The following is a 57,671-nucleotide window of genomic DNA, read 5'->3' as shown; positions in this document are numbered from 1 at the left end:
TCCACAGCGGCCAGCGAGTCAAGACCGACCTCGAAGAAGCGGGCGTCCGGTGGCACGTCGTCGGCTCCGTCGAAGTGCAGCAGGTCGGCGATGACGCCTCGGACCACGAGGGACACGCCCTGCCGCCGTTCCGACTTGGGCAGCTGGAGCAGCGCTTCGAGGTCCACGCTGACGGCCGTACGCTGCGAGGACCGGCCTACCTGCTGGTAGAGCGCGTTGGGCAGCGGCCGGGTCGCCACACACTGGTCCCAGTCGACCTCGGCGATGGTGACCTGGGCCGGTGGCCGCTCCAGCAGCCTGATCAGTGCGCGCATGCCCGAGGTGGGCTTGAAGAAGCCGAACCCCTGGTGTTCGACGTTGGCGATGTTCTGCTCGCTCATGCCGGCCGCGAGGCCGATCTCGCCCCACGCGCCCCAGTTGACGCTCATGCCGGGCAGCCCCGCTGCGCGGCGCCGCCACATCAGCGTGTCCAGGAACGCGTTGCCCGCCGCGTAGTTGGCCTGCCCGCGCGACCCGAGGACCGAGGTCAGGGACGAGTAGCCGATGAAGAACCGCAGCTCCGGGTGGTCCTGGGCGGCCTGGTGCAGCAGGTGGCTGCCGTAGACCTTGGCGCCGAAGACGGTGTCCAGGCTCTCCCAGGTCTGCGCCGCCACCGGGGCGTCGGCCAGCACACCCGCCGCGTGGACGATGCCGCCGAGCGGCTGGCTCCGCGCCAGCAGGGCCTCGCTGACACCCCGGACGTCATCGGCGTCGCCGACGTCAGCGGCGTAAGTGATCACTTCGGTGTCCTGGCCGAGCCGGGCCTGGAGCGCTTCGAGCTCTTCGGCCGCGGGCACGCGCCTGCCCATCAGGGCGATGTGGCGGGCCCCCAGGCCGACGAGCCGCTCGGCGGCGAGTCGGCCGAGGGAGCCGAGCCCGCCGGTGATGAGGTAGGTCCGGTCGGGGCTGACCTCGGCCGGTGGCGGCTCGGGCAGATGCTCGTCGTGGAAGGCGATCACGACCTTGCCCGTGTTGGCGCCCCGGCTGAGCGCCCCGAACGCCTCCTCGACCTCGTCAAGGCTGTACGTCGTGGTCGGCAGGGGGGTGAGCTGCCCGGAGGCCAGCTGTTCCGCCACGGTGCTCAGCGCGTCCTCGGCCAGTTCCCTGACGCGTTCCTGGGAGATGTCGCTGAAGTCGGTGTACGTGATGTCGGGCCGGGCCTTCGTCACCTCCTGCGTCGCCAGGACCCCGACCTTGCCCAGTTCGACGAAGTGACCGCCGCGCGCCACCGCGCGCAGACCAGCCGTGGCGAAGTCCTTGTCGAGGCTGCTGAGGACGATGTCCACACCCTTGCCGTCCGTGGCTTCGAGGACCTCGTCGGCGAAGTCGAGGGTGCGCGAGTTCATCAGATGGCGCACGCCCTGGTCGCGTAGCAGCGGCCACTTGTGCGCGCTGGCGGTCGCGTAGACCTCGGCCCCGGCCAGCTTCGCCAGCTGCACCGCGGCCTGCCCGACGCCACCGGCCGCGGCATGGATGAGGACCCGGTCGCCCTTCTTGACCCCGGCGAGCTGGTGGAGGGCGTGGTGGGCGACGAGGAAGGCGGCGGGCAGCGCCGCGGCCTCGGCGAAGGAGAGACCGCCCGGCTTGCGGGCGACCTGCGCCGAATCGACGGTCACCCGCTGCCGCAGACAGCCGAGGTGGGCCACGATGACCTCGTCACCCACCTGGAAGGAGGCGTCGGGGCCCGCCGCGATCACCTCGCCCGCGCACTCCTGGCCGAGCGGGAGTTCCATCGGCCCCGTCCCGGCCTCCTCGGTGAACTGCCGGTGCAGGCCGAGGACGTTGAACACGTCCTTCATGGTGAGCCCCGCCGCGCGCACGCGCACCTGGACGTGGCTTCCCTCCGGCTCCGGGTCCTCTTGGAGCGGTACCGCGGTGACGCCGCTGAACTGCCCGTATTCCTTGACGACCAGTTCGATGTCGGAGGGCGGCCCGCCCGTGCCCGCGTACACCCGTCGCACGTGCCGCAGTCCGGAGCGGTAGGCCACCTGGTATTCGGTGGAGTCCTTGGCCGCCCACTCGTCGAGGAGCGCGGGGTACGCGCCGGCGGTGCCAAGGGCGGGCAGGTCCAGCAGGGTGACCCGCTGCGCGGGGTACTCGGTCCACATCACGTGGCCGAAGCCCCAGAGGGTGGCCGCCGCCAGGGTGGCCTCGTCGTCGGCGCCCGGGGCGTCACCGGGGACCCACTGGCCGCCCTCGGTGATCAGCCACAGCCGCTGGTCGCGCCCGAAGCCGACCTCTTCCAGGCCGTCCCTGAGCGCGAGCAGACTGCGGTAGTTGCGCTCGCACTCGTCCCGTAGCGACTCCGCGGTGTCCCGCCGCGGCTGCCAGAACCAGCACACGTCCGTGGGCCGTTCCCGTAGCAGCTCAACGGCCTCGCTCGTGGTCGCGGCCGCCGAGAGGGTCACACCGCGCGCCACGGCCGGCTCGGCCAGTTCCGCGAGGCCGGCGGCGCCCGCGCCGATAAGGACCGCGTGGCGCGGCTCCGGGTCACCGGCGCGCAGCGACCGTTTGATCCAGCGCACTTCGGAGTACATCCGGTCGCGGTCGGGGGCGGCGTTCGCCACTTGGCGCAGGGTCAGCTTCTCCAGTACGCAGACGGTGCGGTCGCCGTCGAGCACGAGCAGGTCCAAGGTGGGCGCCGCTGGTTCGTCCGCACCGGTCTCCCCGGTCGCCGGGTCGGCCGCGGGTGGGACCATGCGCACCACGCTGCGCAGCTTCTGGCCGCGCGGTTTCTTCAGCAGGCGGCAGCGGCCGAGACCGACGGGCATGGCCATGACGTCGCTGTCGCCCGCGAGGGCGGTGAGCGTCTGGAAGGCGCAGTCGAGGATGGCGGGCGGCAGGTGCTCGGCGCTGACGCCCTGCTGTCCGCGCACGTCACCGATGGCGAGCCCGGCCCTGTATCCGTCGGCCTGGCTCAGCCCCTGGAACTGCGGGCCGTACTCCACGCCCAGCTCGCCGAAGTCGGCGTAGATATCGTCGGCCGAGCGCTTGACGGTGGGCTCGCCCGGCTGCTCGGCGAGGGCCCGCAGAGACCGTTCCGTCTCGTCCAGCTCGGGGGCGGGCCCTGGCGCGATGGTCGCTGTGGCGTGCTTGCGCTCGATGCTCCGGCCGCCTTCGTCCTCGCTCTCCACGAGGCTGACGATCTCCACGTGGAGGCCACCGTCGGCGAGCGCGCACACCCGGGTGCGCAGTTCGGTGGTGCTCTCCTCGGTGAGGAACAGCGCCTCGTGGATCTGGACCCCGGTGACGGGCAGGCCGGTCTCGCCGTGTACCGCGTCCTGGACGGCGAAGAACATCTCCACGTATCCGGCGCCGGGGAAGACGACCTTCCCCGCCACCTTGTGGTCGGCGAGGTAGCCGGGCCGGTCGGCGCTGACGCGGGAGGAGAACTCGCGTGCGCCGGTGGCGCGCTGTTCGTCAGTGGAGATCTCCTTGCCGAGCAGCGGGTGCGCGTCGAGCGGGCCTCGGGCGGCGGGCAGCGCCGCGGGCGCGGGGAGCCAGTGCCGCCGCCGGTCGAAGGCGTACGTGGGCAGGGTGATCCTGCGGCGTTCGCGCCCCCGGTGGTGGTCGGCCCAGGAGACGGGCGCGCCCGCGACGTAGAGCTGGGCGAGTGCCTGCCGGGCGATGGTGGCGTCGGTGTCCTCGGGGTGGAGGCTGTTCAGCCACAGATGGTCGGTCGCGGCGTCGAGGCACTGCTTGCCCATGCCGATGAGTTCGGTGGCGGGTCCGCATTCGAGGAACGCGTGGCGGCCGCGTTCGGCGATGGCCCGCATGCCGTCCGCGAACTTCACGCCTTCCCGCAGGTGACGCGCCCAGTAGTCGGGGGTGGACAGCTCCGCGGGGTCGGCCACCGTGCCACTGAGGTTGGAGATGAGGGTGTACTCGGGCTCGTGGAAGGTGAGCCCGGCGACGACCTCGCGCAGTTCGTCGGCCGCCTCGGCCATCAGCGGGGAGTGCGAGGCGCAGGACACGGCGAGCCGCCGGTTCTTGATCTCCCGCTCGGTGAGGGCTTGTTCCACGCTGGTGAGGGAGTCCTTGCCACCGGACAGGACCAGCTGCCTCGTGCCGTTCACCGCGGCCACCGACAGGTCGTCGTGGTCGGCGAGCAGCGGGGCGACCTCGGCGACCGACGCCTCCACGGCGGCCATCGCGCCGGGTGGTGAGGCGTCCATCAGCCGGGCGCGCGCGGCCATCAGGGTGACCGCGTCGTCGAGGGAGAACAGACCGGCGACGGTGGCGGCGACGATCTCGCCGATGCTGTGCCCGGCGAGCACGGAGGGCTCGACGCCCCACGACAGCCACAGCTTCGCCACCGCGTACTCCAGGGCGAACAGCGCGGGTTGCATGTAGCTGATCTGGTGGATCAGCTCGGCGTCGTCGGTGTCACCGAGCAGCATGTCCCGGATGGACCGGCCCAGGTGCGGGGTGAACAGCCGGTCGCAGGCGTCGAGGTGTTCCCGGAACACCTCGAACCGCTCGTACAGCGGTTTGCCCATGCCGACGTACTGGGTGCCGCCTCCGGAGAAGAGGAACGCCACCTGGGCCGTGGTGCCGCCGGTGCCTGACTGCGCGGTCTTGGTCAGGCCGCGTTCGAGGAGCCTGGCGACATCGTCGTGGTCGCGGACGACTCCGGCCAGGCGCAGCCCGAAGTGCGCGCGACCGGCATTGGAGGTGTAGCAGAGGTCGCCGATGTCGGTGTCGGGCGCGTCCCGCAGCATCCGCTGGTAGCGCTGGATCTGCCCGTGCAGCGCGGGGGCGCTCCTGGCCGACAGCGTGAGGAGGTGGCCGTCGCCGTCGGCCGGGGCGGGGGTGTCCTCCGCGCGTTCGGGTGCCTCTTCGAGGACGACGGAGGCGATGGTGCCGGTCAGGCCGAAGGAGTTGACCAGGGCCCGCCGGGTCGTGGCCGACCAGGGGCGGGCGTCGGTGGCGACGGTGACCGGGGCGGTATCCCAGGGGATGCGGCGGGAGGGCGTGTGGAAGTTCAGGTGCGGGAAGATGGTCTTCTCGCGCAGTTGCAGCGCGGTCTTGATGACGCCGCCGATGCCCGCGGCGGACTCCATGTGCCCGACGTTGGTCTTCAGCGAACCGATGGTGACCGGGTTCTGCGGGGTGTGCGACTCGCTGAAGACGGAGGTGATCGCACTGATCTCGATCGGGTCGCCGAGCGGGGTGCCGGTGCCGTGCGCCTCGATGTACGAGATGTCGTGCGGCCGCAGGTCGGCGGCGGCCAGCGCGGCGCGCATCAGCCCCTCCTGCGCGGTCCCGTTCGGCACCATCAGGGAACTGCTCTCCCCGTCCGAGCCGACGGCTGAGCCGCGTACGACGGCGTAGATCTGGTCGCCGTCGCGCTGGGCGTCGGCCAGCCGCTTGAGGAGCAGCGCCCCGCCGCCCTCGCTGCGGCAGTATCCGTTGGCGTCGTCGTCGAAGGTCTTGCAGCGGCCGTCGGGGGCGAGCATGTTCGACTGGCTAGCGAGGATGTACGGGCGTGGGCTGACGATGGCGTTGACGCCGCAGCACAGCGCGACGTCGGTTTCGCGCTCGCGCAGCGCCTGGGCGGCGAGGTGCACGGCGACCAGGGACGCGGAGCAGGCGGTGTCCACGGTCATGCACGGCCCGCGCCAGCCGAGGAAGTACGAGAGCCTGCCGGACACCGCGCTGAGCGCCGCTCCGGTGGGCATGTAGCTGTTGAGTTCCTCGTTGGAGTACGCGCCCATCTCGCCCGCGTAGTCCGTGTTGCTCACGGCCACGTAGACGCCGCCCCTGCCGTGCCGCAGGGTGCCGGGGTCGATTCCGGCGTCCTCCAGCGCTTCCCAGGAGACTTCGAGGGCCAGCCGCTGCTGGGGGTCGACGTAGTCGGCTTCCTTCGGTGAGATGTTGTAGAACTTGGCGTCGAACTGGTCGATGCGGTCCAGGAAGCCTCCGCGTTCGCAGCGGATGACGCCCTTGGCTTCGGGGTCCTCCGAGGTGAGTCCCTCGGGGTCCCAGCGGTCCGTGGGGAGCTCCCGTACACCGGACTGCCCGGTGCGCAGGAATTCGGCGAATCCGTCCGGCGCGTTGTTGCCGCCGGGGACCCGCAGGCCGATCCCGACGATGGCGATGAGTTCGCCGGTGGTGTCCCGCTCCGGTCGGCCGGCGCGGTCCTGCTCCTGCGAAGAAGCGGCGATTCCTGACATGGCTCCTGCTCTTGTTCGCACAGTGCGTGCTCCAAAACTCACGAGGCGACAGCTCGGGTCGTTCGTACGGCGAGCCGCACACCGCCGAGGCAGGCGGGCACGTCTTCCTCGCCGAAGCGGCAGAGAGTGCTGACGAGCACCAGTGCCCCGCTGTCGCCGTCGCGTTCTTCGACGCCGACCACGTCAAGCTCTCCCCAGAAGTGGCGCCCGCGCATGGGGCGCCGGAAGGTGCTGCGGAAGTCCACGATGAGAATGTCGGGGAGCTGCCGCGCCCAGAATTCGTCAATCGTCCAGGTGTCGAACGGCCACATCGCCTGTTCTTGTACGGACTTCGCCAGAATGTAATAGACCAGTTGGTTATAGCAGAGGTTGAATTCGACGGCGTTGAAGTGACCGGTGTTGTCGATGTAGCACGACTCGGGAATGGTGAATTCGCCGCGCGCGCTGACCCGACCACCGTCCCGGGGTTCTCCCTGACGCGTCACGGTGGCTGTTTTGAGATACCGGCAGTGAGGTTTGTACGGCGTGAGGACCCGTGTCAGCAGATCCTCGTCACACGCGTACGCGACCGGCTTGGCCGCAGGAGTGGCCAGTTCCACGGTGGCCCCTCAGCGGTCGGACGCCGGGCGTCGGCCGATGCCGGGGTAGAAGTCGTACTCGTCGTGCACGGTGACGCGGTGCGAGACGGTCGGCTCGGGCTTGGCCGTATGCCGGGCGCAGTGCACAAGGCTGCGGTTGTCCCACAGCAGCAGGTCGCCCTTGTCGAAGGTCTGGAGGTGGATATTCTCGTGCTGGAAGGTCGTATCTGACTGGCCGGTGGCCGCGAGCAGCTCCCTGAGCAGGCTGTCCGGCAGCGGCTTGCCCTCGGCGTCCTGCAACTCGTAGGTGAACGCCTCGCTGATGTACAGCAGGGGCTCACCGGTGACGGGGTGCGGGAAGACGGTGGGGTGGGTGACGGCGGGGGTGGACTCCTCGATCTCGGCGAGGACGTCGACGACCGGCCGGTAGACGTCGGTGGGCCGGATCTTGAAGTAGCGCCGCACGCTGTTCAGGCTGCGGGTGCCCGCGATGGCGGCCTTCAGGTCGGCGGACAGCTTGCTGTACGCCTTGCCCATGTCGATGAAGTACGTGCCGCGGTTCTGCCGGGGAACGACCTGCGGGTAAATGAGAGTCAGGCCGAAGGGACGCGGCATGAACGAGTAGTCGTGGTGCCAGAACTTCCCGGTCTGGGGCACACCGACCTGCTGGCCCTCCTCCTTCACGTTGGAGGAGACGAAGATCTCCTTGTGCTCCGGGTGGTGGTACATGGGCTGGTAGTACGTCTCCACCTCGCCGAGCCGCCGCCCGAAGGCGACGAACGCGCCGGGTGTGAGGTGCTGGTCCTTAAGAACAACGATCTTGTGCGTGTAGATCTTGTCTTTGAGGGCGGCGAGTTCTTCGGCGGTAGCGCCGAGGACGTCCAGTCCCTCCACCGAGATTCCCATTGCTGCTGTTGCCGGAATGGTGCTCATGATCTCTCCCATGGGTGATGAAGCGGATGACGAATGCGCGGGAACGAACAAGGGGGCGCTCTTCACAACGCCATGTCGCAGCGCTCGATGAGGCGAGCGCGACGGCTTCACGGGACTATCCGCGAACCGTCCTGAGCCTGGTCCAGTCGTCTCGCCTCCGGCGAGCACTGGTCTTTTTGGCTGCCCTTGTGGAGCTCGCTGCTCCCGTGGACACGCAGGGCCTGGCTGACGTGAGCGATCGACGCGGTCCGGTGCAAACCACGGACCCACGGTGAGCCGTCAGCGCATGCGGCCATGTCGCTCCTGTCGTCGTACTCAAGCCGCATCACCATGCCCGACCCGGCTTAGGCGGATCTTCGCTCGTTCTGAAATGGAAGAGTGACGCCTGCGACAGGTGTTCTAGGAGCTGTTGTCCGGGCGCCGCGTGACACGGCGGACACTGCGCGGACGGAGCGGAGATCCACAACAGGGCCGACCGGTCGCGATTAGCCCGATGGGGTGACGCGGGCACTCCCGATGAAGCAAGGGGGTGAACGCAGTGTGCACGCACCATTCGCCCGGCGTCCCGTCACCTCCACAGACCATCGCGCGCGGTTGACGCACGGGAGAGCGAACGCCAAGGACGGGCCCGTGAGCAGCGGTAAGGGCGCGAGGGGGCAGGGTGCGCGCGACACGGCGCGGGCGGCCGGGGATCAGTGGCGGACCGGGCGCGCGAGTCCGGCTGCCGTGTCCCACTGGCGGGATTCCGGCCCGTTTCCGGCCGCGCCCGGCGGGCGGGTGGGCTCGGCAGGGCGACGGCTCACCTGATAGAAGGAGGCGCCTGGCGAGCGTAGACCGAACAAACGCGGAGCTGCGGATGGCAGTCAGCCGACGTCGGTCACGCGAATCTCGCACCGGCGCGGCGGCGTACCGGCCGTCCGCGGCTGTCCCCCGAACGTGTCACGGCCTGACAGGCGACAGGCCGTCCGGCCGACGCCCCCTCGGGCGCACCACATCGCACGAGCCTTGCTCACAACCACCCCACGTGAGGAAACTTCCTTTGAAGATCAGGACTGTCATCAAGCTGGTGAGGAACCGTCAACTTCCGCTGACCCTGCGCCTGTCGAAGAACTGCCTGACACCGGTCTACCGCACCTCGTTCCTGGCCTCGGCGGCGAGCAACGGTGTGCTCAAGCAGCTCGCGGCGAGCCCCTGCGACGTCGCCACGCTCGCCGACGAACTCGACGTCCGCAAGGACAAGGAGCTGCTGCGGGTCTGGCTCGACATCGGCGTCCACCTCGGCGAGCTGGGCTACCGGCAGGGCCGGTACCGACTGCGGAGCAGTACGGCGAAGGAGCTCGCGCGCGCCGAGCAGGACGCCTTCGCCGCGATCATCGACCAGCTGCTGCGCTTTCACGCCCCGATGCTGCTGGACGCCCCCACCATGCTGCGTGACGGGCGGCGGCTGACCTACGCCGACCAGGACGGGGCGCTCATCGCCCGCTCGTCCCGGGCGCTGGAGCCGGCCGTCCAGGAGGCCATCAGGCTCGTAGTGGACCGCGCCGCTCCGCTCCGGCTGCTCGAAGTCGGCTGCGGCAGCGGCACCTACGTGCGGCATGCCGCCTCCCTCAACCCGAAGCTGACCGCCTTGGCGATCGATCTGCAGAGCGAGGTGGTGGAGCAGGCCACCACCCAGCTGGCGGAGTGGGGGCTCGCCGACCGGGTGGAAGTCCGGCAGGGCGATCTGCGGACGTTCGAGACCGAGCCGGAGTTCGACCTCGTCACGCTGCACAACAACATCTACTACTTCCCGGTGGCCGACCGCGTCGCGATCCTGGAGCGGGCCCGCTCCTTCCTCGCGCCCGGAGGCAGGCTGCTGCTGACGACGGGCTGCCAAGGCGGGAGCCTGGGCTCCCAGATGCTGAACATGTGGTGCGAGTACACCGATTTCGGCGGCCCGCTGCCGGAGCCGCAAGAGCTGGTGGGTCAGCTGAAGAGCGCGGGGTTCACCGACGTCGCGGCGCACCGGCTGATCCCGGCCGAGCAGTTCCGCGCGTTCGTCGGCACCAATCCGGCCCCCGCGCCCTCCTGACTCTCCGTCGACGTCCCAACCAGGCATGACGCCCGCCGCGCCTCGTGGCCGGGGTTGGTTTCCGCAGGTCAAGCGGGGCCAATGGGAGGCTGCGAGGTGAGCGGGGCGCGAACACCGAGTGACGAGGGCCGGGGTGAAGAACTTCACAAAAGACCGTTTCAGCTCTGAGTCTGGTTGGTTCATGACGCAAAATCCCTAACCGGCACTACCAAGCCCTCGTCACCATGGCGGGGCGGCCCGGGCGGACGCCGAGTCCTGCCGCCGTACCGGGCCCTGGAACGCACAACACTGAATTGGCAGGAACGGGAGACCCAAGCACGACGGGCCACGAACGCGGTGGCCCTTGGGGTGAAGCCACGCATGTGGCCGGGCAACTTCGCCAGCCCGAACCCGACAGGTCATCTTTCGCAGGCGGATGACGAAGGGCTCTCGCATGTCCACGCATGCACACATACCCCTGCCCGCCTCCCGGTTCGGCACCGCGTCCGCACTCACTGCGGCGCTCCTGGTCGGCACAGCGCTGGTACCGGCGCTGACCACCGAAGCCGAAGCGGCCACCCCGGCGGGCAAGGCCCTGAAGGTCGCAGCTTCCAAGAAGGGGGCCCCGTACAAGTACGGGGCGACAGGTCCGAGCCGGTTCGACTGCTCGGGCCTGACGCTTTACTCGTTCAAGAAGGCGGGGAAGAAGCTGCCGCGCACCGCGGCCGCCCAGTACAACAAGACCCGCCATCTGTCCGCGCGCTCCCGCAAGAGCGGCGACCTGGTGTTCTTCCACTCCGGCCGGAACGTCTACCACGTCGGCATCTACGCCGGGAAGAACACCATCTGGCACGCGCCCAAGCCGGGCAAGTCGGTCCGTAAGGAAAGGATATGGACAAAGAACGTCTGGTACGGCCGCGTGCGATGACGTACGCGTCAGCCGGGGGTGAGCAGGACGGCTGACGGGCCGCTCGGCCAAGCGGTGACCGCCGCCTTCGCTTCCAGCGGAGGCGGCGGCCGCGCGTGAGGACTCGCACACGGCCCGCACACTCACCAAGGCGAGTGATCCTTGCCGCGAATACGTCACCCGAAAGTGAGGCGCGCCGTTGTCCTTGCGTGCCGTCCTGACCGCGGACGGCCCGGACCAAAAGGACTAGTCATGTTGCGACGTACCACGGGCGCTGCCATCGCGGCGGCGGCGATGGCTTGCACGATGGCGCCCGCCCAAGCCAACGAGGCGACTGTTCCGCTCAACGCCGAGGCCAGCCTCTGCCTGCGCGGCGACGCCGCCCAGCGGCTCGCCGACCGCGGGATCTCCATGGTCGCCACCGGTGAGGCACGGCTCGCCGGAAAGCACCGGGAGTGCGTGGCCTTCCCGATCCACGAGGGCACCAAGACCAGCTCCCGGCTGAGCGGCGGCATCCTCTTCCACGACCGGGAAGACCGCCTCGAACTCAACAAGATCGTCAACCATGTGGACAAGGCCCCGCGCACCATGGTCAAGTCCTCCGTCAACGGAGCCGCCCCGCAGTCCACCAAGCTGCTGAAGTACGCCATCCGACGGGAGAACGTCCAGTTCACGCGCAAGGAACTGCGGGCCGTCAACGTCCCCACCACGCTGACCAAGCAGGGCGAGGACCTGTTCAAGCAGACGTTCCAGATGTCGCCGTTCCGCAAGGGGCAGAAGCTGTTCACCCTCAACGCGTCCACCGAGCTGGCCAAGAACGCCCCCAGGGACCCCGACGCGCTGGTCACCCCCAAGTAGTGAGCGCGCCTCGTGGCGGGTGCGCCGCCGCCCACCAAGGCCGGGACACGGGCGCCCGCGCCCGCGCGGCCTGGGTCTGCGGGCCCCCGGCCACGGGCCGCTGACAGACCGTAGCGGGTTCCGAGGACCGTAGCGGGTCCCGCTTCCCCGGTGCCGCCGACGCGCAGTGCGCTGCCGGCGGCACCGGGGTCAGTCCCCGCCGACCAGGCCGGCGGCCGCTGCCCTGCGGATTCAGCGGCAGGGGCCTGAGCCCCCGCGGGCGATGACCGGCCTCGTCCGGGCTCCGGCTCCCACGGCGTCATACGCGCCGCCCCCGGGCCCCTCTGCTCTGGTTCCCCGTCACCGCCGCGCGACCGCGCTGGTCTCTGGTCCGCACCCGTGCCTCCAGTAGCCGGACGGCCTCCCCCGCGCCCCCGGCCTGCCCCGCCGCGCACACCCGTGCCTTCCGCGACGCCCCACAGCCCGACACCGCGACGGCAGCGGTCCCGGGCGCCCTGAGACCAACCCGTCCGGCGCTCTGACTCCTTCCGGCTCTCCTCGGCTCCTCGGCTTCCGGCTCTCCGCAGCGCGACGAGAGTGGTGGCTGGGGCGCCACCGGCCCGCCCGCCTCCGCCCGTGATCGGCTCCACGTACGGTGTGACAGTGACGGTCGGCGGCGGCTGCCCGCGGCAGCCGGTCCGGAGCGGGCACGAGAGGGTGATGCGGACGATGCGGGTGGCTTTGTTGCGAACGGTGGGCGCGGCGACCGCGCTCTACGGCCTGGCGGTGACGGCGTGGCCTGACCTGCTGGCCCGGCCTTCCGGGCTGGCGGACGACGACGGCCAGGTCCGGTCGGCCACCCGGATCTCGCTGCGCCCACTGGCGTGGCGGGACGCCGCCAGTGGACTCGCCATGGTGGTCGCGCCCGAGGGGCCGGCGCTGCGGACCGCCACCGCGCTGCGGATCGCCGCTGACTTCGGTGACGCGGCGCTGCTCGGCCTGACGCTCCCGGACCGGGACCGGCGCGTCATGGCGGTCGCCGTCTCCGTCGGCTGGGGCGCCCTGTCCGTCGCCGGTCTGCTCACCTCTTCCCGGCGGGGGCGGCGATGAGGCCCCGCGCCGTGTTCGTACGCGACGCCACCGCCGTGGCTCCCGCCCTGGTCCTGCGCCCGCCCGCCATACCGCCGCGCGCCGCGGTGCTGCTGCTGCACGGCGGGCGCGAGGACGGTCTTGAGCCGCCGCCGTCGCTGAATCTGCCCAGTGCCCGGATGCGGCCGTTCGCCCGGGCCATCGCGCGCGCCACCGCCGAACATCCGATAGCGCTCGGCGTCGTCCGCTACCGCCATCGCGGCTGGAACGGCGAGCGGGACGACGCGGCTCAGGACGCGCAGCGTGCCCTGGACGAACTCAGCTCCTTCCACGGCCCCCTGCCGGTCGTCCTGGTCGGGCACTCCATGGGCGGCCGCGCCGCCCTGCGAGCCGCCGCGCACCCCAGTGTCCACTCGGTGGTGGGCCTCGCGCCGTGGTGCCCGGACGACGAACCGGTGGCGCAGCTGGCGGGCAAGCGTGTCGTGCTGCTCCACGGCGACCGGGACCGGGTGACGACGCCGAGCGGGTCGCGGGAGCTGGCCGCGCGGGCCAGGGAGGCGGGCGCCCAGGCGTGCGCGCTCCTGCTGCCCGGCGGTGATCACGCGATGCTGCGCCGGGCGAACGCCTGGCACTCGCTGACGACCCGGGTGGTCACCGGACTGCTCGGCCTGACCCCGCTGCCCACTGTGGTGGACAACGCGCTGTCCGCGCCGGAGGCGGACGGTCCGGAACTTCCGGCGCCGACGGGCTGAAGCGGGCCCCTGGCGACTGGCGTGAAACGTGCGGTCACGCCCGGGTGCCAGCAGAGCGAAACGCCCATAGAGTGACGGTGGAGAGCAGCAGGGAACGGAGAGCGTCAGGGCACTGGGCGCGGCGACCAGCGACGCCGGTGATGACGATGGCCCCGGCAGGGGTCACCGCCACGCCGGCTGGTCCGCGCGCCGTCCCTGGCAGCGCGGAACGTCATCACGAGGTGCGAGACACGGTGCGGACATCGCGACAGCCCGGCCCGCGGCCGCCACGGCACGCGGACCCTTCCCGCCGCCCGCCCCACCCTGGGCGCCGCGCCCCCGCCACCCGCTTCCCGCCTCTTCCCCGCACGGGCCCGCCCGGGAGCACTCCAGGTCCGGCCCGCCCGAACTCCTCGGCACCGGCGGTGAACTGGGCACCTGCCAGGCCACTCCCGACGCCAGGACAACCAGCTAGAGTCAGCGGTTTCCGCGCGGCATGAGGGGTAGAACGCGGGGCGACGGCGGATGTGGAGGAGACGTACGTGGAGCACGGCCGGAACAACGCCGTGCGGCCCAGCGCCGTACGCCGCTTCACCACGGCACTCTCCGACCGGTTCACCGCGCGCGACAGCGCTGCCCAGGACGGCAGCGCACGCGACGAGCTCACCTGGCTCAACGAAGCGAGCGTCCGCATCGGAACCTCCCTCGATCTCCTGACGACCGCGCAGGAGCTCGCCGACTTCTGCGTCCCCCGGCTCGCCGACGGCGCCGCCGTGGATCTGCTGGAGTCCGTGCTGCACGGCGAGGACGGCGCCCGGCCGGGCCGGGCCGACCGCCCGGCCACCCGGGCGATGGGCGTCGCGGCGATCGACGGTCTTGACTCGCTCGAACCCGACCCGGTGGGCGAACTCAGCTCCACGGGCGCGGACAAGTACGCCACGAAGTGCCTGACGACCGGCGAGCCCGTGCTCGTCGGCACCATCGCGGCGGCGGACTTCGAGCGCGTGGCACCCACCACCAGCGCGGCGGCGCAGCTGCGCGCGGCGGGAGTGCACAGTTACCTGGTGGTGCCGCTGATCGCCCGTGGGGTGCTGCTGGGCGCCGCCGACTTCATCCGCACCGGCGACCGGCCCGCCTTCTCCCCGACCGACGTCGCCCTCGTCTCCCAACTGGCGGAACGGGCCGCCCTGTTCGTGGACAACGCCCGGCTGTACGAACGTGAACGCGCACACGTCGTCAGCCTGCAGCGCAGCCTCCTCCCCCGCGCCACCCCGCACACGCCCGGACTGGCGGTCAGCCACCGGTACGCGCCGACCGCCGACCCCGGCGGTGTCGGCGGCGACTGGTACGACGTCGCGTCGCTGCCCGGTGGCCGGACCGCGCTCGTCGTCGGGGACGTCATGGGCCACGGCCTGTCGGCCGCCGCCACCATGGGCAAGCTTCGCGCCGTCGGCCGGACCCTGATGGCGATGGACATGGCGCCGGACCGGGTGCTCGCCAGGCTGGACCTGGCCGCCCGCGACTTGGAGGAAGACCAGATCGCGACCTGTCTGTGCGCGGTCTACGACCCGGCCGACGCGAGCTTCACACTCGCCAGTGCCGGGCACCCGCCGCCGTTGCTGGTCACCACCGAGGGCGAAGCCTCGTATGTGCGGGTGCCCGTCGGCGCGCCGATCGGTGCCGGTGTCATCCCCTACGACGCGCTGCGCCTGACGGTCACCCCGGACAGCCGGCTGGTGCTGTACACCGACGGGCTGGTCAAGTCGCGTACGGAGGACATCGACAGCCAGCTGGAGCGGCTGCTCAAGACCGCCGCCGACATGCGCTTCGCCGAACTCGACTCATGCGCCCTCAGCGACCTGGCGCCGGCCGGACGGGCCCGGTTCGACGAAGCGGTGCTGCTGGTGGCGGCGGCGCGGCGGTCGACACCAGGGACGGCCCTACGGATGTGGGACCTGCCGGGCGACGGTTCGGCGGCGGGAACGGCGCGTAAGTACGTCAGGGAACAGCTCGACATCTGGCGTCTCGGTGACCTCGCCGATGTGACCGAACTGGTGGTGAGCGAGCTGGTCGGCAACGCGCTGCGCTACGGCGGCGGCCCGGGCCGGCTGCGTCTCCTCCAGCACGAGCGGCTCGTGGTGGAGGTCTCCGACACGGGGCCCGACCTTCCGCAGATCCAGCACGCGTCGCTCCACGACGAGGGCGGCCGGGGGCTCCAGCTGATCAACATGCTGTGCCGCCGCTGGGGTTCATGCCGGACGGCGACCGGCAAGGTCGTCTGGGCGGAACAGGACATCCCGGCCTCGGCGGGCGAACGAGCCGGGACCGGCTGAGAGCGCGGCCCCACGGCGCGCGCCCGGAGTGCGGGCGGGGGCGAGGGCCGCGCTCACCCGGCGTACGGCCGCCGCGGTGGCGTTGTCCCCCGTCACCCCTGCTGCTGGGCCTTGGCGAGCTGTTCGAGGATGGCCACGGAGAAGGCCGGGAGGTCGGCGGGTGACCGGCTGGTGATGAACTGACCGTCGATGACGACCTCTTCGTCGACGACGTCGGCTCCGGCGTTGCGCAGGTCGGTGCGGATGCTGGGCCAGGAGGTCAGACGGCGGCCGCGTACCACGTCCGCTTCGACCAGCGTCCACGGACCGTGGCAGATGGCCGCGATGGGCTTGCCGCTGTCCACGAACCTCTTGGTGAAGGCGACCGCGTCCTTGTTCATGCGCAGCTGGTCGGGGTTCATCGTGCCGCCCGGCAGGATCAGGGCGTCGTAGTCGTCGACGGACGCGTCGGCGACCAGCCCGTCCACGGAAATCGTGCCCGCCGGGTCGAGGTCTCCCTGGCGGGCCTGGATCTCCCCGGAGTGGACCGAGATGACCTCGGCCGTGACCCCGGCGCCCTGGAGGGCTCCGCGTGGTCCTTCGAGCTCCACTCGCTCGACGCCGTCGGTGGCCAGGATCGCGACCTTCTGGCCGCGGAGGTGGTGTGCCATGTGCTCGTCCCTCAGGGTCGTCGTCATGGTCATGGGCGCGTCGTTGACACTGCTTGACGTCGGCTGGTTCTCGTCCGCCGGCGGCTGGGCCGGGCTCACTCGTACGGCTCAGCCCGTTCGCCGTCGGGACGGACGTCGCCTTTCCAGGCTCGCACCCAGTCCGGCCCTGTCAAATCCGCCCGTCTCTCCCGGCCCGTCCGCTGGTTCTCCTCGCTCGCTTCCCTGTGCGCGCTGCTCGGCCAACAGGAGCAACTCGGCGCCCAGCAGGGCGGCTGCGGCTCTGCCGTTCGGGTCCTTTCCCGTTTGCGGCGGAAACAACGGGGGACCCGGTTCGCGTGGGCTATCGCGCCATACCGGGCCCGTCACATCGCCAGGGCAGCACTTGAGAACAGTGGGAGTAGGGAGACAGGGCCGTGACCGATCACGTGAGCCAGGCACCCAGCCACGACGAAGAGGACGCCAAGGCCACGTCAGCAGCCGAGCATGCCAGTCGTACGCCGTCGCCCAAGGCGGCCGGGCCGGAGGCCGAGCGCTTGCGGACCTGTGTGGAGTTTCCGCTGGAACCGCACATCGTGCGCGGCGAGGACTGATGGCTGTGCCGGTCACACGTTCGAACAGGGCTCCCGGCCCCCGCGGGAGCGACACCACGGACATGACGTTCGGCGCCGCCGAGGAGTGGTGGCAACGCGCCGAATGCGCTCACGAGGACCCGGAGTTATTCTTTCCCGTCGGCGTGGTGGGTCCGCGAGGCTTGCAGCAGGAAGCAGCGGCCAAGTCCGTCTGCGCCCGCTGCCCGGTCACTCGGATGTGCCTGGACTGGGCCGTACGCACCGGCCAGACCCACGGCGTGTGGGGCGGTACGGGCGAAGCGGACCGCCAGGACCTGCTCCGCGCGGAACGCGAACGCCGGCGCCACCGGGAGGGACAGCCGCCCGAGCGGTGAGGGGCCGAGGCCGTCCGCACACCGAGGCTCGGGACACTCCCCGTATCCATGAACCCCCTCCTGCCCGTCGCCCTGAAGTGTCGTGCGCGCAGTCCTACCCGCCGATGTCGTCACGCTCGTCGGCCACGGGCCACGCGCGCATGAGGCGACCGCGGGGTTGGGGTCCGCACGCGCCGTGCCGGGGACGGGCTCGCTCCTCCAACGCTGAACATCTTGCGGGTGGTCACGCCGAGAGCTGTGTGAGATCGCCGGTCTTCACTGCGATGAGGAACTCGGCCCAAGCCTGGGGTGCGAAACGCGGTGTCGGTCCGTCAGGGTCTTTGGAGTCCCGGACGCCGACACCATCGGAGAAATCGGCAACCTCTGTGCGGTAGGAATCGCTAGGCTGGCAGTAGGAGCTCTTGCGCCATGGGCTGACCGGTAACGCTGACTCTCTGGCCACGTTTCCGTCCTCCTGCTTGGAGCATCTGACGGGGACAGGCAGCTCAACCTATTCCGCATGACGTGCTGCTGCCCAGGCGATGCAGGCGATGAACCCAGGATGACTTGAAGCTGATCCGCGCGTAGGTGGTGCCGGGGCGGCTGTCAGACGGTCGGCGCGTTCGTACAGCTCACCGGTGTGCGCGTTCTTCACACACGGGCGGATGGCGGCCATCATCGCGTGATACCGGTCATCACAGCGGCCGGACTGGACGTGTGCGTAGTCGCCCAGGACCCGATGCCAGTCGGCGCGCGCCTCGTCGAGTCGGCCGACTCCGAGTTTCCGTTCCGTGAGCAACGCGCCGTAGCGGACCCGGCTCCGGCGGTAGACCGGCTCGCGCAGGTGGGAGGACTCCTCCACGGAGTCGACAGACCCGGCCGTGTCGCCCAGCTCGTACAGAAACTGACCCATGTGGTGGTTCAGCGACGACTGGAGGGAGGAGCCGAACGCTTCGGCTCGCGGCTCCGCCCTGTCCATCGCGACCTCGGCCTCCTTCAACCACCGCAGGGCCGTGGCCCGGTCGCCGCTCTCAGCGGCGGCGCGGGCCTGCTGCCTGGCGAGGAAGGCCCGCATACGCGGGCCCAGGGCACGGCTTTGGCCATGGCTTTGGCCATGGCGGCTTTGGGCTTGCCCGTGGCGGGGGAAACCATCTATGCGGGGACTCCCGGCGCCAAGGGGCCGCCGTGCTGAGCGGGGTGGCGCCGCTCGCGGGCTCCGCCTCCACCCGGCTGTGTCGTCGCGGCCGGGATCGCCTCCGCTGAGGGCCCGGTGTGCGCGGTGTCCCGCAGCGGGAACGCCTTGGGCCGCTGACCGACGCAGCCGAGGCCGCGGGCGTCCGGCACCGAGAGCGCGGGACGAGGCATGGCGGCGCGGGCCGCGGCGCGCGGCCCGGCCAGTCCGACCGTGCCGGGCCTGGGGCGGTGGCCCTGGAGAGGAAGGAACGGATGCGGCGTGCGATGACGGCGGGGGTTCTCCCGCCGATCCGGTGGACCATGCTCTGCACGCTCTACGTCATCCTCAGCGGCCCGCAGCCGCCGACAGGCACCGGGCCGGGACGGGGGCCGGGACACGGCGCCGGCTTCTCGGCGTGCGGCTTACCAGGAGAGGACCGCTGATGGAGCCGCGCCATGTGACCGCCCTGACCTTGCTGTGCACCGCCGTGGCCGTACTGGCACTCGCGGCGCTGGCGCTGCTCGTACTGCCCGCGCCCTACGCACGACTGCACGCCCTCACTCCGGCGACATCGCTGGGCCTGCCGCTGCTCGCCATCGCGCTCGCTGTGGAGATCGGCCCCGGCCCGATGGCCGCCAAGTTGCTGCTCGTCTCGGCGATCTCCGCGATCGGCGGACCGGTCACCGCCCTGGCGGTCGGCCGGCACCTGGGCGGTTCGAAGAGACATCCGCAGCCGGCACCGGACACCCGGCACGCGGAAACGGACGCCCCGCCATGACCGCCGATCCGCCCGGGCTGCGCTAGCTGCCCTGGCTGCCCGAGCGGCGCGATGACGGCGACGCGGTGGCCGGCCACGCGCACCGCGCGTAGGGAGATCAAGAGGCGCCTGGCGATCTCCGCACTCCCGATGTATGCGACTCGCGCCGCATAGCGAGAGCCCCCGCGTGCGCGCATAGCCCCAACTCGCCCGTAGGGGCTAACAGGCGTTGTACATTGACGGCCGGATGTACACCCCTGTTCGTCTTAGGTCACTCAACTTACGTGTCCTTTACGAAGTTGACCATTCATCAGGAGCTTTACCACGATGTACGCTGCCGCCCTCGTATCCGGAACCACGGTCCTCATGGAGATCTGCAGGTTCATGATCTGAATGGCCTGACTCCAGACCGGGCGACGGGAGGCGACTTCCGTACCACCGGAATCAGGTGTCGTCATCGGCCCCGCCGCCCGCTCCGGGTGACGGGGCCGATGCCATCCGACGGCTCGCGGTCCAGCCTCTTGCAGGCGTTCTGCAAGCGGTCCGCCCAGGCCCCCCGCGCACGCTCGTCCCAACGGGTGCACCGACCGGTGACCGTCAGTGAGGACGCCCGGTCACCGGCGGGCCCGGCGACGTGTTCTCAGTACCCCGGGGGAGGCAGAAGCGACATGGCCAATATCGTGATCGCGGGGATGACCAGGCTGTCCATGACGGTTCCCGTGGATGGTTTCCCGCTCCAGTTCGACGCCTACCGCAGTCCGTCCTGGATGCGGTGTGCCGTGGTGGGCGGCGCGTACAACATCGCCGGGGCGCTGCTGCGCCTGGGCGACATGCCACGACTGTGCACTCTGGTCGGGGCCGATGACGCCGGAGAGGTCATCAGGACAGCGCTCCGGCGCTCGGGCCTTGACGGCCCTGGCATCGTGACCGTGCCCGAGTCGGCGAAGACGGTGATCCTGCTCGAACCGGACGGGCGGGCCGCGCGCAACGCGTGGGCGAGCGGGCCCCGCGACTACCCGATGGAGCGGTTCATCGAGCGTGCCGTGGGGGCCGATCTGGCCGTGGTCAGCGGAGGCGCGTTCGGGGCGCCGTTCCTGCCGGTGGCGAAGGAGTTGCTGAGGCTGCCCATCGCCACGGACCTGCACACGGCGCTCGATGTCGATCACGCGGGCCAGCGGCCGTGGCTGGAGTGTGCCGATGTCCTCTTCCGCAGCCACGAGCGGCTGTCGGGGCCGCCGCAGGAGTGGATCGCCGAGGTGCTCCGCAGGTATCCGGGGTGCCGGATCGCCGCAGTGGGGCGCGGTGAACAGGGTTGCGTGATGGGCCTCAGGGACGGCCGTATGGTCGAGATCGACGCGGTGACGCCACGGCCGGTGCGCAGCACGGACGGCGCGGGCGACGCGCTGTTCGCCTCGTTCCTGCATGGCTGGCTCGCCTCTGGCGAACCGGTGGAAGCGCTGGAGTCGGCGGTGGTCTTCGCCGGGTGGAAGGTCGGCGCCGACTCGGCGGCGGACGGTTTCTTGTCGCGCGATGAGCTGGCGGCGCTGCGTCAGGTCTATCCGCTACGTACCAAGGTCGGAACCTGGCGGTGAGGCCGGTGGGGGTGGTGAGGGCGGTACAGGCGGCGGGGCAGCCGGGCCCGGTGCCGGGCCCGGTGGCGCGCTGAGTCCGCGGCGCCGGTCGGCGGCACGGCGGGCGTCCACTTCGGCGCCGAGCCTGTCGTAGACGTCCTCGGCCCGGGTGTAGCTGTCCCTGGCCGAGGCCGTGTCGCCTTCCGTCTCGGCCAGGGCTCCCAGCGTCTCGTGGATCGTACCGGTCTCGAAGACGTCACCGCCGAGGGCGCCGTGCGCCGACAGGGCGGCGTGCAGGTGGGCACGGGCCCGCCCGCGGTCGCCGGTGCGCCAGTGGGCTTCGCCCAGCAGCCGTTCGGTGAACGCCGCGTGGTAGGGGTCCCCGGCTTCGACGAGGGCGTCCCGTGCCTGGGCGAGGTGCGTGATCGCCGCCTCGTGCCGCCCCGCGAGGCTTTCGGCCTCACCGAGCGCGGTGTGTTCCTTGGCGGCGCCGTGCACATCGCCGGTCTCCTCGCGGATGGCGAGTGCCTCGCGCAGGACCGTCCGGGCCCGGTCCAGGTCGCCGAGGGCGCGGTGGGTGAGGCCGATGTTGCGGAGCACCAGGCCCTCGCCGCGCCGGTCGCCGATCTCCCTGCGGATCGCCCCCGCCGCCTCGAACTCGCGCAGGGCCTCCTCGTAGCGCCCGGTCTCCCGGTACGCGATGCCGAGGCCGGTGCGCAGCCGGGTCTCGCCGAGCCGGTGGCCGCAGGCAAGTGCGCCTTGGACGGCGAGCTGGTGGGAGGAGATCCAGTCCTGGTGGTAGCGCATGAGGACGAACAAGGCCCACAGGGATTCGGCCAGTTGCCAGTTCGCCGTGTCCAGCCCGCGTTCGGCCGCCAGCCGCTGGACGGCGAGCAGGTTCTCCCGCTCGGTGTCCAGCCAGTCCAGCGCGGACGCCGAGTCGATGAAGGTCATCGGCGCTACGGGCGGATACCCGTACTCGGCCGGTGGGCGCCGCCGGTGCGGATACAGGACGTGGTCGGCCTCGTTCGCGCTGGCGAGGTAGTAGTCGGTGAGACGGGTGACGGTTTCCAGCCGCGACAAAGGTGCTTCGTCGAGTCCGGCCCGGCTCCGTGCGTGCTCCTGGATCAGGTCGTGGAACGCGAACCGCCCGGGGGCCGGTGCGGCCAGCAGGTTCGCTTCGACGAGACCGGCCAGGCACTCGGTCACGTTGCCCACGACCGGGGGTGTCCCCGCGACCGCCTCGGCGACGGCGGAGCCGAACTCGGGTCCCGGGTGCAGGCCGAGCCGCCGGTACAGGCGGGCGGTGTCGTCGGAGAGCAGCGCGTAGGACTGGTCGAGGCTGGCTGTCATGGAGACCTCCTCATCGGGCCGGCCGGACCGCAGGGCGGCGAGTCCCGCGGCGGCCGAGGCGACGCTCCACCCGGGGCGGGTGGTGAGCAGGGCGGCTCCGACGCAGATCGCCAGCGGGAAATGCCCGCAGGACGTCACGAGCCGCTGAGCCGCGGCCGCGTCGGCGGCCACCCGGTCCGCGCCCGCGATCCGGCCGAGCAGTTCGACGGCCGACGTGGGGTCCAGGGGTTCGACGGGCAGGACTTCCGCGCCGTCGAGGAGCAGTGAGCTGAGCCGCCACCGGCTGGTCACCACGCACGCGCTCGCCGGGGAGGCGGGGACCAGCGGGCGGACTTGCGCCGCCGACACGGCGTTGTCGCACAGCACGGCGAGGCGCCCGTCGGCGGTCAGCGTGCGGAACAGCGCCGCCTGTTCGGCGAGTTCGGCGGGCATCTGGTCCGGCAAGGTACCGAGCGCGCGCAGGAACCACGGCAGGACGGTGCTGGGGGCGACCGGGTCTCCCCCGTCGTGGCCGCGCAGATCCACGTACAGCTGTCCGTCGGGGAACGCGTCGCGGCGGGTATGCAGCCAGTGCAGGGCGAGTGAGGTCTTGCCGACCCCCGCCGGCCCGCTGATCAGCGCGAGAGCCGGGGAACCGGACCCCAGGAGCGAGTCGAGTCTGCTGAGACTTGCGGTGCGGTTGGTGAAGTGCCGTGCGGCTGGCGGGAGTTGACGTGGAGACGGGCGTCGGCTCGAAGCGGGCACGCCGACGTGGACGTCACCGTGGATGGCGCCCGCCTGGAGGCTCGGGCCGAGAACCGAGCCTGACAGCGTGTTGCGGATGTCCCGATCCCGTGACTCCCCGCCCGCCGGTTGTCTGCCGTCGCTCCCCAAGCCGTCCCCCAAGGCCGAGAACAGATGTACAGGTCAGCTTTCCCTGGACGACGGCTGCCCAGGGCGGCCGCCGGACAAACGGCTTCCGGCACGGTGGGCCGTGCGCGTCCCGGCTGCCACGGGCGCATGCCTCGCGTGCGCGGCCGAGCGCCCCCTGTGCCTCAACCGCCCGTACGGCGCTCCCTGCCGCCCCCGGCGCCGCCGTGCCACAGTGGCTGACGCCCAGTCAGGGTGAGGGGCACAACCGGCGCGAGGGGGGTCGCTGGTGGAGTTCCGGGTGCTCGGCCCGCTGGAGTTGTGGGCCGACGGTTCGCCGTATTACTTCGGTTCGGCCAAAGAGCGGTGCCTGCTGGCGGTGTTGTTGTGCGCCGGTGGCACGCCGGTCCCCGTGGAGAGCTTGCTGAGCCGGGTCTGGGACCACCGGCCGCCGCCGAGTGCGGCGGCGTCGTTGCAGAGCTACGTCTCCCGCCTGCGGTCGCAGCTGCGGGCCGCCGTCGGCGACCGCGCGTGCGTGGAGTTCACGGCGCGCAGCTACGTGTTGCGGGTGGCGGACCCGGAGGCCGTCGATCTGCGCCGGTTCCATCTGCTGTGGCAGCGGGCCCGCGGGATGGCGGCGGGCGGTGACGCGGAGGGCGCGGTGGCGCTGCTGCGGGAGGCTGAGGCCCTGTGGCGGGCGGAGCCGCTGACGGAGTTCACCAGCGCGTGGGCCGCCGCGACCCGCAGACGGCTCGCTGAGGACCTGCGGCGGGTGCGGGAGCAGCGGATCGGGCTTGAGCTGTCGCTCGGGCGGCACGCGGATCTCGTCGGGGAGCTGTCCGGGCTGCTCGCGGACGCGCCGGACTCCGAGCCGTACGCGACGCATCTGATGCTGGCGCTCTACCGGTGCGGTCGGCATGGTGACGCCCTGGGCGTCTACCGGGATCTCCGGCGGCATCTCGGCGACGAGCTCGGCTGCGACCCGAGCCCGGAACTCGTCCAGCTCCATCAGCGTCTTCTGCGCCGCGATCCCGCGCTGCGCGCCCCGCGTCCGCTCCCGGTGCGCGCGCCGTCGCCGGGGCCGCCGGACAGTCTTCCCCGCGACATCGGCGATTTCACCGGACGCGTCCACGAGCTGGGCAGGCTGCTGGCGCGGGCCGACCCGGCGGCGACCGCGCTGTCGCTGACCGTGGTACACGGGATGGGCGGGGTCGGCAAGACGGCGCTGGTCACCCATGCGGCTCATCTGCTCGCCGACCGCTTTCCCGACGGCCGGTTCTACGTGCCGTTGCGAGGCCACCACGAGCAGGCGCCGGTGGACCCGGGCGACGCGCTGGCGACGCTGCTGCTGTCCGTGGGCGTGGCGGCCGGGGAGCTGCCGGCGAACCTGGACGAGCGGGCCGCGCTGTGGCGGGAGCGGATGGCGCACCGTACGGCGCTGCTCGTCCTCGACGACGCGCGGGGCACCGCGCAGGTGCGGCCGCTGCTGCCCGGCGCGCGCACCTGCCGGGTCTTCGTCACCAGCCGCCACCGGCTGGCGGATCTGGAGGGCGCGCGGTCGGTGTGCCTCGACGTCCCTGACACGGTGGAGGCCGCAGCGATGTTCACCCGCATCGTCGGCGCGAACCGGACGTACGAGCCCATGGACGTGCGGCGCGTGGTCGCCCTGTGCGGCCACCATCCGCTGGCGATCCGGCTGGCCGCCAACCGCTTCCGGCACCGGGACTGCTGGGAGGTGCGGGATCTGGCCGACGAGCTGTCGCAGTCGGCGCGCCCGCTGGAGGAGATCGACGCGCCCCCGGGCATCGCCTCGGCCTTCGACCTCTCGTATGCCGGGCTGCGCGGCGACGACCAGCGGCTGTTCCGCCGCCTCGCACTGCACCCGGGCCCCGATCTCACGCTCCACGCCGCCTGCGCACTGGCCGACGTGGACCAGGCCGCCGCCCGCCGGAGCCTGAACGCCCTGCTGGACGCGCATCTGCTGGAGGAACCCGTCAGGGAGCGGTACCGGCTGCACGATGTGGTCAGGGACTTCGCCCTGCGGATCGGTGAACGGGACGACGTGGAGGATGTCCGGCGTGCGGCGGTGCACCGGGTCCTCGACCACTATCTGGCGGCCGCCGACCTAGCGGACCGGCTGGCCCATCCGCAGCGCTGCCGCCTGCCTGTCGACGCGGCGCACGCCGTGCGCCCGCTGCCCGTGTTCGAGGACGCGGCCGCGGCCGCCGCGTGGCTGGACCTCAACCGCGGCAATCTGCTGGCGGCCGCGCGGCTGGCCGCCGAGCGCTACCCGCGAGCGGCGGTGGTCTTTCCCCACGTCCTGGACCAGGCGTTCCACATCTGGGGCAGATGGGAGGCCGCCACCGGGCTGAACGCCGTGGCGCTCGACATCGCCCGGACCGGCGACGAGCCGGGCGCTGTGGCGCGACTCCTCATCGAGCGGGCCGCGTTGCTGCGTCCGCAGGGTGCCCACGAGGACGCGATGGCCTGTGCGCGGGAGTCCCTGCTCAGGGGGCGGGACGTCGGCGACCGCTGGGTGCAGGCGGAGGCCCTGGAGCAGATGGGGATCGCCGATCTGGTGGCGGGGCGGCTGGCGGAGGCCCTGGGCCGGTTCCGTGAGGCCCTGCCGCTGCACCGGGCCGTCGGCAATCGCAGTGGTGAGGCGGAGGCGCTGAACCACCAGGGCATCGTCCTGGCCCACCTGGGCCGTCTCCAGGAGGCGGCCAACCAGTTCCACACCATGCTCGCGATCCACCGGAGCACGGACAACGTGCGCGGGCAGATCAAGGCCCTCAACAACATCGGCGAGGTGTACAGCCTCCAGAAGCGGCAGTCCGACGCCCGGGAGTACTACGAGAGATCGCTCGCCCTGGTCCGGCGGGTGGGTGGCAGACAGGAACTGGCGATCCTCTACAACAACCTCGGCAATCTGTGCCGGGAGAGCCGGAACCGCGGTCAGGCGCTCGCGTACTTCCGCATGGCCCTGGAGACCTACCGGGCCATCCACGACTCCCCCGGACAGACGGACTCCCTGGTCAACCTCGCCATCACCTACCAGGCCGACGGGCAGTACGCCGAGGCGCGCGTGCATCTGGAGCTGGCGGACGAGATCGCCCACCGGATCGGCGACCGTCACCAGCGGCAGCGGGTCCTCGCCGCGACCGGCGCCGCGCAGCAGGCGCGCGGCGACCACGCGGCGGCGCTGCGCACGTACCGGCAGGCGCTGAGCATGGCGCGCGAGCTTGACCGGCCGTACGAGGCGGCGCAGGCGCTGAGCGCCATCGCGGAGATCGTCCAGGCGTCGCGCGGCCCACTGGCCGCGGCGCCGCACTGGTTCAGGGCGCTGGCGCTCTACGAGGAACTCGGCCTCGCCCGGCAAGCGCAGGACATCCGGCGCCGGGCGGCGGCCACCCCCGACGGCCAGGCGGGGTAGGCCCGGGGCCCGGCCGTCGGCCGGACACGGGGCGCGGCCGCCGACCGGGCCCGTGCTCCCGCACGCGGGGCGTCTCCCGCTTCTCAAGCGGGTGTGAGCCGCTTTCCGCCCTCAAGCAGCGTCTTCAGCGCGGAGAGAACCATCGTCCAGCCTCCGCTCACGCCCTCCAGCATCTTGCTGTCCGCGCTCGCGAAGCCGCCGTGGACGATGGTCAGCTTGGTGCCCGCGCTGGCCTTTTCGGCCGGTTCGATGGTGAAGGAGACTCCGTCCGCGCGCGGCCTCCGGGCCCCGCTGGCCCACCTCCTGGAACTCAGGAAGAAGGCCGCGACGTGCCGCCTGAGGGGCTGTGGACAGGGATCAGCGCCACGTCCGAAATCCGCCAGACGAGATGGCTGACGTGGCGCAGGCTGGTAGACGTACCAGGAGAGAACAAGGAAAGGACAGACCGATGACGGTCTACACCACCATCGACAGCCCGCTGGGCGAGCTGCTGCTGACGGGTGAGGAGGACCCGGCGGCGCGGGGCGGGGTCACCGTGACTTCGCTGTCCGTTCCCGGGCAGCGGAACGCGCCGGCCACCGGGGCCGACTGGCGCGCGGACCCGGAGGCGCTCGCGGAGCCGGTGCGGCAGGTGCGGGCGTACTTCGCCGGTGAGCTGACCAGCTTCGACCTGGCGTACACCGCCGGTGGCTCGGAGTTCCAGCAGCGGGTGTGGCAGGCGCTTGAGTCCATTCCGCACGGCACGACCACCACCTACGGGAAGATCGCCGAGCGCATCGGAGCCCCGCGCTCCGCCGTCCGCTCGGTCGGCACCGCCATCGGCGCCAACCCGGTGCTGATCCTGCGGCCCTGCCACCGGGTCATCGGCGCCAACGGCTCCCTGACCGGCTACGCGGGCGGGCTCGACCGCAAGGAGGCGCTGCTGGTGCACGAGGGCGCGCTGCAAGCCCAGCTTGGCTGAGAGTCACGGGGCGGGCCCGCCGCACGCCGGACCTACACGCTGACCGGCAGCGACGGGCGGCAGCGGGAGAGCCCCGTCCCGGGGACGCTCGGGGGACACCGCAAGAGCCGGCTCTACGGGCGGCTGGACTGCCCTTCGGCGCTGCGCGCCCTCGCCCGTGGCGGATACGCACCGCAGCGGGTCTTCTTCGCCGACCAGGCCGCCGCCCGGGCCGCCGGTTACCGGCCGTGCGCGGTCTGCCTCCCGCAGGCGTACGCGCGATGGCGGGCGGAGCAGCACGCCACGGGCAGCGCGGACCGCGGCGAGAGGCGCGCGGACAGTCACAGCGAGGGACACAGCATGAGGAGACCAGCACCATGACATCGCTCCAGGAAGCCCGGAGGGCCGCCACTCCCCTCGCGGCCCCCGCCGCTGAGCGCGTCCGCCCGCCGGTCCCGCACACCGGGGCCGAGCTCGCCGCGCTGCTGGACCTGCTCACCTCGCAGCGGCCGCGGGTCCTGTCCGTCGCCGTCGGCCACGGCCGCGACGCCGCGTCGCGGGCGGCGGCCGAAGCCTTCGCGGCCGCCTGGCGCGACCTCGGCCATGACGTGACCGGCGTCGTCGACTGGCCCGAGGAGGCCGCTTCCTGGCTGCGGCAGGCCCGGCGGTTCACCGCTGGGGCACCCGACGCCTGGGTGGTGGCCGGCCACCCGCTGGGGTGGGCGAACATGGCCCGCCGTCTGCGGCACAGCACCGGCTGGACCGCGCGGCGCACCTACGCCTTCGCCAGTCTGGGCGCCCCGGAGACCGTGGAACTGGCGGGCACGGCGACGCTGGAGGGGCTGTGCGGGGTCTCGGCGGACGGCGGGCACTGGCAGGTCAGCCGGGGATGGACCACGTTCCTGCCACCCGCGCCAGGCCCTGACCCGCTCGCGCGGCACGGCGGGCAGGAGTGAGCATGGACGCGCTCGTCCCCCGGCCCCGCGCCCACCTCGCCCCCGGCGCCGTCCATGTCCCCGGCTGGCTCACCCTCGACCAGCAGCGTTCCCTGGTCACCGCGTGCCGGGAGTGGGCCACCGGACCGGTCCCGATGCGGCATACGAAGCTGCCCCGGGGCGGGGTGATGTCGGTGGGGACCGTATGCCTCGGTTGGCATTGGCAGCCGTACGCGTACACGCGGAGCGCGGACGACGTCAACGGCGAGCGGGTCGCGCCGCTCCCCCGGTGGCTGGTGGAGCTGGGGCGGCGCGCCGTGACCGACGCGTACGACGATGAGGCGGCCGCCGCTGACTACATCCCCGACACCGCCTTGATCAACTTTTACGACGAGGCCGCACGGATGGGCATGCACCAGGACAAGGACGAGCGGTCGAGCGCGCCCGTCGTCTCGCTCAGCGTCGGCGACAGCTGCGTCTTCCGGTTCGGCAACACCGAGACCCGCACCAAGCCGTACTCCGACGTGGAACTGGCCTCCGGGGATCTGTTCGTCTTCGGTGGGCCGTCCCGCTTCGCGTACCACGGGGTGCCGAAGGTCTTCCCCGGCACGGCCGATCCCGCGACGGGCCTGGCACGTGGCCGTCTCAACATCACCCTGCGCGTGACCGGGCTGAGCGGCACGGACTGACACCGGCCCGCGGGAACGCGGACCGGGTGACGCGGACCGGCGCCGCCCGCCGAGCGTTCTCAGGGGACGCCCGCCAGGCGAAGCAGCGCGGCCGTGACGGCCGCCGCGATCACGATGGCCACGAACGGCGCCTTCCGCCACGCGAGCAACCCGCCGACCAGGACACCGGTCGGCCTGGCCCGTCCGGCGAGCTCCTGGACCTCGGTGAGCGTCGCGGTGGCCACCAGGGCGACGAGCAGCACGGTGGCGCCGGTGGCGAACAGGCCCGCCGCCCACTCCGAAAGCTCGATCCGGCCGTGCGGCAGCGGCCCGACCAGTCGGAAGGCGTACGTTCCCACGGCCGGCACGAGAATGGCGGCGACGGTCATGACGCACGCCTGGCGAGGAGCAGACCGGCGAGGGCGGGCAGCACGGGCAGTCCTGCGGGCAGCAGGGAGGTCGCCGCGAGAGCGATGGCCGCGCCGGCCAGGGCCCCATGGCGGGTCGCCGCGTCCCGCAGCGCCGGAGCCGCCGTACGCGCACGCCGGCGTGCCCCGGGCCGGACCGCGCCGACGCCCGTGAGGCGCCCAAGTCCCGGGCTGTGCGGGGCTCCGCACGGTTAAAGTGATCATCATGAGTACTGTGGCAGTGAACGGCGTCACGGTCGCTTACGACGACCAGGGCCCCACCGACGGCATACCGGTTCTCCTCGTGCACGGGCACCCCTTCGACCGCAGCATGTGGGCGCCGCAGGTCGCCGACCTCGTCCAGGCCGGATACCGGGTCCTCACCCCCGACTCGCGCGGCTACGGCGCGACCACGGTCGCCCCCGGGCCCTTCCCCTTCGCGGCGTTCGCGCACGACCTCGCCGCGCTGCTCGACCATGTGGGGCTGCGCCAGGTCATCATCGGCGGCCTGTCCATGGGCGGGCAGATCGTCATGGAGTTCCACCGGCTGTACCCCGAGCGGGCCCGCGCCCTGCTGCTCGCCGACACCTTCGACGCCGCCGAGACCGACGAGGGAAAGGCTGCGCGCAACGCCATGGCCGACCGCGTACTCGCCGAGGGGATGGGCGGTTACGCGGACGAGGTGATCGACAAGATGATCGCCCCGTACAACGTGACCGGGCTGCCCGACGTCGCCCGGCACGTGCTCGGCATGATGCGCGGCACGGACCCCAAGGGCGCCGCCGCCGCACTCCGGAGCCGGGCTGAACGCCCCGACTACCGCGAGAGCCTGGCGGGGGCGACCGTGCCCGCCCTGGTCGTCGTCGGCAGGGACGACGCGTACACCCCGGTCAGCACCGCGCAGTCGCTGCGCGACACGCTCCCGGACGCCACGCTCACCGTCATCGAGGGCGCCGGGCACCTGCCCAACCTGGAAAAGCCCACGGAGTTCAACACGGCCCTACGGCGGTTCCTCGACGCGCTACCGACCCGCGACTGACCCGCGACTGACAGACCGTGACTGACAATCGCCCCTGGTCACGGGCGTCTTGACCACCGGATCGCCTCGGCGTTTGCGCCAGGTCCCGCCGGTGCGTCGCTCCCGCGCCCTGGCGGGGCGCCCGGTGCGCGCTCCACGCGGTCAGGTCCCGTACGCGTCCGTACGGGACCTGACCGCGTGCGCGGCGTCATGCGGGGCTGGTCACGCCGCCGCTGGAGTGAGCTGAGCCTGGCCGAACAGGAGGGCGTAGCCGTCGGGCAGCTGGGCGAGGACGCGTTCCAGCAGATCCGGCCCGGTCAGCCGGGCGAGGACAGCGAGGACGGAGCCGGCATCCCAGCGGGCCGTCGCCGGGGTGGCCTCCTGGGCGCGCGTGACGAGGTCGTCCACGAACTGTCCGCCGGTCAACGGCCGGGGCAGGAGCACCTGTCCCGCGAACATCTGGGCGGCTTCGGGAGGCAGAAGCCGGGCCAGGTCGACGCGTTCCTCTCCGGTGAGCTGGCGGCCCAGAGCCGCCAGCACCATGCCTGTGACCTCTTCGGCCTGGTCCCGACCGGGGTAGAGCCCCTCGGTCCGTACCTCCTCGACCAGCTCATCGAAGGTCATGCCACGCTCCTGCAGATCCGTCCTGTGCGGGTGGCGCATCGTCAAGGGTGCCTTTCTCGTCGAAGGAGCCAAGCCGGGTCAGGCGGCGATCGGCCGGACCGCGCCGGTGCCGTCACTGATCTTGATCTTGCGGGGCTTGGCCTTCTCGGAGACCGGCAGGCGCAGGGTGAGCACTCCGGCGTCGTACGAGGCGTCGATCCGGTCGGCGTCGAACGTGTCGCCGAGGAGAAGCTGGCGGGTGCGGAGACCTGTGGGGCGCTCGGCCGCGATCATCTCGGCGCCCTCGGGAGCCGGTGAACGGCGCTCGGCCTTCACCGTGAGTACATCGCGCTCGACGCAGATGTCGATGGTCTCCGGGTCGATGCCCGGCATGTCGAAGTGGACGACGAACTCGTCGCCCGTCCGGTAGGCGTCCATCGCCATCGCCGCCGGGTGGGCCGCGGCCCCGAGCATCTGCCGGGGGAACCGGTCCAGTTCACGGAACGCGTCCGTACGCATGAGCATCACAGGTCACTCCTTCTCTCTCTCGCACTGCGTGCGATGCCCTACGCCTTTTTATATAGTCCGACACCCATAAAGTTGACAAGCCCCGACTCAGGAAGCTCCCGGGCCGGCGGCCGCCCGCTGGCCGCCCCGGGGACACGACCGCGCGGGAAGCGGCTACTGCTCAAGGCCCCGCAGCCGGTCTCCGGCGCGGCGCGGACGCCGCAGGACGCCGCCGGGCCCAGCCGAGCAGAACGACCGAGCACACCGCCGCGAACGCGCACCAGGTGGAGACGAACCGCAACCGCCACAGCGCCACGCAGATCACCGCCCCGGCGACGAGCAGCCTGGAGTGGAGCAGGGCCCGGACCCGCGTGAATTGATCTTTACCGCCGGTAGCTCTACGGCTACCCGCCCGCTTTCCGCACTCCTGCGCCCGGGGCGTCTAAGCCACTTGGCGGGTCGGTCACCGCCGCCCGCTCGTGTGCCCGGCTCGGCGGGAAGGTGCGGCGGCGGGGCGGCACGTACCAGCTCCGGGCCCACGCGTGGTGCTGCGGGGCCCTCACCTGGCGTACTCGTGCCCCGTAGCCGCGCGGGCGCCGCCGGTTCGTCCGCCGACGCCGGAGCCCGCGCCGCGCGGGCGCGTCGGCGGCGCCTGGCCTCAGCACCGTCAGGTGGGCTGGATTCCTGACCGGTGCCACCGTCCGGTGCGGGGGGGGGAAGCCGGTGTTGGCGGTCTCCGTGGGTCGCTCGCACCACGGAGACGGGCGCCCGCGAGTGCGGCGGCGGCCCCGCGCGCCCGTCAGCAGCCGCTGACGGCGGCTCAGCGACGGCGGCTCAGCGACGGCGGAGGCCCGCGGTTCTCACCGCGTACCGCCGCCTGAGCGTGCCGCCCCGTCGACAAGGTCGCGCAGCTGCCCGCGCGCGGTGATGCCCAGCTTCGGGAACGTGCGGTAGAGGTGGGAGGAGACGGTGCGTGGTGAGAGGAAGAGGCGTTCGGCGATGTCGCGGTTGGTCAGGCCACCGGCGGCGAGGCGGATGATCTGCTGTTGCTGCGGGGTGAGCTGGGTGAGCGCGTCCGGTGGCGGCTGGGTGACCTCGATGCCGGAGGCGCGCAGCTCGGCTTGGGCGCGCTCCGCCCAGGGCCGTGCGCCCAGGCGGCGGAAGGTCTCCAGGGCCGCTGTCAGATGGGGGCGTGCCTCGTTGATGCGGCGGCGTCGGCGCAGCCACTCGGCGCAGTCCAGGTGCGTCAACGCCCGCTCGAAGGGCCAGTGTTCGGTCACCGGCCGGGACAGCGCGGCGCGGAAGTGGTCCTCGGCGGTGTCGGGTCCGACCAGCAGGGCGCGGCCCCGGTGAAGCAGCGCGTCGAGGCGCGCGGGGAGGTCCGCGCCCAGTCGGCCGGCCGCGCGGTCCAGGATGACCAGGGCTTCGTCCTGCCGGCCGGTGCGTGCCGCGGCGGCGGCCAGGTCGGCGAGGACGCTGTAGGAGGCGTGGTAGTGCACGGGGTCGCCGTCCGCGGTGAAGACGAGCCGGAGTTGCTCGTACGCCGTCTCGTAGTCGCCGTCAGCCGCCGCGGCCGTCGCCAGGGCGGCCCGCGCGCGGACGGCGGTGGAGCGGCTGTTCAGCGGATTCACCGCGGTCAGGGCGTCGTTCGCGGCCCGTCGTGCCCCGCCGGAGTCACCCTGGGCGGCGAGCACGGTGGCGTCCAGCGCGAGGGCTCCAGCCGCGATGTGCGGCAGCCCGGCCTCGGCCGCGCGGGCCGCCATGTCGCCGCCGACCGCCCTGACGTCCGCCCAGCGGCCCTGTTCGTAGTAGGCCCACCCGGGGGCGCAGCCCAGCCCTTCGGGGAGCGGGCCTCGGGCACGCCACTGCTCCATGGAGACGTCGAACAGCTCGATGGCGAGGGGGGTCTCGTCGATCAGCCAGGCCGCCGTGGCGAGCGCCGTCAGTCGGCCGGGGTGGTCACTGGGTTCGGCCGCGAGCTGCGGCAGGCAGCTGAGCAGCGTGGCTCTGCTGCCGTACGGATCGGCTACGGCCAGCGCCCAGAGCCGGGGGTACTTGGCGTGCGGTGCTTCCTCGATCAGCGGCAGCAGTCGCTGGATCGCGCGGCGTTGGGTCTCGTCTCCCGAGTAGTAGCCGACCACCGCCGCGGTGGCGATGGCGTCGAGTGCCGTGTCCGGTGCGGTGGCGGCGGCGTGTTCCGCTGTGTGCGCCAGCAGGGTGAAGGCCGCCGGGTACTGGTGGATGACGGTCAGGGCCTGACCCGCGCGCAGCGAGGCCAGCGCGCGCAGGGCCGGGTCGTCGGTGAGGGCGTCGGCCTGGGCGGTCAGTTCCTGGACCCAGGCGGGCTGGTGGGTGAAGACCGCCATGCTCGCGGCGCGTATGAGCCGCCGTGCCCGGTCGCCCCGGTCCGGGCTGAGTTCCGCGGCCCGTTCCAGGGTGGCCGCGGCCGCGGCGTATCCGCCGCGCCGTCGGGCCGCGTCCGCTGTCTCCTCCAGGGCGGCGGCCACCTCCTCGTCGGGGGTGAGCGCGGCCGCCGCCAGGTGCCACGCGCGCCGGTCGGGTTCCTCGCGCAGCGCGTCGGCCAGGGCCGTGTGCGCGGCTCTACGGTCGTCGGCGGGGGCGCTGTGGTAGACGGCCGAGGCGATGAGGGGGTGCCGGAAGGTGAGGCGCTGGTCCCTTACGCGGATCAGTCCCGCACGTTCGGCCGGGGCGAGGTCGGCGGAGTCCGCTCCGCCAGGTCCGGCCGTGGCCGCGAGGGGCGCGGAGGTGTCGGCCGCGGCGAGCAGCAGGGCCCGGCGGGTGCTTTCAGGGAGGTGGCCGAGGCGGGCGGCGAAGACCCGTTCCAGCCGGTCGGAGAGCGGCAGCGGCCCCGTCAGCAGTCCTTGCGCGGCGGGCGCGTTGCCGGCCGCCGCGCGGGCCAGCTCGGTCAGGGCCAGCGGGTTTCCGGCCGCCTGGTCCAGGATGCGGCGCCGGATCAGCCCGTGCGGGCGGTGCGGACACGAATCGAGCAGCCGGTTCGCGGCCGTGTCATCCAGCGGCTCCAGCGTGAGCGCCGGGTGGACGCCGTCGAACCCGGGGAGCAGGCCCTGGCCATGGGCGCCCAGCAGCAGGACGACCGGCTCATCGGCCAGCCGCCGGGCGACGAAGGCGAGCACGTCCAGTGAGCCCCGGTCGATCCACTGCGCGTCATCGGCGATGAGCAGCAGCGGGGCACGACCGGCGAGGTCGGTGAGGAGGGTGAGGACGGCGCCACCGAGCAGCATCGGGTCGGGCGGTGTCGGCGCGGACGCGACACCGAGCGCCTGCTGGAGCGCGGAGCCCTGCCCGGCGGGCAGCGTGGCGAACGCGTGCCGTAGCGGCGCGAGCAGCTGATGCAGCCCGGCGAAGGCCAGCCGCGCCTCATGCTCGCTCCCCGTCACCCGCAACGTGCGGTGGCCCGCCGTGTCGGCGTGAGCGGCGGCGAGGTCGAGCAGCGTGCTCTTGCCCGTGCCGGGATCGCCGGTGAGGACCAGCACCTTCCCGGCGGACGCGGATGCGGACGCGCGCGTGGGCGTGGGCGTGGTGTCGCCGCGCGCACTTCCCCCCGCCGGGAGGTGGCCGAGCAGGGCGAGCAGCCGACCGGTCTCCGCGTCCCTGCCGACGATCTCCTCCCCCGCCGCCTCCGTCTCGTGTCCGTCGTACGGGCGCCCCGCCACCTGCTGATGCACATCGGCCTCCTCGCGCCGAGCCTAACGCCGCGACGGCGAGTGCAGTCACGTGACGGATACCGGGCGGGCCGGTACGCGGCCCAGAATTCAGTGGTCTGCCACGGGGGACGAGCGAGCACGCGAGAACCGGTCACGAAGAACGGTCACGAAGAGCGGTCGCGAAGACCCGCCACGAAGTCACGAAGAAGAGGAAGCCGCGCATGGACACGATCACACTGGGCGACGTGGATATCACCCGCGTCATGGAATTCCACGGCTCTGCCGAGATGGCGCCACAGGAGTTCTTCCCCGACAGCCCGCCCGGTCTCTGGGAGACCAACAAGTCCTGGCTGGCACCGGACTTCTGGGACCCGACCAGCGACGACTGTGTGTGCGCGGTGCAGAGCTGGCTGCTGCGCAGCGAGGGCAAGACCATTCTGATCGACACCGGAGCCGGAAATCACAAGGAGCGTCCGTACGCACCGATGTGGCGGCATCTCCAGACGGACTTCCTCGGCAACCTCGCCCGCGCCGGGGTCCGTCCGGAAGACGTCGATATCGTGGTGAACACCCACCTGCACGTCGACCACGTGGGCTGGAACACCACGTTGCAAGGGCGGGACTGGGTTCCCACCTTTCCCAACGCCACGTATCTCCTGCCGCATGCCGACTTCGAATTCTGGAACCCGCTGGGAAATCACCGGCCCAAGGGCGCGCGCAGTCATCAGAACGTCTTCGAGGACAGCGTCGCCCCGGTGCACCAGGCCGGGCAGGCCGTGCTGTGGGACGACTCGTACGACATCGACGCCAACCTCCGGCTGGAGCTCGCGCCGGGACACACGCCCGGTTCCTCAGTGATACGCCTGACGTCCGGTACGGAGCACGCCGTCTTCGTCGGCGACCTGCTGCACACCCCCGTGCAGCTGCTGGAGCCGGACGTCAACAGCTGCTTCTGCGAGGACCCGGCGCAGGCCCGTGCGTCGCGGCGCCGGGTCCTGGAATGGGCCGCCGACCACCGCGCCCTCGTGCTGCCCGCGCACCTCGGCGGGTCGGGTGGCGCGGAAGTGAGCCGCGAGGGAAGCACGTTCACCATCAAGAGCTGGGCGCCGTTCAGCCGTGTGTGAGCCGGCTTCCTCCCGCGCCCCCGGGCCGCGCCCAGGGCCGGGTACGGGATCGGGTGGTCAGGACTCGGCGGGGAAGAAGTCGGCGCCCTGGACGTACTCCATCGCCTTGGTGAACTCGAGGTCGGTAAGCCGCCGTTGCATCTCCTCCGCGCTCACGTCCTCCACCCGGGTCTGCACCCACCACAGATTGCCCAGCGGATCGCGCACGCGTCCCACGCGGTCGCCGAAGCCGAGGTGCGTGACCTCGGTGACGGAGGTGCCTCCGGCCTCGACGGCCTGCCGGTGCACGGCGTCGGCGTCCTCGACGTACAGCCGGATGAAGGCAGGGGTCGGCGGCCAGTCCGGCCGGGCATCGAACATCATCACCACCGAGTCACCGATCCGTACTTCCGCGTGCCCGATGCTCCCGTCGTCGCCGGTGACACGGGCGATCTCCTGGGCGCCGAAGGCCCGCTCCAGGTAGTCGATCAACTGGGCCGTGTCGCGGGAGATGATCCACGGCGTGACCGTGGTGTAGCCCTGGGGAACCGCCTTGACGGACATCCGACTCCTCGTGACAGGTGGTTGGCTCAACGTGGCGTTCACACTAGAGGGGCTATAGGCCAGCTTCCGTCCTAATCCCTTCCCTGGATACCTCACCCACCGCCGTGGTCATGGCTGTCATCCCCCTTCCCGGCTCCGGGGGCGGAGGATGCCCCGGACGTGGGGCCGCCGCCTGGCGCGTGCGAGGAGCCGTGGGTCTCGCCCGCTTCGATGGTGCCGCCGAGCTTGGCGCGCAGCGGGCGGAGCGCGGCCGGGGACTGGGCTGTCACGGCCCAGCGCCTGCCGACGAGGTAGACGCCGCCATAGGACTGAGTCTCCGTCAGCCAGGCCCGCTGTCCCACGTCGGCGGCGAAGGTGACCATGCGGTAGTTCTCCCCGCCGTGTGTGCACGCTCCCTGGCGCAGCTCCTCGGCGTCGACGGTGAGCTTGGCCTCGCAGCCGATGGCGGCGGAGATCGTGCGGATCGACGCCGGTTTCGCCGGTGCCCGGCTCGCCTTCGCGGGAGCGGCGTCCGGCCGCTCGGCTGCGGAGCAGCCGCCCAGCAGGAGCACGCACAGCACGGCGGCGGCACGGTGGGGGCGCGTCATGGGTCACCTCGCGGGGCGAATGGGCTGGGGGCCGGGGAGCCGCCGCTCGCTGGAGCGGCGGCCCCGCTGGTGGTGGCTGGCTGAGCGGCGGCCCGACGGTGGTGGCTGGGGGGCCGTGGGCGGCTGTCAGAGGTGGCGCGCGGGCGACGCCCGGTGTGCGGGTTCGGTACGCGGCGTCGCCAGGAGGAGTCAGGACGGGTCAGGACGGGTCAGGACCGGTCGGTACGAGTCAGTACGAGTCAGTACGAGTCAGTACGAGTCAGTACGAGTAGTCCATACCGTCCGACGCGTCCGGTGCGGCCGGCGCGTCGGAGTCCGGCGCGGCGCCGGAGCCGCCCTCTCCCTTCACCTTCTTGCCTTCCTTCGTCACCGTGAACCACAGACCCTGCTTGTTCTGCCCGTTGGTGTCGCCCGGCTTCTTGTCACCGGTGAACCAGTAGACCGGCCAGCAGTCAATGGCGAGTTGCTTGGTGCCGTCGGGGCGTTTGACGGTCGTGACCAGCTTGGTGGGTACGCCATCGACCTTGGCCTTGTCCACGGGCTTCGCGGGCTTCCAGGTTTCCAGGCACGCGTCGTTACAGGCGAACTTCATGGGCCAGGCACTGTCCTTGTTGAACCGGTAGAGCGTCCTTCGCTTTCCGTCGACGAGGATTTCGCCGAGCTTCGCGTCCTCGGTGGTGGACAACTCGGCGCCATCGCCCGCACCGGTGTCCTCTCCCGCACCGGCGTCCTCTCCCGCACCGGTGTCCTCCTCCGCACCGGCGTCGCCCCCTTGCCCGGCGGGCTTGCCGTCCGGGGCCAGCGCGTTCCAAGTGCCGGCCACCCCATGCCCCTTGGTGTCCCCGGGCTTGGCGTCCTGCGCGTAGCGGTACACGGGCCAGCCCGCGAGGGTGAGCTGCCGGGTGCCGTCCGTGCGGGTCACCTCTCCCAGCAGGTCAGCCTTGATGCCCGAGGTGGCCGCGGCGTCGTCCGCGGGGACCGGGGGCCAGGTCTTCGCGCAGCCGCCGTCGCAGTTGGACTTGGGGGGCTCGGCGGTGTCCGTGTCGAAGCGGTAGAGGGTGAATCCCTTGCTGTCGGCGACCACAGGGCCGAGTTCGGGAACGTCGCGCACGGCGAGCTTGCCCGCTGTTTCCTTCTTGTCGCCCGCGTCCTGCTGGGCGGCTCCCGCACCGTCCGCCTTGTCGTCACCGGAGCCGTAGCCACCCGCGCCATATTCCGAATCGCTCTTCTTGCTGCCGCCCGCGGGCTGGGCATCACTCGCTTTCCCAGAAGAATCCTCACTCCCGCATCCCGCGGTGAGCAATATGGCTGCTGCCGCCCCGGCCAGTGCCACATGACGCGCTTTCCTCATGACCACTCCTTACGTTGTCGTCCGGCGGCTTCCTGCCGTCGAACCATGGATACGGGGCGCGGGGCCAAGAGCGTTCAATGGCTGCGGAATTTGTCACATCACATCAAAGTCAGAGGTTTTTCGACGGCAGGGTCGCATCAGCCGTCCGGTGGCGGCCATGCCCGGCCGACCACGCGAGGCGGCCTGGGCGTGGCCCCGGAGCCGCTGCTGCCACTTCGCGAATGTGATCAGAGCTGTCTGGCTACTTCGGCTCCTCGACGCGCAGTGCCAGCGCGGGACAGCGGCGTACCGCGCGCAGCGCCTGCCCGCGCAGCCGCTCGGGCAGCGCGACGGTGGCCTGGCTCGGATAGCCGTCCGGGGCGAGCTCGATGACGCCGGGCAGCACGTCCGCGCACAGGCCATGCCCCTGGCACAGCGTCCAGTCCACCACCAGCCGTTCCCCGGGAGGCTTGGCGGCCCCGGCGCCGGTCTGGTCCGTCCGCGCGGCCGTCGCCTGGGGGGTGCCGGTCGCGGCGCCGCCCGGCCCGTTTCCGTCCGCGGGCAGCGGCAGCGCCCCGAGGACGGGCCGACCGCAGCCGGGGCCGAGGGCGTGGGCGTGGAAGTCCTCGGGGAACGCGGCGAGCGCGGAGGCGACGAAGTGCGCGGTCCCGTCGGGATGGCGGCACGCGCCCCGGCCCAGGACCGCTTCGGCGCGGGCGCGTACGCCGTCGAGGGCCGCCTGGCCGCCGCCGTGCGCCGCGTCCTCCAGCGCGTCGGCGAGCGCGGGCAGTCCCCGTACGCACGGGCCGCACTGACCCGCGGACTCGTCGGCGAGCCAGCGTGCGACGCGTACCGTCTCGCCGACGGGGCAGGTGGTCACGGGCAGCGGCAGCACCGCCCCGGCGCCCAGGACCGCGCCGAATCCGGCCAGCGACTCACGGGAGACGGTGGCCACCGACGCCGCGTGCGGCCCCAGCCATCTGCCGTGGTAGCCGCCGACGAGCACACCCTGGCCGGGCTCCGTGCCGCAGAGCTGGAGGACGTACGACAGGGGGACGCCGGTCGGGGTCTCCATGACCCACGTCCCGGCGACGGTGAGCAGCACCGTGCCCGGCTCCGCCGGCAGCCCCGTCGACCGGAACGGGAGGGCGCCGAGCCGTGCGGCGACGGCGAGTTGAGCGAAGGTCTCCGTGTTCGACAACAGGGTCGGCAGGCCCCGCAGCCCGCTGTCGCTGGTGCGTGACTGGCGTCCGGACGGCAGCCCTGACCCCTGGTTCAGACCGCTGATCAGCGCGCTGCTCTCGCCGGTGACGAAACGCTCGGCCAGCCGCACCACGCGCAGAGGCGGCCCGGCCGGGCCGCGTTCGGCGATGGCGTCGCGTACCGAACGTTCCACGTCCGGCCTGGTCACCCCGACCACGATCTCCTCGGCGCCCAGGGCCAGCGCGCCCAGCACGGCGCCGTCGAGCATCAGATGCGGCACGTGGAGCAGCAGCGCGGTGTCCTTGAGGCAGCCGGGCTCGCCTTCGCTGCCGTTGACGACGACGGCGGTACGGGTACCCCGGGCGCGGGCAGCCGTCGTGACGGCGCGCAGCTTCCGGGCGAAGGGGAAGCCCGCTCCGCCCCGGCCTCTGAGGTCGATGTTCTCCGCGAGGGCGACCACCTCGTACCAGCGGGGCTGCGGCAGCGAGCCGTGCAGCGCCAGGTGGGCGACGCGGCCGAGCCGTGGCGTCTCGTCGAGCCCGGCCAGCAGACGGGGCGGCCCGACGCAGCCGAGCGCGAATTCCGGGCGCGTCACGGGCCCCACCGCTGCGGACCGCTCACCTGGGTGTCCCGCTCGCCGGCCGTCGGCCGCACACGCCACAGCGGGGGCTCAGTCGAGGGCTCTCGCGGCGGTGTGGGGGGCGGGGGCGGTGGGCTCGCGGCGTTGCGTCCGATGACGAACCGCACCGCCAGCGCCGCGGCGGTTCCCACCAGGCACAGGGCGTAGGACGCCGTCACCCACCCGGCCGCGAGCCGCCCGGCCTTCAGGCCGTGGACGAGTGCGGCGCCCCATGCCGCGTAGGCGCACATGTGCGTCACACGCCACCACTGCGACCGTCCCCCGGCCGCGAACGCGCCGCGTACCGCGCCGGTCACCGCCACCGTGACGAAGAGGTATCCGGCCAGTGTGCCGAGGCCGATCAGGACGGGCCGGGCGCCGTCGGTGAACGGCACGGCGGCGGACAGGCCGCTCGTCCGCCCCCTGGCCACCTTGACCCACACGTGCAGCGCGAGGAAGCCGAAGCCCGCCACGGCCAGGCCCCGGTGCACGCCCTGGGCGAGCAGCCGGTGCTGGGAGTACAGCAACAGCCGGTCGGTGGCGGCCAGCCCCCACAGCACGGTGGCCGTGAAGGACACCAGGGCGAGGACGCCCGCGCCGTAGTCGAGGAATTCCACCAGCCGGGTCAGAGCGCCCGAGTTGAGGGTGACGATCAGCGAGGCGAGCGCGGCCGGGCCGATGACGCGGGCCGCCGCACGAGGGCGCACCTCTTCGGAGGGCAGCGCCCCGGCGTGCCGCCCCCGGGCACGCGGTGGCAGATGGCCGGGCCGGGCGGCTCGTGGCGGGCGCGGCCTGACCCCGTACGTGCGCGGCCTGGAGGAACGCCGCCTGCGCGGGCCTGGCGGGGGCGAGTGCGGTGTTTGCGACTGCGACTGGAACATGGGCTTCTGGGCCTCCCCATCGCTCGGGCGCGGGGCCTTCGTACCGAAGGCCGGTAGCCGGGATGCAGCAGCATCGCTGAATACACCAAGTTCGCCAGAAGGTTTATCGCAATGTGATAAATTCTTGCGCCCGCGTCGCCGACACCCCCGATGACTGCGGAAGATGCCCATCCCGAGCCGTTCAATACGGGCCGGTACCAGCGGCCTTGGCCGACTCGGCCACACCCTCATAGCGAGACCGAGGGCCGCCTGTTCCTCCCACATCGGACAGGCATTACCCGGCTGAACGAGGTAGAGATGTGCGAACTTCTGAACCGCATCTGGGCACGCCCGCGAGGCGAGTGGACTCGCGTTCTGCGAAAGGAACTCCCGTCGCTGGCCGACGAGGTGGTTGAGGCACTTCTGGAACACCTTCCGGCCTTTGCGGCACTTGTTGAGCAAACAGACAGGGAATCGGTCCGGTGGGGAGTCGAACAGGCTCTGCTCACGGCCCTCGGGTACCAGAAGACGCCGCTGAGGAGCCCGGCCCGGGCACTGCCGATGATCGCCGCTCCCCCTGAGCACGCGCGGCGTGCCCTGTTCACGGCCGTCACAGGCGGCACGGACCTGCCCGAGGGCGCGCTGGCCGAGCTGGCCCGCGCCGCCGGGTGGCGGCTGCCGGAAACAGTCCAGGCCGTGGTGCTCACCGCACCGGGCGAGGCGCCGGAGCGGGTGGCGCCACTGGGCGACTACCTCTCGGGCACCGTCAGCGGTGAGCCGTGCCTGCTGATCCCCGACCCTGACCCGCATCCGGACGCGGACGCCCGCGCCGCCCTTGAGGGCGCGCTGCGCGGCCGCAGCGGGGCGGTCGGTTACGCCACCCCGCTCGGCGACGCGGCCTCATCACTGCGCTGGGCGCGCCGGTTACTCACTCTGGCCCCGCCCCGCGGTGGACCGGAAGCACGCGTCATCTTCGTCGATGACCACCTCTCCACGCTGCTGCTGCTCCAGGACGACTCGCTGGCGCGGGCACTGGCCGCGCGCTGGCTGCGCCCCCTGTCGGGCCTGACGCCACGGCAGAGTGAGCGGCTGGAAGTGACGCTGCTCGCCTGGCTGGAGGGCGGCGGGGCGCCGGAGGCGGCGAAGGCGCTCCAGGTGCATCCGCAGACCGTGCGCTACCGGCTGCGCCAGATCGAGAAGCTGTTCGGCCCGGGACTGCGGGAACCGCGTACCCGGTTCGAGCTGGAACTCGCCCTGCGCAGCCGCCGCCTGACGGCCCATCTGCGACGGCAGCACTCCCTGATGGGACGCCGGGCGCGGGGCGTCGCCGCCGGGTTCCGGCCGCTGGGTGTCGCGCGGGAAGCGCGCGTCAACGGGCTCTGAACCGCCGCTGCCTCCCCCGTGGCCCGTGGGCCTCGGGGGAGGCTGACGCCGCACGAGCGGCGGCGGCTCGAAGTGTCCTTCGCAGCGCACCGCCGCTCACGGGGCCGCGCTGTCCGGGGGGCGGGGAGAGGCCCCGGCGGCGGCCCTGATGTTGGCCTGGTCTGGGGAGCACGCGCCGGGCGCCGTCAGCGGCGCGCCGTCACCGGCGTCGAGGGCCGCACAGGGCCGCTGTCAGGTGGTCGCGGGACGCGTGGCGCGTGCTCCCGGGGCGCTCAGCCGCACTGGCGTCCGCCGTTGATGCACCGCACCGCTTTGTCCATCAGCCTCTGCGACATCACGTTGATGAAGTCACCGTGGTCGGTCACCGGCTTGTGCAGCTGCTCCGGGAAGCTGTCGACGGCGAACACGGCGCCCTGCGGCACGTCATACGTGATCCGCTGCACCAGCCGCGGGATGGCCCGGAAGCCGTTTCCGCACGCGCCGTCGCCCTTGGCGAAGGCGACGTGGGTGCGGTGGTTGGCGCTGTCGGTGTTGCGCCCGTCCCAGCAGCTCTGGAAGGCGAAGGTGCGTACGACGTCACTGCCCTCGGGGCACAGCGGGTACTTGTCCCGCAGCTGCCGGTCCTCAAAGCCGGTGCAGCTCCACGAGGCGTTCGCGTTGGCCGTGCCGTTGGTGAACGCCTTGGCGTCACCGGTGATGATCCGCAGGAAGCGGGGCATCGCCCGCACCGTGCCGACCGGGCTCCCCTTGAACTCGATGGACACCTCGGAGGGTCGCAGGATCTGGCCCACGTTGCCGTCCTGGCCGCCGCCCGGTGCGTTGGCGTCGACTTCCTGGCCGTTCTCCGGAAGCCGCAGGACCGGCCAGTAGTACGTGGACTGGTCGCCGTTGCCGCAGGTCGTCCCGGCGGCGGCGAGGCTGTCGTTGGTGGAGAAGGCGTCCGTGGACTCGTTGCCGACGTAGTCGTGCATGTGGTGGGCGCCGTTGCTGACGCCGGGGGCGACGATCACGTTGTCCGGGTTGAAGTGACCGTTCTCGTTGCGGCCGCACTCGGACGTGAACGAGCCTTTGGACGCGCCACGGCGGGCGGCGGGCTCGTTGACGTTCGGCTGGACGGTGGTGATGTCCACGAAATCCTCGCGCGAGGGGCCGTTCAGCGAGCCGTCCGGTCCGGCGCCGTCGCCCTGTCCCCCGCCCCCCGCCCCGTCCGCGTCGCCACCCGAGGCGTTGTCCCCGCCCCGTGTGCCGTCGGCGGCCTTCCGCTCGACGCCGGGCCGCATCTCGCAGGAGCTGAGCCGCGCCAGGTCCCGCGGACGGTCCTCCCCCGCTTCGCCGACGGCGGTGACGATGCGACCGATGGTCTCGCCCCGGTCCTTCTCCAGCCCGTCCAGCACGGGCCCGCTCTTGCTCTGCCCCGAGGCGAGCCGCTTGTAGGCGTCCGCCACCTGGGTGTCAAGACGCGCCAGGTCCTTGTCGACCGCGCGCCGTGCGGCGCGCGGGACGGCCCGGAGCCGGTCCCCCACATCGGGGCAGCTGATGGTGTCGGCCACCCGCTGCCCCGGCCCGACGGCCCCCTCCCCCTCGTTCTCCTGGGACTTCCGGTCGGCCGCGGAGTCTTCTTCCCCGACTTCGGCCGACGCGTTCGCCGCGATGACCGCGGCCCCTCCGGCGCCCAGCGCGAGCACCGCGACCATCGCGACGGCCGGGCTGGCGAACCGCGAGCGTTTGTGCCTTCGATTCATCATGGGATCACTTCACTTCGTCGTTCCGGATTGCGTTGTGCCGGGTACCGGGGGCGCCGAGCCTTCGGCGACGGCGTCGAAGTCGACGAGCCCGGTGTCTTCGAGGACCGTGATGTGGTCGAGGACGACGGCGTTGGCCCGCGTGGCCAGGGACCGCACCATGGTGTTGCGGCTCTGCGCCCGCACCTGGGCGACCAGGCTGAACACCTTCCCGTGCGCGCGGCGCAGCAGGTTGGCGAACAGCCGGTCGTACGTCTCCCCCTGGGCAGCGTCGAGTTGTGAGAGCCAGCCCTGCTGCTGCTCGTTCGGCTGGTTGGGCAGGTCGATGCCGAGCGCCTGCCCCGCCTCGATGGAGCGCCGGTCCAGTTCGCTGTGGCCTTCGACCAGGTGGTCGCCCGCCGTCTTGACGGTCGCGCGCGTGCCGCGCTGCTGCGCCTGCCGTCCCGCGGGCAGCTCCCACAGTCCGGCCAGCCGCACCTTGCGGACGAAGTCGCGGTCCATCGGCGACAGCGGCCCGAACTGGGTACTGACCGTTCCGCCGCCGTCGTCGTCAGCCGACCGCTGGCCGGCCGCGGCCGACCGGCTCTCGCCGAACAACTGCACCGGGACCAGCAGCGCCACGAGTGTGACCGCGAGCGCGCCCACGACAAGGCCGGTGCCGACCGTGTACGCGGACGCGATGGACTTGCCGATGCCGGAGCGCCGTATGAACGCTCGCACAGTGCCCTCCTCTCCGCTCGCTTCCCGCTACTCCCGCGGGTGCCACCGGACGCTAGCCCTGCGGCGAGCGGGTTTTCGAAGGTTCATCACAGGTGGACAAAAACTGCTCAGCAAGGCTCCATCGACGTCCCCTGACGGTCGGTTCAGGGTGTGACCCCCGAACCGGCCGGAGAAGGGACGCCTCCCTGCGAAGACGGGCGCTTCAACGCTGGACCGCTCGGATGGGCCGCTCGGCACGGCTGTGGGAACCGGCCTCACCCCGGCCGCGACGAGAACCAACGCCGCACCGACCGCGACCGACCCACGCGGCACGCGCGGCCCCGGGGAGGCAGCAGGTGCCGTCGCCCATGGCGGAACCCGGCGCGCAGCTGCCGGGTGTCAGGTCTGGGTCAGTGGCCGCTACCGCGACCGGGCGGGACTGCTGAACGGCGACAGCGGCAGCTGGCGCTGGTGCGAGCCGCTGCCCGACGCCACCCGCCCCCACCCCTCGGCGTCTGCCGCGCGACGGGCGGTGAGATCTGGGTGTACGGCGATGTCATCACCCGCTGGGACGGGGCCTGGACCGTCCTGCCGCACCTGACCGCATCCGCAACAGCGTCACCGGTCTTGTCGTGGCCGCCCACGACGAAATCTGGCTCACCGGCTACGGCGTCGGCGGCCCGGTAGGCAAACCGCCGTCCATCCCCCTCGCCATGGTGGGCAGTGCCGTTCGCGTGCTCGAACCTGGAGTGCAAGGCTGCCCCAATAGGGCTGCGTTTCGGTCGAACCTGTGAAAGTCGCGGCTCGCCGTGAAGTGACGCCCCAGGCAGACGGGTTCTCGTCGTAGTGACATGCTGGAGGTCACACAGGGCGAGAAGGGAAGTCGGCGCATGCGGTGGACGGTTCATAGTGAGCGACAGATCTACAGCAACCCGTGGGTCAATCTGTGGCTGGTCGACGTCCAGCAGCCAGACGGCCGTCGGTGGGAACACCACGTGGTGCGGTTGCGGCACCTGGCGGTCGCGGCTGTGGTGGACGATCAGAAGCGGGTGCTGATGATGTGGCGCCACCGGTTCATCACGGACACGTGGGGCTGGGAGCTGCCCATGGGACTGCTCGAGGCGGACGAGACGCCTGAGCAGGCCGCCGCCCGGGAAGTGGAGGAGGAGACAGGCTGGCGGGTGGATGGCCTGAAGCCGTTGGTGTACGCGCAGCCCGCGAACGGGATCACGGATTCCGAGCACTACGTTTTCCGTGCCGACGGAGCCACTTACGCCGGGCCGCCTACTGAGCTCAATGAGACGGACCGCGTCGAGTGGGTACCGATCTCCGAGATCCGCGGCATGATCGACCGCCGTGAGGTCGTCAGCAGCGGGAGCTTGGTCGGGCTGCTGTATCTACTACTGGACGAGGCGACCGGCGTCATCGGCTAGCTGAGTACGTCCCGCATCTTCTGCTCGAACACGATCACCGGTGTCTCCCGCGCGTAGGGGGCGAGACGTCGGTGGAACTCGCGTACATGCCCGGCCACCCGCGGCGAGTCGAGAGAGGCACTGAATTCGAGCGCGAGACCAGCGCTGCCGCAAGCGGCTTCCACCTTGCCCTGCTGCAATTGTGCGGTGGCCAGCCAGAAGGCGTGGAATGCTCTGCCTCGCTGCTGGGCGGCTGTTTCCCGGCGTAGTCCCTCCGCGATGAGAGGTTCGGCACGCGCAGCTTCACCAAGACGAGCGAGGGCGATCCCTGTGTCGACGATCAGCTTGCTCTCGTGGAAGTAACGGACCCACGAAGGCGCCTCGGCTTGCCGGCCCCGTGCGAGTTCGTAGGCGTCGCGGGAACGGTCGATGGCTTGATGGCACGCCATGGAGTCGCGCAAGGTGGCCTGGGCGAACGCCTCCCGCATGTGCAGCATTGACATCACAAGGGGCTGATCACCTGCGGCGCGCGCGGAGTCCTGGGCCTTGCACGCCAGGGCGACGGCGTCGGTCGGGTTGCCGTCGTAGGTCGCCTGAAGGCTCATGCAGGACAGGACATTGGCCATGAAGAGGTAATCGTCCTGCCCGTGGGACAGGCGCAGGGCCTGCGCGAAATGCGTGCGCGCGATGCTGTACTGGCGGGCATCGAAGTATGCCCAGCCAGCCAGGCGAGCGAGCTCAGCCGCCAGTGACTGCAGATCACGGCGTACGCTCCCCCCGGCGCTGCTCATCAGCTGCGATACGTACCGCAGGTGCCCGACGACGGCAGGGCGAAGTGAAGCACCGCCGTGCTCGTCGTCTCGCCGCCAGTAGTCCTCGACCGAGAACTGAAGAGCTACGAGGGTGGAACGGGTGACCTTGCCGTCGGCGAGCGTGAGCAGATCGCCGATACCGCTGGGCTCCGCGTCTGTGTCAGCCGTATGAGTGCGCTGCGAAGGTACAACCGGCGGGTTGGAAGTTGATACGCCGGCCTCTGGGGGGTCCGGGATTTCCCAGGGCCGATGGGCAAGCCCAAGCATCGCGCCGGGAATGCGAAGACCGTCAGCGACGCGTTCGATCACGTCGATGTGCGCAAGGCTGCGGCGCCCGGACATGATCTCACCGACCCGGCTGGGCGTCAGTCCGCACAAGGCCGCGATCCGCGACGGGTAGACGCCGGCCTTCTTCTTGGCCAGAAGGAAAACCTGAGCGAAGTCGCGCTCCCTGCAGGCCCGCTGCCACTCAGGGCTTGCCAGTAACTCAGGAGGTACTCCTGAGTAGGGCTGCGGTCCGGACACGTGCGCTCCTCGGCCGTATTGGAAGCGGCGTACTGGGCGGGCGGTCAGCCACACCGATGTTACCCACGTTGGGTAATCACCGTGGCCTGATCCTGTGATGTCTTCACGCGGTGCAGTAGTCCCCCAACCGCCTGCGACGAGGGGACGCGATGCAAGCGATGGCCACACAGGACCCGCAGACCACCGAAAGATGGCAAATGCAGTTCGCCGCGACTGCCAAGTGCGCCGCTCTCGTGCGCACCCAGGTGGAGAAGACGCTCCGCGGCTGGGGGTTCGCCCACGACGACATCGACGGCGCCGTCCTGATCGCGAGTGAACTGGCTTCGAACGCGGCCGTGCACGGCGTCCCCGGCCACCTTTTCGAGGTCGGACTGACCTCTTGGGAAGACACCTGCCTCATCGAGGTCTCAGACAGCAGCCCCCGTCGGCCGAGAGCGCTGGCGGCAACAGCTGAAGATGAACACGGCCGTGGTCTTCCGCTCGTTAAGGCTCTCTCCGCGCAGGTCGGGCACCGGCCCCGCCAGCCGGTCGGGAAGACGGTGTGGGCGCTACTGCGCCTCATGCCCCGACGAGAAGCCCAGTCGTGATCGGCCTGATGCGAAGAACCGCCGTCAAGCGAGGGCGAGCCGCAGCAGATCACATGCACAGGCCGTGCGCGCACGTCACCGAAGGGCGGATGCCGTGATACGAGCCATCGGCCGTTACGCCGGCCTTCTGTTCATCATCGGCATCAGCGCCTCATGCGGCCTCATGGTCGGCCTGGCACTGGCCTCAGCTCCCTCCCCATGAACGGGTTCATTGCGGGCGCGCATCCGGGCACAGCGGGCTGGCTCCCCCGTGCCCACCCATAACGAACCTCTTGCCCGCCCGGCCGTCTGAGAGCCGAGCTCGACGGCCGGGCGGGTCATAGAGCGGCTCACGAACAGACCGCTCTCGCTCCGTGCACGTTCTCGGGCCGCCTCCTCACCATGCCCGGCTTCTTACCCACAGGGAGCCCGTCCGGCGAAAGGGATCATCCATGATCCACCATCCCGCGTTAGCCGACATCGACAGCACGGTCCCCATCACGGTCACCATGGACCGCACCCTCCGCGTCAAAGTCATCGACTCGTGTGGCATGACCTGCATCTTTTGCCACAACGAGGGAACTCCCGTAAGCGCGGACAATCGCACGTACCAGGTGGGAAAATTCGCGACGTCCGGCCCGTCCGGGCGTGTGTCCATCTACGCGGCCACCAACGGGTCCCGGTTCCTCAGCGCACCGGTCTTCCCCGACGAAGCCTTCCGCTACAGTCTCATTCGCCTTCGTCAGGCACTGGACTTCAACGAGGTACATCTGACCGGCGGCGAACCGACCCTCCACCCGCAGCTGCCGGGCATAGTGGCCGCTGCCAAGGAGAGCGGTTACGCCGTGAGCGTGACCTCAAACGGGGAGAACGGCCGCCGAGTACTGGCCGACTGTGCCCGGTCCGGTCTCGACCGCATCAACTTCTCCGTCTTCGGGACGACCCCTGAAGAACTCGCCCAGGTGCAGAACTTCCGCTACCGAAACCCCGCTCTCGCACAACGCAAGATCGACGCGCTCGACGAGTCGATCATGCTCGCCATGGATCTCGGGCTTGATGCCCGCGCGAACGTCGTACTACCCCACCGCGGGCACGTACCTCGCGTACACCGGCTTCTCAGCAAGTATTCAGCCAGCCTCTCGGTCCGCGTCCTGTCCTCACTGGCCGACGGTGACGACTCCCTCCGCGCCATCGACCTCCTGCTGGACGAGCTCGACGCCGAACTTCAGGAGGTGCGCCTCATCGCCGGCACCTCCGGTTTCCGCATGGCTTACCGCTTACCGGGTGGCCGAGAGCTGATCGTCAAGCACATACGCCCGCTACGGTTGCCGGGCACCTGCGCCCGTTGCCGCTACAACAACCCCACCGACTGCGAAGAGGGCTACTACGGCGTACGCCTCTACCGCAGCACAACAGGCGAATTCCACACCGGGGTATGCATACAGCGCATGGACCTCTGCCTCCCTGTGGAAAAGTTCGTAGCGGGAGAGGCATGCGACGAGGTCGTCCGGCTGCGCGAGAGCGACTGTCATAACCTGACCGCGTAAAAACAATCCCCAGGAGTCCACAGCGATGGCCCAGAACGAGTACGAGGCCAAGTTCCTCAACATCGACGTCGACGCGGTCCGCGACCAGCTGCGCACCGCCGGAGCACAGCTCGTCTTCGACAAGACCATGTTCACCCGGCTGATCTTCGAGAACGACACCGTCCAGGGCGAACAGTGGCTGCGCCTCCGCGACGAAGGCGGCAAAACCACCCTGACCCTCAAGCAGGTCAGCGACGCCACCACCATCAACGGCACCACCGAGATCGAGATCGAGGTCAACGACCTCGACAAGACAGCTGAACTCCTCAAGGCTGTCGGGCTCCGCCAGGTCCGGTTCCAGCAGAACTACCGCGAGGAGTGGCAGATCGGCGACATCAAGTACGACCTCGACACCTGGCCCGCCCTGCCCACCTTCATCGAGATCGAAGGTCCGTCCGAGGAGGCTGTCCGCAAGGCGGTGGCCGAGCTCGGCTTCGCCTACGAGCAGGCCCGCTACGGCAGCATCGACCTCATCTACAAGAGCGAGCTCGACCGGGACATCCTCGCCGAACCCACCCTCCTGTTCGGAGAATACGAAACCCTGACGACGTAGGCTCGCCACTCCGGCGGCCAGCAGACCAGCGGCGACCCCCATGTGCCGCTGGACTATCACCACCGCTACGAAGACGCAGAACCCGTCGTGCTCGCACACGTAGACCGTGAGCTGCGACCGCAACGGGCTTCCTCCAGGAAGAGCGGCAGCCTGAACAGGGAAATCAGGCGCTGCTCCGATTGCATTCACGCCTGTTCAGCACCGTCCACCGCTCGGTTTTCGAGGCATTCCATCTGGGACCAGAAGCGGGCCCACTGCCTCCGCTGGAGCGGCACCGCCTGGACCGGCGAACGCGGCCCGGAGATGCCCACCACAGCGCTGATGAGCAGTGTCGCGGCCGTATACGGCACCAGCACCTACTGGTCCGTGGGGACCACGTCGTTCTCGCCATACCCGCCCGGCCACGCGCACATCGAGCGGTACGGCTGAGGCGGCTCCGGTCCAGTGACCCGGCCCCGGACCCGGACCGGACCTGGGGCAGCCTTGCTGTGGCGATCGAGGGCCCGGCACAATGCCGTCGGACCACAACACACTTCCATGACACGGTCGTTGAACACGGCGGCCGTACCGGCGGCGGGTTCCGGCAGTGGCTCGCAAGGGGGCAGCGATGGTGTCGGCGGCTGAGAAGGCGCTGGGCAGAGTAGTCCGGCGGTACGAGACGGACGACCGCAGGCGCGGCCGGACAGCCGTGGTGGCACTGGTCGTCGGGATCGCCGCCGCTGCCGTCGCGACTCCGCTGATCTTCCGCGCCTTCGAGGACACCGGCGGTTCCGTGAGCCGCGGCACCCTCCCCGGCCTGCTGCTCGGCCTGTCCCTGGCCTGCCTGTGGTCGGGCATCTCCAATGGTCTGCGGTGGTCCAACCGCAGCGGTGAGGTGTTCACGGTGCGGGAGGGCGGCCTGGCCTACCACTGCACCGGGGAGTCGCGCGTCTTCCCGTGGGAGCACATCGAGTCGGCCGGGGACTCCGGCCAGGACAACGCGCTCTGCCGCCCTCTGGGCTGGGACGTGCACTGCCGCATCAAGACCAAGGGCGGCAGCCGGCTGCTGATCTCCGGCTTCACCAAGGACGCGGCCGAACTCGCCAGGACCGTGGAAAGCGCCGTACGCCACGGCATCCTCCCGCGACCGCCGCACAGCGCGTAGCACGCGGGACGCGCGGCAGCGGGACGCGCGGCGCGGGACGGGAACGACGGGCTCCAGCGGCGGCACCGGCCGCGGAAGGCGGGTGCCGCCGCCCCGCGCCGCGCCCACCCAGGGCGCCCTCCCCCTCCTGTGCCCCCTTGCCGTTCCGCTTCCCCTTCTGCTCCAATCAGCGGCACACGTCTAGACCATTGGTCCAGACGTGAGAGGCGCAGCCGACGCGACCGGGCCACCGCACACGTCCGGCCGCTCAACCGCAGCGCACGGCCGTCCGAAGGTCACTCAGGAACAGCGCCACTCGACAACGGCTCAGCGAGAACACCCGCGCCCTCGCGCACGCCGCAGCCCTCGCCCTGGAGGACCCATGCCCCGGCTCAGCAGAACGCTCGCCGCCCTCCTCGCCGTCACCTCGATGGCCGCCGCCTATCCGGCTTCCGGAACGCCCGCGCCCCGCGCCGAACGCCACAGCGGTGCCGGACCGGTCCAGCCGCTTCCCACGGTGTCCCCGACGCCGCAGCACATCAGCCGCGCCGGGGCGGATCTGGCGCTGCCGCGCAGGGCCGAGGTCGTCATCGGCGCGGGCACCGACCGGGCCGCGCGCACCCTGCTCACCGACACGCTGCGCGCCCACGGCGTCCGGCGGATCGACGTCACCGAGCGCGCCACCGGCCACGCGCCGCTGGCCTTCCTGCTCGGCCCCGCCACCCGCCCCGACCTGGCCAAGGCCCTGTCCGGCAGCACGGTCCCCGAGCGCGAGGAGGGCTACGCGCTGCGCGTGGACCGGCGTGCGGGCGGGGGCACGGTGGCGCTGGGCGGCACGGACGCCGCCGGCCAGTACTACGCCGTCCAGACCCTGCGCCAGCTGTTCACCGGGCCGGACAGGGGTGCCCCCCGGATCGCCGGGGCCGCCGTGTCCGACTATCCCTCGATGCCGTTGCGCGGCAGCATCGAAGGGTTCTACGGACCTCCGTGGACCAACGCCGAGCGGCTCGACCAACTGGACTTCCTCGGCGACATGAAGTCCAACACCTATGTGTACGCGCCGAAGGACGACCCGTACCACCGCGAGAAGTGGCGCGAGCCGTACCCGGCGGACAAGCTCGCCGAACTGACGAAGCTGGCGCAGCGGGCGCGGGAGAACCACGTCCGCTTCACCTTCGCCGTCTCGCCGGGCGCCTCCATCTGCTATTCGGACCCCGGTGACACCAAGGCGCTGACCGCCAAACTCCAGGCCATGTACGACGCCGGGGTGCGGTCGTTCTCCCTCCCGCTGGACGACATCAGCTACACGCGGTGGAACTGCGCGGGTGACGAGAAGGAGTTCGGCGCCCCGGGCCGGGGCCCGGCGGCCGCCGCGCAGGTGCGGCTGCTGAACACGGTGCAGCGCGACTTCATCGCCACGCACCAGGGCACCAACGCGCTCCAGATGGTGCCGACGGAGTACGGCGACCTGAAGGAGACCACGTACAAGCAGACCCTGCGCACCTCGCTCGACCCGGCGGTGCGGGTGATGTGGACCGGGACGGACGTGGTGCCGCCCGAGATCACGATCAGTCAGTCGGCGCAGGCCGCCAGGCTCTTCGGCCGCAAGGTCTTCGTCTGGGACAACTATCCGGTCAACGACTTCGGCCAGACCAAGGGGCGGCTGCTGCTCGCGCCCTACGACAAGCGTGAGCCGGGGCTCTCCGGGCACCTCAGCGGCATCGTCTCCAACCCGATGAACCAGGAGGCGGCCAGCAAGCCCGCCGTGTTCACCATGTCGGACTTCTCATGGAACGACCGCGGCTACGACCGGGCCCGCTCCGGCCGCCAGGCCGCGCTGTACCTGGCGGGAGGCGATGAGCGGGTGGCGGCGGCCATGCGGTGGTTCGTCGACCTCAACCACGCCGCGCCGACCTTCGGCCGGGACCTGTGGCAGCCGCAGGCGCCGCTGCTCAGCGCGCGGCTGGACGCCTTCTGGAAGACGTACGCGACCTCTCCGGCGCGGGCGGTGCGCGCGCTGCGGCCGACCGTGCGGGCGATCACGGCCGTACCGCGGACCCTTCGCGACGGCGTGCCCGACGCCCTCTTCCTCTCCGACGCCTCCCGCTGGCTGGACGCGACCGAGCTGTGGGGGCGGGCGATGGGGCACGGACTGTCCGCGCTCCAGGCGATCGAGGCCGGTGACCCGGCGAAGGCCGCGGCGGAGCGGAAGGCGATGGACACCCGTGCCGCCGAGGCGTCGATGATCACGGTCGATCCCGTGGAACACCACCAGGTCGGCCCCGTGAAGATCGCCGACCCGTTCGTCGGGGACTTCGTCACCCGGGTGCGCGCGGCGCACGACGCCTCGTCCCGTTCGTAAACACCCTCCGGGACAGGCGGCGGTGGCCGCTCGCCCCGTGCCCGTACGAGACCGCCCACCGCGGCTTCCCGCCGCGGCCCAGGAAGGGAGAGCGCATCCCATGGACCGGAGAACGTTCATCGGCATGCTCGGCGCGGCGGGCGTCACCGTCGGACTCGGCGCCCCGGCGGGCGCGTTCCGCCCCGCGGCGCGTGCCGCCACGGGCGCGCCCGCCGCCCGCGCACCGCACCAGCCGTTCATGCACGGCTACGACGCCGCCGGGATCAAGAACTGGAGTCCGCGCACCGACCGCTGGGCCCGGTACTTCCGCTCGCGGGTGCCGCTCGCCCGGACGATCGCGCCGTTCGCCCCGACGCAGGCCGACCCGGCACTGGCGACAGGGCCGAAGGTGATGAACCTCAGCTTCGACTACGACAACACCTTCTTCACCGCCCACAAGTACAACGACGTCTTCGCCCGGCGCCTGCTGCGGTTCTGGCAGTACACCGACCTGTACGGCTCCTGGCACGGCCTGCCCGTCGACGGCTCGCCCACGGACGAGCCCGTGCACGGACTGGTCAACCCGCCCAACCCCGCGTACACCGACGCCGCCCACCGCAACGGGGTGAAGAGCCTGGGCTGCTGGTTCTGGCCCAGGCCCGGGGTGTTCGCCGACTATCTGGAGCAGCGGGCCGACGGGTCCTTCCCGGTGGCGGACAAGCTGATCGAGATGGCGGGTTATTTCGGTTTCGACGGCTACTTCATCAACCAGGAAGCCACCATCTCCACGGCCGACGCGGAGAAACTGATGGAGATGCTGGCGTATCTGCGCGCCACGGCGCCGGACGGCTTCCATTTCCAGTGGTATGACACGCTGCTGGTCAGCGGGCGGCTCGCCTACCAGAACGCGTTCAACGACACCAACGCCCCCTGGGTGCTCCACGGTCGGACCCCCGGCGCGCACAGCCTGTTCGCCAACTACGCCTGGGACAAGGACCGGGTGGAGACCTCACGGGCCACGGCGCGGCGGCTCGGTCTGGACCCGTACGAGGTGGCGTTCCTGGGCACCGAGAACGAGAAGTACGGCTACAACCCGCCCTACGACACCCGGCTGGTCTTCCCCGAAGGGAAACCGGCGCGGACGAGCTGGGCCCTGTTCGGCTCGCACTTCGCGTGGGACCGCTTCCCGGACCGGGAGAACCCCGACGCGCAGCAGGCGGTCTTCCAGCGGGAGCGGCGCTACTGGTCGGGCCCGAACGAGGACCCGACACGCACCGGCCGCACGGAGTACGAGCCATGGCCGGACGAGGATGACGGCAAGCCCCGCGACCCGGACAACCACAGGAAGTGGGACGGCGTCGCCCGGTACATCACGGAGCGCTCGGTCATCGGGGCCTTCCCCTTCGTCACCCGCTTCAACACCGGCCACGGGCGGGCCTTCTTCCTCGAAGGGAGGCGGGCCGGGGAGCGCGAGTGGAGCAACGCGAGCATCCAGGACATCCTGCCGACCTGGCAGTTCTGGGCGCGCAGCGGCGGTCAGGGGGCGCCGCTCGCCGTCGACTACGACTACACGCAGGCGTACGACGGCGGCTCGTCACTGCGGATATCCGGCGTCCTCGGGCCGGACAACGCGACCACGGTGCGGCTGTTCAAGACCGCGCTCGCCGTGGCGGGCGGCGAGCGGCTGTCGCTCACGTACCGCACCGGCCACCCCGGGGGAGACAGCGGCCTGGAGACCGGGCTGGTCTTCGCCGACGCCCCGGACCGCTTCGTCTGGCTGGCAGCCGGTCGCGCGAGCCGGGGCTGGCGCACGGCGACGCTGCCGCTCGGCGCGTTCCGGGGCCGCACGATCGCGGCGATCGGCGTCCGCGTGACGGCCGCGCGCGGCGGCCCGTACGCGGTGAACATCGGCGAACTCGCACTGCTCGGCGCCCGCCGGCTCCCCCGCCCCGCCCGGCCTTCCGGCTTCCGGATCGACGCGGCCCACCTCGCCGGGGACGACGCTGAGGTGTTCCTGTCCTGGCGGCTGGCCGAGTCCGGGGTGTGGTTCTACGACCTGTACCGGATGCTCCCGGACGGCGGGCGCGAGGCGGTCGGCCGGATCTGTGACGACGTGTACTACGTGAAGTCCCTGCGCCGCGCCGCTGGTGAGGACGTCTCGGTGCTGCGGCTGGTCGCCGTCGCCCCGGACGGCTCCCCTGGCGCCCCCGCCGAGACGGAGCTGCGCTGGACCTGGCCGCCGACGCGGGGCGACTCCGCGGGGCGACTCACAGCCTCTGCGTGAACGGCGCCCAACGCGCCGAAGAAGCCCTGGTGACGCGGGCATTGCGGAGCATTTCGTCCCGTTTCATGCCCTCGTTTTTCCACAACCCCACCTCCCTCTCACCGGTCTCACCTGCCGACACGACAGGGCTGTGAAGGCGGAGGAACAGAGTGCTTCGAAGACTGAGCCATCGACAAAAGCCACGAAGGCCACGAGACCCGCGAGAGCCACGTGAAGGATGGGCGGCGGGTGGTGCGCGCGGCCTGAGGGGTGCGAAGCGCGGGAGTGCGGCGACCGCCGTGGCGGCGGCGCTCGCGTTGACCGCCGCGCTCGCCGTGACCGCCGCACCGGCGTCAGCGGCCGACCGGGCGGCAGGCCCGCAGGCCATGCCGTCGACCACCATCCCCGGAGAGCGGATGGCGGACCCCAGGGCGGCGGGTCTGCTGACCGCCGACGACACCGGGTATCTGACATCGACGCAGCCCCGTGACCCGGGCGGCACCTCCACCTGGGTCGGCGACGACGGCAGGACCGTACGCGACCTGCCCAACGCGCAGGCGTTCAACGGCGGTCTGGGCCTGGAGCGCACATGGAACACCGACAAGTACCGCATCAGGCACTACGCGACCGGCAAGGTGGTCCCCTTCGACCTGCCGGAGACCGACACGGCCACCGGCATCTTCGCCGAGGACCGGATGGTCACCGTGCGCAAGACCGGCGGCAAATACACGCTGCGCCTCCTTGAGGCGCGCGCGGGCGGCGGGGCGCCGGTTGACCGGCCGGTCTCCGGTGTGCCCGACACCATGCAGGGCGCCGTGTTGACCCCCGCCTCCGACGCGCGCGGCGCGGCCTTCTGGTACAAGCCGGTGGGCGGTGGCGCGTACCGCACCGCGCTGATCGACTTCGCCTCGGCGCACATGACGCTGCTGGACACCGGCGACTTCGGCGTCGTGGAGTACCCACGGCTGACCGAAGACAAGATCGTTTTCATGTCCGTCGACAAGAAGTTCGACGTCTCCGACGCGTACGTCATCGACCGCGCCCACCCGGACCGTCCCGGCACGCACATCGAGGCGCTCGACGGGGTCAAGGACTTCCACACCGAGATGGCCGTCGTCGGCGACTGGCTGGTGTACGTGGGACCCGACGACGCGCGGCATCCGGTACGCGCCATGCCGATCGCGGGCGGCCCCGCGCGCACCCTGCTGCCCCGCTCCCGTGGCACCTTCGTCACGCCCGGGGACGGCAGCGTCA

At 71.5% G+C, this 57,671-nt stretch carries 46 protein-coding genes and 1 riboswitch (2 of these 47 running past the window's edge); of the genes, 26 read left to right on the top strand and 20 right to left on the bottom strand.

Annotated elements, in window-relative coordinates:
• The 3 genes in view from AC5P1B_RS02310 to scoE are tightly spaced (at most 38 nt apart) and all read right to left on the bottom strand, a layout consistent with a single transcriptional unit that may run on beyond the window.
• A protein-coding gene (locus AC5P1B_RS02310; RefSeq protein ID WP_493884429.1) for an SDR family NAD(P)-dependent oxidoreductase crosses the window boundary here: on the bottom strand, positions 1-6,215 show its 5' portion. It extends 133 nt beyond the left edge of the window; only the first 6,215 of its 6,348 coding nucleotides appear in the window; its start codon is at positions 6,213-6,215; the stop codon falls past the left edge of the window.
• A gap of 38 nt (positions 6,216-6,253) precedes the next feature.
• Complete coding sequence (locus AC5P1B_RS02305) at positions 6,254-6,814, bottom strand: FcoT family thioesterase (protein ID WP_493884428.1); 561 nt, start codon at positions 6,812-6,814, stop codon at positions 6,254-6,256.
• A gap of 9 nt (positions 6,815-6,823) precedes the next feature.
• Positions 6,824-7,726 (bottom strand): (3R)-3-[(carboxymethyl)amino]fatty acid oxygenase/decarboxylase, encoded by a 903-nt coding sequence (gene scoE, locus AC5P1B_RS02300; protein ID WP_493884427.1) that lies wholly within the window; start codon positions 7,724-7,726, stop codon positions 6,824-6,826.
• 1,039 nt (positions 7,727-8,765) lie between these two features.
• Between scoE and AC5P1B_RS02295 the strand changes: the two genes are divergently transcribed.
• From AC5P1B_RS02295 to AC5P1B_RS02270, 6 genes are all read left to right on the top strand, one after another.
• On the top strand, positions 8,766-9,797 hold the full coding sequence (locus tag AC5P1B_RS02295) for an SAM-dependent methyltransferase (RefSeq protein WP_493884426.1): 1,032 nt from the start codon (positions 8,766-8,768) through the stop codon (positions 9,795-9,797).
• A 276-nt stretch (positions 9,798-10,073) separates the two neighbouring features.
• Positions 10,074-10,226, top strand: a riboswitch (cyclic di-AMP (ydaO/yuaA leader).
• Between the two features lie 4 nt (positions 10,227-10,230).
• Positions 10,231-10,704 carry a C40 family peptidase gene (locus AC5P1B_RS02290; RefSeq protein WP_493884425.1) on the top strand — a complete coding sequence of 158 codons (474 nt, stop codon included), beginning with the start codon at positions 10,231-10,233 and terminating at the stop codon, positions 10,702-10,704.
• Between the two features lie 231 nt (positions 10,705-10,935).
• Positions 10,936-11,541 carry a hypothetical protein gene (locus AC5P1B_RS02285; protein WP_493884424.1) on the top strand — a complete coding sequence of 202 codons (606 nt, stop codon included), beginning with the start codon at positions 10,936-10,938 and terminating at the stop codon, positions 11,539-11,541.
• Positions 11,542-12,249: 708 nt separating this feature from the next.
• Complete coding sequence (locus AC5P1B_RS02280; protein ID WP_493884496.1) at positions 12,250-12,630, top strand: hypothetical protein; 381 nt, start codon at positions 12,250-12,252, stop codon at positions 12,628-12,630.
• Positions 12,631-12,641: 11 nt separating this feature from the next.
• Complete coding sequence (locus tag AC5P1B_RS02275) at positions 12,642-13,361, top strand: alpha/beta hydrolase (protein WP_493884423.1); 720 nt, start codon at positions 12,642-12,644, stop codon at positions 13,359-13,361.
• Between the two features lie 521 nt (positions 13,362-13,882).
• On the top strand, positions 13,883-15,673 hold the full coding sequence (locus tag AC5P1B_RS02270) for a SpoIIE family protein phosphatase (RefSeq protein ID WP_493884422.1): 1,791 nt from the start codon (positions 13,883-13,885) through the stop codon (positions 15,671-15,673).
• 92 nt (positions 15,674-15,765) lie between these two features.
• Here AC5P1B_RS02270 and AC5P1B_RS02265 read toward each other — a convergent pair whose 3' ends face one another.
• On the bottom strand, positions 15,766-16,323 hold the full coding sequence (locus AC5P1B_RS02265; RefSeq protein ID WP_493884495.1) for a type 1 glutamine amidotransferase domain-containing protein: 558 nt from the start codon (positions 16,321-16,323) through the stop codon (positions 15,766-15,768).
• A gap of 413 nt (positions 16,324-16,736) precedes the next feature.
• On the opposite strand from AC5P1B_RS02265, the gene AC5P1B_RS02260 reads away from it, so the two are divergent.
• Positions 16,737-16,913, top strand: a complete 177-nt coding sequence (locus AC5P1B_RS02260) for a hypothetical protein (RefSeq protein WP_493884421.1) — start codon at positions 16,737-16,739, stop codon at positions 16,911-16,913.
• Between the two features lie 62 nt (positions 16,914-16,975).
• The gene (locus AC5P1B_RS02255; protein WP_493884420.1) at positions 16,976-17,266 is read left to right on the top strand and encodes a WhiB family transcriptional regulator; all 291 of its coding nucleotides are present in this window, start codon (positions 16,976-16,978) and stop codon (positions 17,264-17,266) included.
• Positions 17,267-17,489: 223 nt separating this feature from the next.
• Here the strand turns inward: AC5P1B_RS02255 and AC5P1B_RS02250 are convergent, their stop codons facing one another.
• Together AC5P1B_RS02250 and AC5P1B_RS02245 are read right to left on the bottom strand one after the other, a co-directional pair.
• Positions 17,490-17,708: a DUF397 domain-containing protein gene (locus AC5P1B_RS02250; protein ID WP_493884419.1), complete on the bottom strand. Its 219-nt coding sequence runs from the start codon at positions 17,706-17,708 to the stop codon at positions 17,490-17,492.
• A gap of 48 nt (positions 17,709-17,756) precedes the next feature.
• The gene (locus tag AC5P1B_RS02245; protein ID WP_493884494.1) at positions 17,757-18,401 is read right to left on the bottom strand and encodes an NsdA family TPR-like regulatory protein; all 645 of its coding nucleotides are present in this window, start codon (positions 18,399-18,401) and stop codon (positions 17,757-17,759) included.
• Positions 18,402-18,861: 460 nt separating this feature from the next.
• Between AC5P1B_RS02245 and AC5P1B_RS02240 the strand changes: the two genes are divergently transcribed.
• Positions 18,862-19,197 carry a cation:proton antiporter gene (locus tag AC5P1B_RS02240; RefSeq protein ID WP_493884418.1) on the top strand — a complete coding sequence of 112 codons (336 nt, stop codon included), beginning with the start codon at positions 18,862-18,864 and terminating at the stop codon, positions 19,195-19,197.
• A 647-nt stretch (positions 19,198-19,844) separates the two neighbouring features.
• Positions 19,845-20,768, top strand: coding sequence for a carbohydrate kinase family protein (locus AC5P1B_RS02235; protein ID WP_493884417.1), 924 nt, complete (start codon positions 19,845-19,847; stop codon positions 20,766-20,768).
• Here the strand turns inward: AC5P1B_RS02235 and AC5P1B_RS02230 are convergent.
• Positions 20,739-22,985, bottom strand: coding sequence for a tetratricopeptide repeat protein (locus AC5P1B_RS02230; protein WP_493884416.1), 2,247 nt, complete (start codon positions 22,983-22,985; stop codon positions 20,739-20,741). The two genes, AC5P1B_RS02235 and AC5P1B_RS02230, sit on opposite strands and share 30 nt — an antisense overlap.
• A 253-nt stretch (positions 22,986-23,238) precedes the next feature.
• On the opposite strand from AC5P1B_RS02230, the gene AC5P1B_RS02225 reads away from it, so the two are divergent.
• The 5 genes from AC5P1B_RS02225 (at position 23,239) to AC5P1B_RS02205 (ending at position 28,946) form a co-directional block, all read left to right on the top strand.
• Complete coding sequence (locus AC5P1B_RS02225; protein WP_493884415.1) at positions 23,239-26,382, top strand: AfsR/SARP family transcriptional regulator; 3,144 nt, start codon at positions 23,239-23,241, stop codon at positions 26,380-26,382.
• Positions 26,383-26,830: 448 nt separating this feature from the next.
• On the top strand, positions 26,831-27,343 hold the full coding sequence (locus AC5P1B_RS02220) for a methylated-DNA--[protein]-cysteine S-methyltransferase (RefSeq protein WP_493884414.1): 513 nt from the start codon (positions 26,831-26,833) through the stop codon (positions 27,341-27,343).
• Positions 27,344-27,382: 39 nt separating this feature from the next.
• On the top strand, positions 27,383-27,703 hold the full coding sequence (locus AC5P1B_RS02215; protein ID WP_493884493.1) for an Ada metal-binding domain-containing protein: 321 nt from the start codon (positions 27,383-27,385) through the stop codon (positions 27,701-27,703).
• Positions 27,700-28,278, top strand: coding sequence for a hypothetical protein (locus tag AC5P1B_RS02210; protein ID WP_493884413.1), 579 nt, complete (start codon positions 27,700-27,702; stop codon positions 28,276-28,278). Before AC5P1B_RS02215 ends, AC5P1B_RS02210 begins: the two co-directional genes overlap by 4 nt.
• 2 nt (positions 28,279-28,280) lie before the next feature.
• Positions 28,281-28,946 (top strand): alpha-ketoglutarate-dependent dioxygenase AlkB family protein, encoded by a 666-nt coding sequence (locus AC5P1B_RS02205; RefSeq protein ID WP_493884412.1) that lies wholly within the window; start codon positions 28,281-28,283, stop codon positions 28,944-28,946.
• A 59-nt stretch (positions 28,947-29,005) separates the two neighbouring features.
• Here the strand turns inward: AC5P1B_RS02205 and AC5P1B_RS02200 are convergent, their stop codons facing one another.
• Positions 29,006-29,314, bottom strand: a complete 309-nt coding sequence (locus AC5P1B_RS02200; RefSeq protein ID WP_493884411.1) for an AzlD domain-containing protein — start codon at positions 29,312-29,314, stop codon at positions 29,006-29,008.
• A 244-nt stretch (positions 29,315-29,558) separates the two neighbouring features.
• On the opposite strand from AC5P1B_RS02200, the gene AC5P1B_RS02195 reads away from it, so the two are divergent.
• Entirely contained in the window at positions 29,559-30,371 is an 813-nt protein-coding gene (locus tag AC5P1B_RS02195; protein ID WP_493884410.1) for an alpha/beta fold hydrolase, read from the top strand.
• Between the two features lie 201 nt (positions 30,372-30,572).
• On the opposite strand, the gene AC5P1B_RS02190 is transcribed toward AC5P1B_RS02195, so the two are convergent.
• The 4 genes from AC5P1B_RS02190 to AC5P1B_RS02175 all read right to left on the bottom strand — a co-directional run bounded on the left by AC5P1B_RS02190 (position 30,573) and on the right by AC5P1B_RS02175 (position 35,167).
• On the bottom strand, positions 30,573-30,974 hold the full coding sequence (locus tag AC5P1B_RS02190) for a DUF2267 domain-containing protein (protein WP_493884409.1): 402 nt from the start codon (positions 30,972-30,974) through the stop codon (positions 30,573-30,575).
• A 78-nt stretch (positions 30,975-31,052) separates the two neighbouring features.
• A complete protein-coding gene (locus tag AC5P1B_RS02185) occupies positions 31,053-31,478 on the bottom strand; it encodes an Hsp20/alpha crystallin family protein (protein WP_493884408.1) in 426 nt (141 codons plus the stop codon).
• A gap of 163 nt (positions 31,479-31,641) precedes the next feature.
• The gene (locus AC5P1B_RS02180; protein ID WP_493884492.1) at positions 31,642-31,803 is read right to left on the bottom strand and encodes a DUF6629 family protein; all 162 of its coding nucleotides are present in this window, start codon (positions 31,801-31,803) and stop codon (positions 31,642-31,644) included.
• A gap of 517 nt (positions 31,804-32,320) precedes the next feature.
• Entirely contained in the window at positions 32,321-35,167 is a 2,847-nt protein-coding gene (locus AC5P1B_RS02175) for a helix-turn-helix transcriptional regulator (protein ID WP_493884407.1), read from the bottom strand.
• A gap of 200 nt (positions 35,168-35,367) precedes the next feature.
• Between AC5P1B_RS02175 and AC5P1B_RS02170 the strand changes: the two genes are divergently transcribed.
• On the top strand, positions 35,368-36,270 hold the full coding sequence (locus AC5P1B_RS02170; RefSeq protein ID WP_493884406.1) for an MBL fold metallo-hydrolase: 903 nt from the start codon (positions 35,368-35,370) through the stop codon (positions 36,268-36,270).
• A gap of 57 nt (positions 36,271-36,327) precedes the next feature.
• Here AC5P1B_RS02170 and AC5P1B_RS02165 read toward each other — a convergent pair whose 3' ends face one another.
• The 5 genes from AC5P1B_RS02165 to AC5P1B_RS02145 form a co-directional block, all read right to left on the bottom strand.
• Entirely contained in the window at positions 36,328-36,813 is a 486-nt protein-coding gene (locus tag AC5P1B_RS02165; protein ID WP_493884405.1) for a VOC family protein, read from the bottom strand.
• 92 nt (positions 36,814-36,905) lie between these two features.
• The gene (locus AC5P1B_RS02160; protein WP_493884404.1) at positions 36,906-37,400 is read right to left on the bottom strand and encodes a hypothetical protein; all 495 of its coding nucleotides are present in this window, start codon (positions 37,398-37,400) and stop codon (positions 36,906-36,908) included.
• Positions 37,401-37,659: 259 nt separating this feature from the next.
• On the bottom strand, positions 37,660-38,751 hold the full coding sequence (locus AC5P1B_RS02155; protein ID WP_493884403.1) for an SCO0930 family lipoprotein: 1,092 nt from the start codon (positions 38,749-38,751) through the stop codon (positions 37,660-37,662).
• Positions 38,752-38,992: 241 nt separating this feature from the next.
• Positions 38,993-40,537, bottom strand: coding sequence for an NADH-ubiquinone oxidoreductase-F iron-sulfur binding region domain-containing protein (locus tag AC5P1B_RS02150; protein WP_493884402.1), 1,545 nt, complete (start codon positions 40,535-40,537; stop codon positions 38,993-38,995).
• The gene (locus tag AC5P1B_RS02145; RefSeq protein ID WP_493884401.1) at positions 40,525-41,259 is read right to left on the bottom strand and encodes a hypothetical protein; all 735 of its coding nucleotides are present in this window, start codon (positions 41,257-41,259) and stop codon (positions 40,525-40,527) included. Before AC5P1B_RS02145 ends, AC5P1B_RS02150 begins: the two co-directional genes overlap by 13 nt.
• A 471-nt stretch (positions 41,260-41,730) precedes the next feature.
• Here AC5P1B_RS02145 and AC5P1B_RS02140 point away from each other — a divergent pair, with 471 nt between their 5' ends.
• Positions 41,731-42,795 carry a PucR family transcriptional regulator gene (locus AC5P1B_RS02140; RefSeq protein WP_493884400.1) on the top strand — a complete coding sequence of 355 codons (1,065 nt, stop codon included), beginning with the start codon at positions 41,731-41,733 and terminating at the stop codon, positions 42,793-42,795.
• A 272-nt stretch (positions 42,796-43,067) separates the two neighbouring features.
• Here the strand turns inward: AC5P1B_RS02140 and AC5P1B_RS02135 are convergent, their stop codons facing one another.
• Entirely contained in the window at positions 43,068-44,540 is a 1,473-nt protein-coding gene (locus AC5P1B_RS02135; RefSeq protein ID WP_493884399.1) for a DUF1996 domain-containing protein, read from the bottom strand.
• Positions 44,541-44,549: 9 nt separating this feature from the next.
• Entirely contained in the window at positions 44,550-45,257 is a 708-nt protein-coding gene (locus AC5P1B_RS02130) for a DUF4142 domain-containing protein (RefSeq protein WP_493884398.1), read from the bottom strand.
• A gap of 869 nt (positions 45,258-46,126) precedes the next feature.
• On the opposite strand from AC5P1B_RS02130, the gene AC5P1B_RS02125 reads away from it, so the two are divergent.
• Positions 46,127-46,669 (top strand): NUDIX hydrolase, encoded by a 543-nt coding sequence (locus AC5P1B_RS02125; protein WP_493884397.1) that lies wholly within the window; start codon positions 46,127-46,129, stop codon positions 46,667-46,669.
• On the opposite strand, the gene AC5P1B_RS02120 is transcribed toward AC5P1B_RS02125, so the two are convergent.
• Positions 46,666-47,985 (bottom strand): NsdA family TPR-like regulatory protein, encoded by a 1,320-nt coding sequence (locus AC5P1B_RS02120; protein ID WP_493884396.1) that lies wholly within the window; start codon positions 47,983-47,985, stop codon positions 46,666-46,668. The genes AC5P1B_RS02125 and AC5P1B_RS02120 overlap by 4 nt on opposite strands.
• Positions 47,986-48,134: 149 nt before the next feature.
• On the opposite strand from AC5P1B_RS02120, the gene AC5P1B_RS02115 reads away from it, so the two are divergent.
• From AC5P1B_RS02115 to AC5P1B_RS02085, 7 genes are all read left to right on the top strand, one after another.
• Complete coding sequence (locus AC5P1B_RS02115) at positions 48,135-48,572, top strand: ATP-binding protein (RefSeq protein WP_493884395.1); 438 nt, start codon at positions 48,135-48,137, stop codon at positions 48,570-48,572.
• A 431-nt stretch (positions 48,573-49,003) separates the two neighbouring features.
• Positions 49,004-50,098 (top strand): radical SAM protein, encoded by a 1,095-nt coding sequence (locus AC5P1B_RS02110; RefSeq protein ID WP_493884394.1) that lies wholly within the window; start codon positions 49,004-49,006, stop codon positions 50,096-50,098.
• Positions 50,099-50,123: 25 nt separating this feature from the next.
• Complete coding sequence (locus AC5P1B_RS02105; protein WP_493884393.1) at positions 50,124-50,690, top strand: class IV adenylate cyclase; 567 nt, start codon at positions 50,124-50,126, stop codon at positions 50,688-50,690.
• 607 nt (positions 50,691-51,297) lie between these two features.
• Positions 51,298-51,834 carry a hypothetical protein gene (locus AC5P1B_RS02100; protein ID WP_493884392.1) on the top strand — a complete coding sequence of 179 codons (537 nt, stop codon included), beginning with the start codon at positions 51,298-51,300 and terminating at the stop codon, positions 51,832-51,834.
• Between the two features lie 361 nt (positions 51,835-52,195).
• A complete protein-coding gene (locus tag AC5P1B_RS02095; RefSeq protein ID WP_493884391.1) occupies positions 52,196-54,175 on the top strand; it encodes a glycoside hydrolase family 84 protein in 1,980 nt (659 codons plus the stop codon).
• A 100-nt stretch (positions 54,176-54,275) separates the two neighbouring features.
• Positions 54,276-56,438 (top strand): endo-beta-N-acetylglucosaminidase, encoded by a 2,163-nt coding sequence (locus AC5P1B_RS02090; protein ID WP_493884390.1) that lies wholly within the window; start codon positions 54,276-54,278, stop codon positions 56,436-56,438.
• Positions 56,439-56,716: 278 nt separating this feature from the next.
• Positions 56,717-57,671 carry the 5' end (the start) of a hypothetical protein gene (locus AC5P1B_RS02085; RefSeq protein ID WP_493884389.1) on the top strand. Its footprint extends 1,307 nt past the window's final position, so 955 of the gene's 2,262 nt are visible here — the first part of the coding sequence; its start codon is at positions 56,717-56,719; its stop codon lies off the right edge, out of view.

The sequence above is a fragment of the Streptomyces sp. A01 genome (genome assembly GCF_059026195.1).
The sequence above is the reverse complement of the archived record's forward strand: the minus strand, read 5'-3'. Positions and strand labels throughout refer to the sequence as shown.

Coding starts and splice junctions, on each gene's coding strand:
- AC5P1B_RS02110 (WP_493884394.1), top strand. CDS start 49,004: ATGATCCACCATCCCGCGTTAGCCGACATCGACAGCACGGTCCCCATC.
- AC5P1B_RS02155 (WP_493884403.1), bottom strand. CDS start 38,751: ATGAGGAAAGCGCGTCATGTGGCACTGGCCGGGGCGGCAGCAGCCATA.
- AC5P1B_RS02220 (WP_493884414.1), top strand. CDS start 26,831: ATGACGGTCTACACCACCATCGACAGCCCGCTGGGCGAGCTGCTGCTG.
- AC5P1B_RS02235 (WP_493884417.1), top strand. CDS start 19,845: ATGGCCAATATCGTGATCGCGGGGATGACCAGGCTGTCCATGACGGTT.
- AC5P1B_RS02210 (WP_493884413.1), top strand. CDS start 27,700: ATGACATCGCTCCAGGAAGCCCGGAGGGCCGCCACTCCCCTCGCGGCC.
- AC5P1B_RS02170 (WP_493884406.1), top strand. CDS start 35,368: ATGGACACGATCACACTGGGCGACGTGGATATCACCCGCGTCATGGAA.
- AC5P1B_RS02255 (WP_493884420.1), top strand. CDS start 16,976: ATGACGTTCGGCGCCGCCGAGGAGTGGTGGCAACGCGCCGAATGCGCT.
- AC5P1B_RS02185 (WP_493884408.1), bottom strand. CDS start 31,478: ATGCTCATGCGTACGGACGCGTTCCGTGAACTGGACCGGTTCCCCCGG.
- AC5P1B_RS02135 (WP_493884399.1), bottom strand. CDS start 44,540: ATGATGAATCGAAGGCACAAACGCTCGCGGTTCGCCAGCCCGGCCGTC.
- AC5P1B_RS02100 (WP_493884392.1), top strand. CDS start 51,298: ATGGTGTCGGCGGCTGAGAAGGCGCTGGGCAGAGTAGTCCGGCGGTAC.
- AC5P1B_RS02090 (WP_493884390.1), top strand. CDS start 54,276: ATGGACCGGAGAACGTTCATCGGCATGCTCGGCGCGGCGGGCGTCACC.
- AC5P1B_RS02115 (WP_493884395.1), top strand. CDS start 48,135: ATGCAAGCGATGGCCACACAGGACCCGCAGACCACCGAAAGATGGCAA.
- AC5P1B_RS02095 (WP_493884391.1), top strand. CDS start 52,196: ATGCCCCGGCTCAGCAGAACGCTCGCCGCCCTCCTCGCCGTCACCTCG.
- scoE (WP_493884427.1), bottom strand. CDS start 7,726: ATGAGCACCATTCCGGCAACAGCAGCAATGGGAATCTCGGTGGAGGGA.
- AC5P1B_RS02290 (WP_493884425.1), top strand. CDS start 10,231: ATGTCCACGCATGCACACATACCCCTGCCCGCCTCCCGGTTCGGCACC.
- AC5P1B_RS02195 (WP_493884410.1), top strand. CDS start 29,559: ATGAGTACTGTGGCAGTGAACGGCGTCACGGTCGCTTACGACGACCAG.
- AC5P1B_RS02165 (WP_493884405.1), bottom strand. CDS start 36,813: ATGTCCGTCAAGGCGGTTCCCCAGGGCTACACCACGGTCACGCCGTGG.
- AC5P1B_RS02205 (WP_493884412.1), top strand. CDS start 28,281: ATGGACGCGCTCGTCCCCCGGCCCCGCGCCCACCTCGCCCCCGGCGCC.
- AC5P1B_RS02265 (WP_493884495.1), bottom strand. CDS start 16,323: ATGGCACACCACCTCCGCGGCCAGAAGGTCGCGATCCTGGCCACCGAC.
- AC5P1B_RS02240 (WP_493884418.1), top strand. CDS start 18,862: ATGGAGCCGCGCCATGTGACCGCCCTGACCTTGCTGTGCACCGCCGTG.
- AC5P1B_RS02285 (WP_493884424.1), top strand. CDS start 10,936: ATGTTGCGACGTACCACGGGCGCTGCCATCGCGGCGGCGGCGATGGCT.
- AC5P1B_RS02140 (WP_493884400.1), top strand. CDS start 41,731: ATGTGCGAACTTCTGAACCGCATCTGGGCACGCCCGCGAGGCGAGTGG.
- AC5P1B_RS02280 (WP_493884496.1), top strand. CDS start 12,250: ATGCGGGTGGCTTTGTTGCGAACGGTGGGCGCGGCGACCGCGCTCTAC.
- AC5P1B_RS02125 (WP_493884397.1), top strand. CDS start 46,127: ATGCGGTGGACGGTTCATAGTGAGCGACAGATCTACAGCAACCCGTGG.
- AC5P1B_RS02200 (WP_493884411.1), bottom strand. CDS start 29,314: ATGACCGTCGCCGCCATTCTCGTGCCGGCCGTGGGAACGTACGCCTTC.
- AC5P1B_RS02105 (WP_493884393.1), top strand. CDS start 50,124: ATGGCCCAGAACGAGTACGAGGCCAAGTTCCTCAACATCGACGTCGAC.
- AC5P1B_RS02190 (WP_493884409.1), bottom strand. CDS start 30,974: ATGACCTTCGATGAGCTGGTCGAGGAGGTACGGACCGAGGGGCTCTAC.
- AC5P1B_RS02160 (WP_493884404.1), bottom strand. CDS start 37,400: ATGACGCGCCCCCACCGTGCCGCCGCCGTGCTGTGCGTGCTCCTGCTG.